Source organism: Microcoleus sp. AT8-A3, assembly GCF_036705675.1.
Taxonomy (GTDB): Bacteria; Cyanobacteriota; Cyanobacteriia; order Cyanobacteriales; family Microcoleaceae; genus Microcoleus.
In genome coordinates, this window is sequence record NZ_JAUBVD010000035.1 from 1 (window position 1) to 57,671 (window position 57,671).

Annotated in this window: 45 protein-coding genes (1 of these 45 running past the window's edge); 26 read left to right on the top strand and 19 right to left on the bottom strand. The window is 45.2% G+C overall.

Annotated features, from left to right (window positions below; genetic code table 11):
• Positions 1 to 282: 282 nt before the first annotated feature.
• Positions 283 to 3,654: a maltose alpha-D-glucosyltransferase gene (gene treS, locus QUB51_RS19435; RefSeq protein WP_333052865.1), complete on the bottom strand. Its 3,372-nt coding sequence runs from the start codon at positions 3,652 to 3,654 to the stop codon at positions 283 to 285.
• A gap of 744 nt (positions 3,655 to 4,398) precedes the next feature.
• Between treS and QUB51_RS19440 the strand changes: the two genes are divergently transcribed.
• A complete protein-coding gene (locus QUB51_RS19440) occupies positions 4,399 to 4,629 on the top strand; it encodes a photosystem II protein, Psb35-related (RefSeq protein WP_333052866.1) in 231 nt (76 codons plus the stop codon).
• Between the two features lie 293 nt (positions 4,630 to 4,922).
• On the opposite strand, the gene QUB51_RS19445 is transcribed toward QUB51_RS19440, so the two are convergent.
• Positions 4,923 to 7,862 carry an AAA family ATPase gene (locus QUB51_RS19445; RefSeq protein ID WP_333208618.1) on the bottom strand — a complete coding sequence of 980 codons (2,940 nt, stop codon included), beginning with the start codon at positions 7,860 to 7,862 and terminating at the stop codon, positions 4,923 to 4,925.
• 406 nt (positions 7,863 to 8,268) lie between these two features.
• Here QUB51_RS19445 and QUB51_RS19450 point away from each other — a divergent pair, with 406 nt between their 5' ends.
• From QUB51_RS19450 to QUB51_RS19460, 3 genes are all read left to right on the top strand, one after another.
• On the top strand, positions 8,269 to 9,684 hold the full coding sequence (locus QUB51_RS19450; RefSeq protein WP_333052868.1) for an MBOAT family O-acyltransferase: 1,416 nt from the start codon (positions 8,269 to 8,271) through the stop codon (positions 9,682 to 9,684).
• Between the two features lie 5 nt (positions 9,685 to 9,689).
• Positions 9,690 to 10,679, top strand: coding sequence for a DUF459 domain-containing protein (locus QUB51_RS19455; protein ID WP_333262799.1), 990 nt, complete (start codon positions 9,690 to 9,692; stop codon positions 10,677 to 10,679).
• Between the two features lie 281 nt (positions 10,680 to 10,960).
• Complete coding sequence (locus QUB51_RS19460) at positions 10,961 to 12,736, top strand: hypothetical protein (protein WP_333262801.1); 1,776 nt, start codon at positions 10,961 to 10,963, stop codon at positions 12,734 to 12,736.
• Positions 12,737 to 12,847: 111 nt separating this feature from the next.
• Here QUB51_RS19460 and gloA read toward each other — a convergent pair whose 3' ends face one another.
• The 4 genes from gloA to QUB51_RS19480 all read right to left on the bottom strand — a co-directional run bounded on the left by gloA (position 12,848) and on the right by QUB51_RS19480 (position 16,660).
• Positions 12,848 to 13,276 (bottom strand): lactoylglutathione lyase, encoded by a 429-nt coding sequence (gene gloA, locus QUB51_RS19465; RefSeq protein WP_333052871.1) that lies wholly within the window; start codon positions 13,274 to 13,276, stop codon positions 12,848 to 12,850.
• A gap of 110 nt (positions 13,277 to 13,386) precedes the next feature.
• On the bottom strand, positions 13,387 to 13,899 hold the full coding sequence (locus tag QUB51_RS19470) for a cupredoxin domain-containing protein (RefSeq protein WP_333052872.1): 513 nt from the start codon (positions 13,897 to 13,899) through the stop codon (positions 13,387 to 13,389).
• Between the two features lie 19 nt (positions 13,900 to 13,918).
• Entirely contained in the window at positions 13,919 to 16,174 is a 2,256-nt protein-coding gene (locus QUB51_RS19475) for a heavy metal translocating P-type ATPase (RefSeq protein ID WP_333262804.1), read from the bottom strand.
• A gap of 285 nt (positions 16,175 to 16,459) precedes the next feature.
• Positions 16,460 to 16,660 carry a heavy-metal-associated domain-containing protein gene (locus QUB51_RS19480; RefSeq protein ID WP_333208623.1) on the bottom strand — a complete coding sequence of 67 codons (201 nt, stop codon included), beginning with the start codon at positions 16,658 to 16,660 and terminating at the stop codon, positions 16,460 to 16,462.
• 319 nt (positions 16,661 to 16,979) lie between these two features.
• Here QUB51_RS19480 and QUB51_RS19485 point away from each other — a divergent pair, with 319 nt between their 5' ends.
• The 5 genes from QUB51_RS19485 to QUB51_RS19505 all read left to right on the top strand — a co-directional run bounded on the left by QUB51_RS19485 (position 16,980) and on the right by QUB51_RS19505 (position 24,058).
• Complete coding sequence (locus QUB51_RS19485; protein ID WP_333262808.1) at positions 16,980 to 17,711, top strand: DUF305 domain-containing protein; 732 nt, start codon at positions 16,980 to 16,982, stop codon at positions 17,709 to 17,711.
• 348 nt (positions 17,712 to 18,059) lie between these two features.
• Positions 18,060 to 18,257 (top strand): hypothetical protein, encoded by a 198-nt coding sequence (locus tag QUB51_RS19490; RefSeq protein ID WP_333208625.1) that lies wholly within the window; start codon positions 18,060 to 18,062, stop codon positions 18,255 to 18,257.
• Positions 18,258 to 18,450: 193 nt separating this feature from the next.
• Positions 18,451 to 20,295 (top strand): efflux RND transporter periplasmic adaptor subunit, encoded by a 1,845-nt coding sequence (locus QUB51_RS19495; RefSeq protein WP_333298295.1) that lies wholly within the window; start codon positions 18,451 to 18,453, stop codon positions 20,293 to 20,295.
• 112 nt (positions 20,296 to 20,407) lie between these two features.
• A complete protein-coding gene (locus QUB51_RS19500; RefSeq protein ID WP_333262814.1) occupies positions 20,408 to 23,539 on the top strand; it encodes an efflux RND transporter permease subunit in 3,132 nt (1,043 codons plus the stop codon).
• A gap of 39 nt (positions 23,540 to 23,578) precedes the next feature.
• The gene (locus QUB51_RS19505) at positions 23,579 to 24,058 is read left to right on the top strand and encodes a hypothetical protein (RefSeq protein ID WP_333262817.1); all 480 of its coding nucleotides are present in this window, start codon (positions 23,579 to 23,581) and stop codon (positions 24,056 to 24,058) included.
• A gap of 126 nt (positions 24,059 to 24,184) precedes the next feature.
• On the opposite strand, the gene QUB51_RS19510 is transcribed toward QUB51_RS19505, so the two are convergent.
• The 3 genes from QUB51_RS19510 to QUB51_RS19520 form a co-directional block, all read right to left on the bottom strand.
• A complete protein-coding gene (locus tag QUB51_RS19510; protein ID WP_333262820.1) occupies positions 24,185 to 25,099 on the bottom strand; it encodes an FTR1 family protein in 915 nt (304 codons plus the stop codon).
• 104 nt (positions 25,100 to 25,203) lie between these two features.
• Entirely contained in the window at positions 25,204 to 26,421 is a 1,218-nt protein-coding gene (locus tag QUB51_RS19515; protein ID WP_333262823.1) for a helix-hairpin-helix domain-containing protein, read from the bottom strand.
• 164 nt (positions 26,422 to 26,585) lie between these two features.
• Positions 26,586 to 27,590 (bottom strand): multicopper oxidase domain-containing protein, encoded by a 1,005-nt coding sequence (locus tag QUB51_RS19520; protein ID WP_333052885.1) that lies wholly within the window; start codon positions 27,588 to 27,590, stop codon positions 26,586 to 26,588.
• A gap of 206 nt (positions 27,591 to 27,796) precedes the next feature.
• Here QUB51_RS19520 and rppA point away from each other — a divergent pair, with 206 nt between their 5' ends.
• The 4 genes from rppA (at position 27,797) to rpmB (ending at position 32,614) form a co-directional block, all read left to right on the top strand.
• Entirely contained in the window at positions 27,797 to 28,486 is a 690-nt protein-coding gene (rppA, locus tag QUB51_RS19525) for a two-component system response regulator RppA (RefSeq protein WP_333208633.1), read from the top strand.
• A 162-nt stretch (positions 28,487 to 28,648) separates the two neighbouring features.
• Positions 28,649 to 29,986 carry a two-component system sensor histidine kinase RppB gene (rppB, locus tag QUB51_RS19530; protein ID WP_333208634.1) on the top strand — a complete coding sequence of 446 codons (1,338 nt, stop codon included), beginning with the start codon at positions 28,649 to 28,651 and terminating at the stop codon, positions 29,984 to 29,986.
• 254 nt (positions 29,987 to 30,240) lie between these two features.
• A complete protein-coding gene (gene htpG / locus QUB51_RS19535) occupies positions 30,241 to 32,229 on the top strand; it encodes a molecular chaperone HtpG (RefSeq protein WP_333052888.1) in 1,989 nt (662 codons plus the stop codon).
• A gap of 148 nt (positions 32,230 to 32,377) precedes the next feature.
• Positions 32,378 to 32,614: a 50S ribosomal protein L28 gene (gene rpmB, locus QUB51_RS19540; RefSeq protein WP_333052889.1), complete on the top strand. Its 237-nt coding sequence runs from the start codon at positions 32,378 to 32,380 to the stop codon at positions 32,612 to 32,614.
• An 85-nt stretch (positions 32,615 to 32,699) separates the two neighbouring features.
• On the opposite strand, the gene QUB51_RS19545 is transcribed toward rpmB, so the two are convergent.
• Positions 32,700 to 35,669 carry an adenylate/guanylate cyclase domain-containing protein gene (locus QUB51_RS19545; protein WP_333052890.1) on the bottom strand — a complete coding sequence of 990 codons (2,970 nt, stop codon included), beginning with the start codon at positions 35,667 to 35,669 and terminating at the stop codon, positions 32,700 to 32,702.
• Positions 35,670 to 35,990: 321 nt separating this feature from the next.
• Complete coding sequence (gene proS / locus QUB51_RS19550; RefSeq protein ID WP_333052891.1) at positions 35,991 to 37,901, bottom strand: proline--tRNA ligase; 1,911 nt, start codon at positions 37,899 to 37,901, stop codon at positions 35,991 to 35,993.
• An 85-nt stretch (positions 37,902 to 37,986) separates the two neighbouring features.
• On the opposite strand from proS, the gene QUB51_RS19555 reads away from it, so the two are divergent.
• From QUB51_RS19555 to QUB51_RS19570, 4 genes are all read left to right on the top strand, one after another.
• Positions 37,987 to 38,292, top strand: coding sequence for a hypothetical protein (locus tag QUB51_RS19555; RefSeq protein ID WP_333106907.1), 306 nt, complete (start codon positions 37,987 to 37,989; stop codon positions 38,290 to 38,292).
• Positions 38,293 to 38,593: 301 nt separating this feature from the next.
• A complete protein-coding gene (locus tag QUB51_RS19560; RefSeq protein WP_333262830.1) occupies positions 38,594 to 39,538 on the top strand; it encodes a hypothetical protein in 945 nt (314 codons plus the stop codon).
• An 84-nt stretch (positions 39,539 to 39,622) separates the two neighbouring features.
• Complete coding sequence (locus tag QUB51_RS19565; RefSeq protein ID WP_445243135.1) at positions 39,623 to 39,904, top strand: hypothetical protein; 282 nt, start codon at positions 39,623 to 39,625, stop codon at positions 39,902 to 39,904.
• A 365-nt stretch (positions 39,905 to 40,269) separates the two neighbouring features.
• Positions 40,270 to 43,416 (top strand): MFS transporter, encoded by a 3,147-nt coding sequence (locus QUB51_RS19570; protein WP_333262833.1) that lies wholly within the window; start codon positions 40,270 to 40,272, stop codon positions 43,414 to 43,416.
• Positions 43,417 to 43,626: 210 nt separating this feature from the next.
• On the opposite strand, the gene QUB51_RS19575 is transcribed toward QUB51_RS19570, so the two are convergent.
• The gene (locus QUB51_RS19575; protein ID WP_333052896.1) at positions 43,627 to 44,220 is read right to left on the bottom strand and encodes a Uma2 family endonuclease; all 594 of its coding nucleotides are present in this window, start codon (positions 44,218 to 44,220) and stop codon (positions 43,627 to 43,629) included.
• A 288-nt stretch (positions 44,221 to 44,508) separates the two neighbouring features.
• Between QUB51_RS19575 and QUB51_RS19580 the strand changes: the two genes are divergently transcribed.
• Positions 44,509 to 44,985 carry an orange carotenoid protein N-terminal domain-containing protein gene (locus QUB51_RS19580; RefSeq protein ID WP_333052897.1) on the top strand — a complete coding sequence of 159 codons (477 nt, stop codon included), beginning with the start codon at positions 44,509 to 44,511 and terminating at the stop codon, positions 44,983 to 44,985.
• Between the two features lie 364 nt (positions 44,986 to 45,349).
• On the opposite strand, the gene QUB51_RS19585 is transcribed toward QUB51_RS19580, so the two are convergent.
• From QUB51_RS19585 to QUB51_RS19595, 3 genes are all read right to left on the bottom strand, one after another.
• Positions 45,350 to 46,024: an acetoacetate decarboxylase family protein gene (locus tag QUB51_RS19585; RefSeq protein WP_333262836.1), complete on the bottom strand. Its 675-nt coding sequence runs from the start codon at positions 46,022 to 46,024 to the stop codon at positions 45,350 to 45,352.
• Positions 46,025 to 46,434: 410 nt separating this feature from the next.
• Entirely contained in the window at positions 46,435 to 47,916 is a 1,482-nt protein-coding gene (locus QUB51_RS19590; RefSeq protein WP_333262839.1) for an S-layer homology domain-containing protein, read from the bottom strand.
• Between the two features lie 188 nt (positions 47,917 to 48,104).
• Positions 48,105 to 48,779 (bottom strand): polysaccharide deacetylase family protein, encoded by a 675-nt coding sequence (locus QUB51_RS19595; protein ID WP_333052900.1) that lies wholly within the window; start codon positions 48,777 to 48,779, stop codon positions 48,105 to 48,107.
• 79 nt (positions 48,780 to 48,858) lie between these two features.
• Here QUB51_RS19595 and QUB51_RS19600 point away from each other — a divergent pair, with 79 nt between their 5' ends.
• From QUB51_RS19600 to QUB51_RS19630, 7 genes are all read left to right on the top strand, one after another.
• Positions 48,859 to 49,152, top strand: coding sequence for a DUF433 domain-containing protein (locus QUB51_RS19600; RefSeq protein ID WP_333052901.1), 294 nt, complete (start codon positions 48,859 to 48,861; stop codon positions 49,150 to 49,152).
• 191 nt (positions 49,153 to 49,343) lie between these two features.
• Positions 49,344 to 49,520: a hypothetical protein gene (locus QUB51_RS19605; RefSeq protein WP_333052902.1), complete on the top strand. Its 177-nt coding sequence runs from the start codon at positions 49,344 to 49,346 to the stop codon at positions 49,518 to 49,520.
• Positions 49,521 to 49,695: 175 nt separating this feature from the next.
• Positions 49,696 to 50,463 carry a ChaB family protein gene (locus QUB51_RS19610; RefSeq protein ID WP_333052903.1) on the top strand — a complete coding sequence of 256 codons (768 nt, stop codon included), beginning with the start codon at positions 49,696 to 49,698 and terminating at the stop codon, positions 50,461 to 50,463.
• 376 nt (positions 50,464 to 50,839) lie between these two features.
• On the top strand, positions 50,840 to 50,998 hold the full coding sequence (gene rd, locus QUB51_RS19615) for a rubredoxin (RefSeq protein WP_333208640.1): 159 nt from the start codon (positions 50,840 to 50,842) through the stop codon (positions 50,996 to 50,998).
• A 24-nt stretch (positions 50,999 to 51,022) separates the two neighbouring features.
• Positions 51,023 to 52,288 carry an NAD(P)/FAD-dependent oxidoreductase gene (locus tag QUB51_RS19620; RefSeq protein WP_333262843.1) on the top strand — a complete coding sequence of 422 codons (1,266 nt, stop codon included), beginning with the start codon at positions 51,023 to 51,025 and terminating at the stop codon, positions 52,286 to 52,288.
• A 101-nt stretch (positions 52,289 to 52,389) separates the two neighbouring features.
• A complete protein-coding gene (locus QUB51_RS19625; protein WP_333262846.1) occupies positions 52,390 to 53,127 on the top strand; it encodes a hypothetical protein in 738 nt (245 codons plus the stop codon).
• 129 nt (positions 53,128 to 53,256) lie between these two features.
• Positions 53,257 to 54,030 (top strand): class II aldolase/adducin family protein, encoded by a 774-nt coding sequence (locus tag QUB51_RS19630; RefSeq protein WP_333262849.1) that lies wholly within the window; start codon positions 53,257 to 53,259, stop codon positions 54,028 to 54,030.
• A gap of 111 nt (positions 54,031 to 54,141) precedes the next feature.
• On the opposite strand, the gene QUB51_RS19635 is transcribed toward QUB51_RS19630, so the two are convergent.
• The 4 genes from QUB51_RS19635 to QUB51_RS19650 form a co-directional block, all read right to left on the bottom strand.
• Complete coding sequence (locus tag QUB51_RS19635; protein WP_333262853.1) at positions 54,142 to 55,053, bottom strand: Rpn family recombination-promoting nuclease/putative transposase; 912 nt, start codon at positions 55,051 to 55,053, stop codon at positions 54,142 to 54,144.
• 41 nt (positions 55,054 to 55,094) lie between these two features.
• Positions 55,095 to 55,841: a HEAT repeat domain-containing protein gene (locus tag QUB51_RS19640; RefSeq protein WP_333052910.1), complete on the bottom strand. Its 747-nt coding sequence runs from the start codon at positions 55,839 to 55,841 to the stop codon at positions 55,095 to 55,097.
• Positions 55,842 to 56,190: 349 nt separating this feature from the next.
• Positions 56,191 to 56,727 (bottom strand): GNAT family N-acetyltransferase, encoded by a 537-nt coding sequence (locus tag QUB51_RS19645; RefSeq protein WP_333052911.1) that lies wholly within the window; start codon positions 56,725 to 56,727, stop codon positions 56,191 to 56,193.
• Positions 56,728 to 56,731: 4 nt separating this feature from the next.
• Positions 56,732 to 56,935, bottom strand: a complete 204-nt coding sequence (locus QUB51_RS19650; RefSeq protein WP_333052912.1) for a hypothetical protein — start codon at positions 56,933 to 56,935, stop codon at positions 56,732 to 56,734.
• 136 nt (positions 56,936 to 57,071) lie between these two features.
• Between QUB51_RS19650 and QUB51_RS19655 the strand changes: the two genes are divergently transcribed.
• Positions 57,072 to 57,671, top strand: the beginning of a protein-coding gene (locus QUB51_RS19655; RefSeq protein ID WP_333052913.1) for a calcium-binding protein. 762 nt of this gene lie beyond the right edge of the window; the window shows 600 of its 1,362 coding nt (coding positions 1-600); its start codon is at positions 57,072 to 57,074; its stop codon lies beyond the right edge, outside the window.

Here is a 57,671-nt window from a genome sequence, read left to right on the forward strand (position 1 = left end):
CCGTCCTTTTTGGACGGGCGGGACGCCCATCCCACTTTCAAGAGTGGAAGTTATTTAATTCTCATTCCTAATAAGGTAGGGGCGGGTTAACAAAAAATATCTGCTCATAATTGACAATCTCAAAAACCCGCCCTTTTAATCGCGGTAACTCGATCGGACACGATCTCAAATCGTTATCAAAGCAGATTTCGTGTCATCTAAGGTGCGTGACTTTCCAGCATCTCGCTGTTAATTGAGGATCTAAAAAGTCACGCACCCTAACGAGTATAGATAAACCCGCCCTTATAAATTCAGCAATTCTACAATCCGCTGAAGCGGAATGTGCGCCCAATCCAAGCGGTAATTAAGTTCGTAGGCTAGCTCGGCAACCGCTTTTTCCAAAATGTAAGCATCCAGCAAAACTTGTAGTTCCGGTATAGATTTGGGCAAGAAATCTGCATCGGCTGCTGTTGCCAAATAACTCTTGACAAAAGTGAGGCTGACCCAGCGGTGCCAAACGTTCGCCCACTGCTGCATCTCCGGGAGATTTTCAGGGCGAATCATGCCACTTTCTACTTCATTGCGGAGTGCCAAAGTAACAGCGTAACTTATAGATTGCAGCATTCCCGCAACATCTCGCAGGGGCGACCTCTTCATCCGCCGCTCGCTTAAGGGTCGATCGCGTTCTCCTCCGAAATCAATAATTACGAAGTCTTTGCCTGTATAAAGAACTTGCCCGAAATGAAAGTCCCCGTGACAGCGAATTCTATCGGCGGTGATTCTCAAGTTTAAAATAGACTTGAAACGTTCCATGATCAACTCTTCGCGGTTGAGGAGCTTTTGCGCCGATTTTTGTATTTCTGGTGGCAGTTTAGACAGCCGTTTTTTCAGATCCAGCAAAGTTCTTCCCGCCAGATTTCTCATGTGTTGATAGATGGAACGCTGGTAAAAGGAGGTGAAGTTTTCTGGGGCAAAAGCGGGATTTTCTGTGTCAGAAGCTAAAGCCAGGTGAAGTTCGGCTGTCCGTTGACCTAAAAGTTCGGCTGATGCTAAGTAAGAGCCGATGAGTTCGCGAGCTAATTCTGGAATTTCTAGCGATAAATCGGCTACTAGCGAGTTTTGCTGCCGCTGGGTTTGTCCGGTCAAAGCGTTCGGCAAATAATTTTCGGGGGCAGTAGATAAATTATCGCTGGAATGCTTTGCTTCTACTGTCATTACTTGCTCGAAATAGTCGCGCAGTGTGTCTAATGTATAAGACCAAGCATCTACGCTGTCGGGGATTAATTTTTGTAGGATTCCGACTGTAAGGACTTGTTTGGCTGGTGTGTGATATTCCAATGCTCCGGTAATTGGAGCGTAGTGTTGGATCGAGTTGCGCTCTGTTAAAAAGCGTCCGATTTCTAATTCAGGGTTAATACCTTCCTCGACTTTTCGCAATATTTTCAGGACGAAGCGGTCGCCGTAACCTGCAGATGTATTGCTTTGTTCTTTTTTGAACAGGTGAGGTTCGAGCTGCGCTAACTCTTCTTCTGATTTGAATGCACTGTCGGCAATTCCTAGCAGTTGACCTGCAACACCTCTGTAACTGCGAGAATTGGCGATCGCCCCCAGCAGTGCGCTCAGAAAACCTTTCTCCCCAGCAGCATCAAATAGTACCCCGATTTCCTTTTTGGTTTCTGGGAAGTGCAGGCGCGCGATCGCCCGATCGTCCACATCGCCTTTAATCTCTTCCCACCCTAAAGGCAAAACGTAAGTTTCCGGCATACCTTCAGTATAATTCAACTGCAAAAACAGAATGTAAACTTGAGATTCCTCTCCCGCGCTATCTTTACATTCAATCGGTAAAACCTCACTTATTTCTAAAGATTGAATTGTCCGATCTGAACCGCTAAACCAGCGATTCCGCCGCAAGTATCCCGGCAAAAGATTAAGCAGCATATCGCTTAACTGACTTGTAGCAAAAGCAGTTTTCCAATTACCTATGACCGCCAAAGTAGGCAAGTCTGTGGGCACACCGTGCAGCGAAAAATCTTCGTGTTTAACAGTAAGAGTAAACCAGTAAAACGTGTGAGGACTCAAACTCAAAAAGTAAGGCGAATCGCCAACAGCAGGAAACTCCGTGCGGCCGAAAATCTCCACCGGAACAGCACCTTTAAAGGGCGCAAGGTCTAATTCTGCCGTCTGGACAAAGCGCGACAAATTAGCCACTACGAGGATGTGTTCGTCTTGATAAGTACGTACAAAAGCTAAAACTTTGCGGTTTTCCGGGTATAGGAATTCGCAAGTTCCGCGGCCGAATGCTTGGAAGCGCTGCCGAATTGCAATCAGGCGTTTCATCCACCACCAAAGAGAACTCGGATTCGCCCGCTGCGCGTCCACGTTAACAGATTCGTAGTGATATTCAGGGTCAACAATTGGCGGTGCGTAAAGCCGCTGCGGGTTAGCACGACTAAAACCGGCATTGCGATCGCCACTCCACTGCATCGGAGTTCTCACCCCGTTGCGATCGCCCAAATAGATATTGTCTCCCATGCCAATTTCATCGCCGTAGTAAAGCACCGGCGTACCCGGAAGAGACAGCAGCAAAGCATTCATCAACTCGATACGGCGGCGGTTATTTCCCATCAAAGGAGCCAAACGGCGGCGGATGCCCAAATTAATTCTCGCCTGAGTGTCTTGAGCGTAAACCCGATACATATAATCTCGGTCTTCATCACTCACCATTTCCAGCGTCAATTCATCATGATTCCGCAAAAATAATGCCCACTGACAATTATTGGGAATATGCGGAGTTTGCTGGAGAATGTCGCTAATTGGGAAGCTATCTTCCATATGCAAAGCCATAAATAAACGCGGCATCAGCGGAAAATGAAAGTTCATGTGACATTCATCCCCAGCAGCGTAATATTCAACTGCATCCTCCGGCCACTGATTCGCCTCAGCCAGCAGCATCCGGTTCGGGAAGTTTTCATCTACGTGCTTCCGCAATTGCTTCAGGAATTGGTGAGTTTCTGGCAGGTTTTCGCAGTTAGTACCTTCGCGCTCGTACAGGTAAGGCACCGCATCCATCCGCAGTCCGTCTACTCCCAGCGCCAACCAGAAATCTACCACATCTAAGATGGCTTGGCGGACGGCCGGATTGTCGTAATTCAAATCGGGTTGGTGCGAATAAAAACGGTGCCAGTAATAAGCTTTTGCTACCGCATCCCAAGCCCAATTAGATGTTTCAAAATCTTGGAAAATAATCCGAGCATCTTGATATTTTTCCGGCGTGTCGCTCCACACATAAAAATCTCTTTCGTTACTGCCTTTCGGGGCCCGGCGCGCTCGCTGAAACCAAGCGTGCTGGTCGGAAGTGTGGTTCACAATCAACTCAATAATGACTCGAATTCCACGCTGGTGCGCTGCTTCTAAAAGGTCTTTAAAGTCCTCTAATGTGCCGTAAATCGGGTTGACCGTAGTATAGTGAGATGTATCGTAGCCGTCGTCTCGGAGCGGCGAAGGAAAAAATGGCAGTACCCAAATGGCTGTGACTCCCAAGTTTTGCAGGTAATCCAGTTTTTCTGTCAGTCCTCTAAAGTCGCCGATCCCGTCTGCATTGCTGTCGGCAAAAGCGCGAACTGGTACTTCGTAAATAATCGCGTCTTTGAACCACAACGGGTCGTTATTTAACATTGAGTTTGGCATGATTTGTAGCGATGATTGGTAATTGGTAATTTTTACTTAAAGTTTGGTAATTGGGATTTGTTAGTTCCCATCCAAACTGATAAATCATAACTTATAATTGGGCCGCTATTCATCATGCCAGCCCCAGACTTTTAATCGTAATTTATGAACGCAAAACTTATAATTTCTTAACTATAAAATCTCAACAATCTGTTTTGCTATTTCGGACACAGTTAACAATCCGGGTACTGTGCTACCTACCGATGCGCGGTGCACACCCTACCAAGGCGTGTCAATCGATTTTAGATTTTAGATTTTCGATTTTCGATTGAAGCACTGACCCCACGGATAAATTCGGGGGCTTACTTATCGGATACAGGTTTTTTATTTCTGGGTCCTGAGTCTGCGAAGGAATGAATCCGGGGGCTTGTACCCTGGATGCTTGATTGTCAACTTAAGCCTGAAACCCCTCTGTATCTCTCGCTGGTAGCCCAGTCTAGATCCCCCTCGCATCCCCCTTGATAAGGGGAGTAGGGGTTGACTTTGAGAACACTCTTGTCCCCCCCCTCTTATTAAGGGGGCTAGGGGCGATCGACTCCTTGTTGACACTAAGCACACCTACAGACTCAGGGTTAGGTGCGGTATTTACTACCTGCCGGACGGTTGCCACGACATTACAGTACCTTGACGTTGATTGCTAATTTTCGTTACATTAGTTTACATAAAGCAACAAAAGTTAAGGAAAAAGTAAAAATGACTATTGTAATCGCTCTTTTAATCGTCGGTTGGGTAGCAGCCTCAGTAATTGGCACTCAAGCATATTTCCTGGGCGAACAGTCAAAGCCTATCCACGAGCGGAATTGGAACGATGAATCTTTTGAAAAATTGGCTGTAGCAATCACAGCAACAGAGATGGATTACAGCGTTCGCGTTCCCGCCTACAGCATGGATGCTTACGGCAGCCGCACCATCTCGAATTCTTGATATCAAGTAACAGGTTTCACTATTTTCAATAACAGGCATCTTGCCTGTTCCTAATTTTCAATAACAGGCAAGATGCCTGTTCCACAAGAGAATTGATTATTTGTGGAACAGGCATCTTGCCTGTTCCTAATTTTCAATAACAGGCAGGATGCCTGTTCTACAAGAAAATTGATTATTTGTGGAACAGGCATCTTGCCTGTTCCTAATTTTCAATAACAGGCAGGATGCCTGTTCCACAAGAGAATTGATTGTTTGTGGAACAGGCATCTTGCCTGTTCCTAACTATTCGGCAACTACAAACTGTTACCTGCTAGCGCCGGACGAGACTCTTTTTTGCGAAATTGCAAAGAGTTATTTTCACAGTCGATCGCAATTGTATCACCTTCGACAAACGCATTTTCCAGAATCTTGTTAGCCAGCGGGTTTTCCAACTCCCGCTGGATGGCGCGTTTCAAGGGGCGAGCGCCGTAAACCGGGTCGTAACCGACATCTGTGATATGGTTTTTCGCCGCATCGGACAGTTCCAAAGTAATTTTTTGCTCTGCCAACAAACGCTCGATCCGCTTCACTTGGATACTGACAATTTGCCGCAGTTCGACCTTGCTCAAAGTGTGGAACAAAATTATCTCGTCCACCCGATTGAGAAATTCCGGCCGGAAGTGCGATCGCAGCGCTGCCATCACCCGTTTTAACATCTGTTCGTACTCTTGGTCTGTCTCCCGTTCTTGAGTCAATAAATTTTCATTTTCAGTCTTGTTTTCACTCTTACTTACACTATCAACCTCAACTCGCTGGGCCGACACCTCAACAGTACCGTCTGCCGCCACTTTATAATCTGTCTTTTGACTTGACAAATCTTTCGTTTCCTGCTTCCGGCTAGCAGGTTTTTTGACGGTTTTTTCCTTCTTAGTAAACACGTCTAAAATGTGGTCGCTGCCGATATTGCTAGTCATCACAATTACGGTATTTCTAAAGTCAACCACTCGACCTTGAGAATCGGTAATTCGGCCGTCATCCAACACTTGCAGCAAAATGTTAAATACGTCCGGGTGCGCTTTTTCCACTTCGTCAAACAGCACTACCGAATAAGGATGTCTCCGCACTGCTTCGGAAAGTTGTCCCCCTTCATCGTAACCGACATATCCGGGAGGAGCTCCTACCAACCGAGAAACGCTGTGTTTCTCCATGTATTCCGACATATCGATGCGGACGATCGCATCATCGCTGTCAAACAAAAACTCCGCCAACGCCCGCGCTAACTCAGTTTTGCCGACGCCTGTGGGGCCCATAAACAAGAAAGAGCCGATCGGCCTGCCGGGGTCTTTCATGCCCGCCCTAGCGCGCCGAATTGCCGCCGCCACGGCTGTTACAGCTTCCTCTTGACCGATGACTTTTTGGTGCAAGTGTTTTTCCAATTGCAGCAATTTTTGGCGTTCTGATTCCAACAATCGGTTAACCGGAATGCCCGTCCATTTAGCGACAATTTCCGCAATATCGCCCTCAGTAACTTTTTCGCGCAGCAGGGAAGAACCTTGAGCTTGCTGTTTCAAAAGTTCCGCTTCTTTCGCTTCGCGATCGCGCACCGCCGTTTCCAACTTGCCGTACTTTAACTGGGCGGCTTTATTCAAATCGTAAGCCCTTTCTGCTTGTTCGATTTGGACTCGCAGTTGGTCTTCTTCTGCTTTCAATTTATTGATTGCATCCAACAACTGCTTTTCGCCCAACCACTGAGAGGACAATTTTTCCTGCTTAACTTTTAAAATGTCAATCTCAGATGTGATGCGTTCGACGCGGAAGCCGAGCCCAGGGGCTAGAGCTCCTTTTCCTTCGCCTTCGATCGACAATTTTTCCATTTCCAACTGCATCACCCGGCGGTCGATTCCTTCCAATTCCACAGGTTTAGAGGTAATCTCCATTTTCAAGTGGGCGGCCGCTTCATCTACCAGGTCGATCGCCTTGTCCGGCAAAAAGCGATCGGAAATATAGCGAAAAGACAGAGTTGCAGCAGCTACCAGGGCCGAATCAGTAATTTTTACCCCGTGGTGGCGTTCGTAACGGTCTTTCAATCCGCGCAAAATCGAAACAGTATCTTCAACGCTGGGTTCGCCGACAAATACTTGTTGAAAGCGGCGTTCCAGGGCTGGATCTTTTTCAATATTCTTGCGGAATTCGTCGAGAGTTGTAGCGCCGATGCAGCGCAATTCGCCTCTCGCCAACATGGGTTTCAACAAATTTCCCGCATCCATTCCCGAACCGGAACTGCCGCCGCCACCAGTCCCGACAACCGTGTGCAATTCGTCAATAAATAGGACAATTTGCCCGTCGGAATCGATGACTTCCCGCAGGACTGATCGCAATCGTTCTTCAAATTCGCCCCGGAATTTTGCCCCAGCAATTAAACTGCCCATGTCAAGGCTAAATAGCTGGCGATTTTTCAAAGATTCCGGTACGTCGCCGTTGACAATTCGCTGGGCTAAACCTTCGGCGATCGCAGTTTTTCCGACTCCGGGATCGCCAATTAACACTGGATTGTTTTTTTGGCGGCGGGAAAGAACTTGTACCACGCGGCGGATTTCCTCGTCGCGGCCGATTACTGGGTCGAGTTTGCCGGCTTTGGCGGCTTCTGTCAAATCGCGGCCGTACTTGCTGAGGGCGTCGGAGTTAGCTTCCCCATCTTGATCTTGGGCTTTAGCGCTGCTGCGGCTGCCTTTCCCGGTTTCGGAATTTTTTTCTTGGGCTTTAGCAGTGGCGCGGAAAGATTTGATGGCTTCTTCTAGTTTTGGTCGATCGAGTGTACCGGCTGGGGGTTTGCGATCGTAACCGGGGCGACCAGGCGGGCCGTCGCCTTTTGTCAGCAACCTGCGGCCGACTCGTTCGTCTTCTACTAAGCCAATTAATAAATGTTCAACGGCGATAAAATTATCTTGCCAAGTCGCCCTGGTGGCCTCGGCAACATCTAACATCACTTCTAAGCCGCGACCGAGGTATAGTTGGTCAGCGTTGGCAACTCTGGGCTGTCGTTTGGCAAAAGCATCTAACTGCTGGGCCAACCGGGGGGCATCGACTCCAGCTTTGCTGAGAATGCTGTTGGCCTGACCTTGCTGTTCGAGAAGGGCGATGGCTAAATGTTCAACCTCTAGCTGCTGATTGGCAAAGCGGCGGGCTACATCCTGGGATTTGACAATGGCTTCCCAGGCTTGATCTGTAAATTTGCTAGGGTCTGTTGGCTGCACGTTGGTTCCTCGCAATCAAGGGGATTCCTGTTGTTATCCGTTAATACATCGTCTCACAACCATCATAATCTTTAAACAGGATTATGAATTTATGAGTGCGGTTAACTAGGGCGGAAGTTGTGAAATAATTGACAAGATTGAAAAAGCTTACAGTCCGTAATCCACCCCGAAATTTGCTGCGGTGAGACTCACATCTTGCGCCATTCTCCAGAACGGGCAAGATGCCCGTTCCACAAAAGATAAATTTTCTTGTGGAACAGGCCGAAAAGCCTGTTCATAAAAGGCTAACTGACAATGGTGCAACATATGAGTTCAGACAGACTAGGGCGATTTCCTTCGGGATAGGTTCGCTGGCCGTACTTATAAAAATATTGCCACAAACAAGATTTTTTATCGGCTGAGATATATGCTATTTCCCACTTACCAATTTTTAGTATTTTTCCTAATTATTTTTAGCGCGATCGTCTCTGTGAAACCCCAAGTCGATTTGTATAAAATTGTCTTGTTAGTTTCCAGTTTATTATTTTATTCCTTTTGGAGTTTTGACTTTCTCTTGCTCCTGATTTTCTCTACAGTCTACAATTATATCATTCTCCGGGTGCTCTGCAAGAGTAAATATAAAAAATTTGCTTTAATCTCCGGTCTAATTTTCAACATTGGCTATCTCGGCATCTTTAAATATTACAACTTCTTTGTAACTTCCTTATTTGAGGTACTGAATCAGCTACAAATTCCCGCCGACTTTCCAGTTTTGCAAATAATCGCCCCCGTCGGCGTGTCTTTCTACACTTTTAGAATAATTTCCCATTTAATCGACTGCTACCAGCAAAAAATCCCTTGTCCGAATTTTGTAGACTATGCCGCCTACATTACCTATTTTCCGCAAATTGCCTCCGGGCCAATCTCGCGAGCTCGCGAATTTTACTGGCAGCTAAATTCACCGGAAAAATACGACTATAAAATTGAAGAAGTTATAGTTTTGATTTTGTCTGGACTCTTCAAAAAATATACTTTATCGAGCTTTTTGTTTAACTTCACTGACTTGCCATTCAAAGTCCCGCAGCAGTACAGCAGCATCGATTTAATCCTCGCGGCAATTTCCTATTCCTGTTTGATTTACGTAGATTTCAGCGGCTACTCGGATTTAGCCAACGGCATCTCCTGTTTGCTGGGTTTCAAACCCATTGCTAACTTTAATATGCCATACCGATCGCTCAGCCTGCAAGAATTTTGGAAAAGGTGGCACATCAGTCTTTCCGAGTGGCTGAGGGATTACGTTTACTTTCCCTTTGGCGGCAACAAATACGGCAAGTTGAGGAAGTACGTAAATTTACTGATGACAATGGCGATCGGTGGATTGTGGCACGGCGCAGGTTTAAACTTTATTTTCTGGGGAGCAATTCACGGTTTAGGATTAATTGTCAACCATTTATGTAAAGATATCCCCCAAGCTATCCACTTTAAATTAGACTATGCCTTTCCCAGATTTGCTAAATTTTGCAGTTGGTTGTTAACATTTAGTTTTGTTACTTGTAGCTGGGTATTTTTTGGCACTCCCAACTGGGAAACGGCGGTGAGCTTTTTTCAAGGAATTATCCATCCTGTCGTCGCAACTTTTCAATTTAACTTCTGGCAATTGTATTTAGTAATTGCAGTCATTGGCGCGATCAACTTGTGGGGCGATCGCATCTCCGAACTATTGCAAACCGTACTGTCATTAAAAAACATTTTCTTTCGGGTTGTCTTAGTTTCGCTGCTCGTGTATACTATCTTGATGTTGGGGCCTAGTACCGTTCCGCCTTTTATTTACTTTAATTTCTAAGACATATGAAAGACCGGGAAATTTTGCTGATTGTTACTTCTGTAATTCTCACTTTAATATTTTCAAACTTATCATTATTTCTAAAAAGCTTTGCTTCAACTCCTTTCGCAAGTCCAGAAATTAAACAAGCCGCGCGCCAGATAAAAATAGACGGTTTCCGAAAATCAGAACAAGATTTTTGGAGCAAAATTAAAGATATTAACTTCGATAACCTCCCCAAAGAATCAGAACTTCCTCCTGTCCAAACCGAAACAAAAACTGCCGTTCAACCCCCTAAGCCTGCCACTGCTAAAAAACCAACTCAAGGGAAAAAAACAACCCCAGCTAAACCCAAACTGACCATACCTTATCGCAGATTTTTATTTATTGGAGATTCCGTAATGTTCGACTTAGGAATTCAACTCCAGTACACTCTTAAGAAAAAATACAATATCGCCGATACGAAAATTGACTACAAGGTGTCCACGGGATTAAATCGGATAGATTATTATGACTGGTATGCCAGAACTAGACAAATTCTTAATAATTACCAGCCGGATGTAGTGATAGTTTTGTTTGGAGCCAATGACCGTCAAAATATTATAGATTCTCAAGGAAAAGCCCGGGCTGTTATGAGCAAAGAATGGCAAAAAACTTATCAAGAAAGAGTTGAAAAATATGCCAATTTACTGGATTCGTCATCCGTGAGAAAAGTGTATTGGGTCGGTCAATCGATGCCCAACAAATCTTCCTATCTCAAAGCTTTTCCCATCATGAACAATATTTATAAGACTGCCAGTAAATCTTCATCAAAAATCGAATTTATTTCTACTTGGGAGACATTTGGACAAGGCGGAAAATTTGTTCCAGTAGTTGCTAATAAATCGGGTAAGCGAGGCTATGTAAAAAATAATGACGGCTTGCACTTTACCTCCCACGGAGCTCAAATTATCAGCGACTTAATCGTTGACAAAATGGTGAGCGACAAAATCTTAAAAGCTCCGACCAAGAAATGACGAGAGTAGGTTGGTTTTTGTGACTCAACTCAACCAATTTTTTTGACATTTCACCGATTAATGCAAGATAATATATTTAGTTTGGGACGCACATTGGTCTCGATCAACTAGGTTTATAGGGAAAATCTAGGATTGAGTTATAATAAATTTACTCATGAAACCGGGTTTATAACTCCCTATGCGTCCAGGACTAATATTGACAAAAAGCCACAGTAAATGTAATGCTGAATTCAGCATCCAACAACGGCCTCCATATCTAGCAATTGTCATGGCGACAAATTATGACGAGCAATATGTGGAAACTTGATCGCACTAACATCCCTGAGTCAATGGGGTGCAGTGGCACAGCGCTAATCTTCACTCTCACTAAATATACTCAACCTTGGCAAAGAATAAACCTAGTTGAAAAAATCCTGCAACAGTGCGGCATCGAGCCTTTTGCTGAAGTTTTGGGCGTACCCAACAGCGGAATATTCAGAGAAAATATACCGGAATCCGTCAGAAAACCGCATCCGAATTTGCTGTTTCGCGCTTTGGCAATTCAAGCATTGGGGAAGGTGCGAGAGGGGCTGATATCAAGTGAGAGAACGGCTAGAGCAAGTAATTTTAGCAAAAATCTGCTGGCGGCGTTAGAACAGGAAGCACGAGGGGGCTCGACTCCTTTAATTCGGTGGTCTGCGGCTGTTAGTATTAAGTCAATGTGGTTGGATGAAGTAGGGCAACAACAAGGCAAGGAAGGTGCTGTCAATTCCACAATCAATGCAGGGGAAATTGAGCGGCTGGTTGTAGAAGAGCAAATTCAACTATTAGCAAGCAACAAATTTGCTTTGGACGACAGCCGCAGACATGACAGCGGTAAGGAATATGAGAATTGTCTCGATTTTTGGGTGTACGGCCCTAGCTGGCTGCTGCCGAGCCTGCCAATGGATTGCGAGGAATATCTGTTTTGGATCGATCGAGTATTTGCTGCGATCGCACTTAGGGATTCCTACAAATTGAATGCCGAAAACGATGCAGCGGTAACAAACTTTTTGGAAGTTGCGGAAAAGAATTTTAATGACTTAGAATTCTCCAAAATACTTGCCACAATTTTTGATTTCCTGCACCACCCGGAAGCGAAAGTCAAAAATCTAGCTGCCATTATTTTAGCACCCTACAAAGACAAGCTGGAGCAAAAATCGGCGCAGATTCTGACAGCGATCCTATATAAATTTCAGGTAAAATATAAGCCTTTACAATCCCTGACTCTTCCCGAAATTGAGGAGTACAAAGCGTCACTGTATTTCGGTAAAATGGAAATTGACGACTTGTATTGTGAGGCTTTGGCGCTGTGCGGCGAGCGGGATGTCGAACTCGCAAGTTTCTTGTCAGCTAAACAGAGGGAATACCAAAATACTGTAGATGAGCAGATCAACAATCTCAGCAAGTTAGTTAAGTCGATCGTAGATTGCCAGAGCTTGTTAGATGCAAATAGGGAACTTTTGTATTTAACTATAGAGCGGCTGCAAAAATGGGATTACACCCTAGGTCATAAACTGTCTGTGCACCGCAAGAAACTCCAAAATCTCAGTTTTGACAAAAGCACATCCGAGCAGTGCATAAACCTCGACAACGAGCTAAATTCTCTCAGAGATTCTTTGCAATATACTTTGTATGAAGTCACATCCAAAATTAACAGCCTAATTAGAGATTTAGAACTTTCTGTGTCTAAAAATCACAAGACTGCAACAGATATCTTTAAATGGACATGGGTATTGTTCGGGGTGTGGTTTTCAGTAGGGCTGCTCTTGTATTTATCGGATTCAGTGATTAACTCGCTGTTTACCGTCAGCTACACAAGCGAATTTCTAGTTTGTTGGAATATTTTATTTAGTGTAATGCTGGTATTTTTGTTAGTATTAGCTATGTTTTTTTCGGCGATCGCTGCTTTAGACAAGCGCCGAGAATCTAAATTAATTCCTAAATTTGATAGCTTAAGCCAAATAGGGAGCAGTTTTTCTGTCTTGTGGCAAAAAATATATTTGCAGCAGTTTGTACCGTCGGTGCGATCGCATTAAAAGTGTTAAAAACCCCCTAAATCTCCTCAGTAGGGTGCGTCAGAGAAAGAGTTTCAACTTAACTCAAAAAAATTGTTTCTGACGCACCCTAGCAGGACTAGAGGACGAACTCTAAGATGCGGTTGTTGCTGCTACTTTCTGGGTGTTGCTACCTTGATTTTCCAGTTGAATTAATTCAACTTTATATCCATCTGGGTCTTGCACAAAAGCGATGACTGTTGAACCGTGCTTCATCGGGCCGGGTTCGCGACTAACTTTACCGCCACGAGCTTTAATTTCTTCGCAAGTACCGTAAATGTCGTCAACGCCGATCGCAATATGACCGTAAGCATCCCCTAAATTGTACTCTGTGACGCCCCAGTTGTATGTTAATTCCAAAACTGTAGTGTCGGATTCATCGCCGTAGCCCACAAAAGCCAGAGTAAATTTACCGTCTGGATAGTCCTTTTGCCGCAGCAATTTCATGCCCAGAACCTCAGTGTAAAATTTGAGGGACTCTTCCAGGTTGCCGACTCGGAGCATCGTGTGTAGTAGTTGCATTTAGCTCACTCCAAATTTTTTAAGCTTTAATCTATTTTAGCGATTTATTGCTGAAAAAACTCGCGCCTCAACCGTCGCAGTTCCCGCAGGTTGACAACTGTCTATTTGATTTAGCTTTGTACTTCCACCACACCCCGAAACATATTCATGCCGCAAGTAAATAGGTATCGTCCAGGTTTTTGAGGGGTGAATTCAACAGCCGTTACCTGATTTAGAGGCAATTCTCGCACAATGTGAAAATCTGGTAACAACACTTTTTCAAGACAACTGTTGGGGTCGCGCCTCAAGAAATTGAGCCTGACTAATTGACCTGCTTTCACAACTACAGTGGCAGGCTCATAACCCCCGTCTACAGTAATATTCAACTCTTGTATACCCTGAATAGATTCAGCTTGCTGCCCTTTAGATTTACTGAACAAAAACCACCACAATTCTAAACCTATTAATGTCAAACCACCTATTGTGACGCCAACTTTTAAACCTAGTGGCTGTTCAATGCTGCGGAATTGAGTCGTTGAAGTAGAATGCTGGACGGACATTTCTGAAGCTTGAACTCCCGATGCAATTCCCATCACAAGTCCTAAACTCGCGAGACTTCCCGAAATTTGACGATGGTGTAACATTTTTCTCATTCCTCCAAATTTATGCACTAGATTTGGCTTGAAAATTCCGCAAGCGCAAAGCATTAGTAACTACAGAGACTGAACTGAAAGCCATTGCTGCACCGGCGATAATTGGATTTAGCAGCCAGCCAAATATGGGGTACAAAATGCCAGCAGCGATCGGGATTCCAGCGATGTTGTAAATAAACGCAAAAAACAGATTTTCGCGGATGTTCCGCATGGTGGCGCGGGAAAGTTTAATTGCTGTAACTATGCCTTGCAAATCGCCTGAAATTAAGGTAATGTCGCTGGCGGCGATCGCCACATCTGTGCCGGTGCCGATCGCAATTCCCACGTCAGAAGCGGCCAAAGCCGGTGCATCGTTTATCCCGTCTCCCACCATCGCGACAATTTTTCCTCCCCGTTGCAGGGCTTGAATTTGAGCTGCTTTTTGGTCGGGTCTAACTTCGGCAAAAACGCGAGTAATGCCCACGGATTGGGCGATCGACTCCGCCGTCGCGCGATTATCTCCAGTCAGCATCGCCACCTCCAAACCGAGCTTTTGAAGCGCTTTCACCGCCTGCGCTGACGACGGTTTGAGGGCATCCGCAATGCCCAGAATTGCCTCTATTTTGCCTTCTACAGCCATCCAAACAACCGTTTTGCTCGCAGCTTCCAAAGCTCTCGCGCGCAGTTCCAGATATTCAGTATCGCAGCCGAGTTCCTGCATCCACCTCACCGTTCCCAGGGCGATCGACTTTCCGCCTACAACCCCGCGAACACCACTCCCCGCGATCGCCTCAAAATCCTTAACATCCGTCAAATTCACCTCTTGAGATTGAGCATACCTCACAACAGCTTCCCCCAAAGGATGCTCCGAATTTCGCTCTACAGACGCCGCCAATTGCAGCAACTTTAACTCATTGCTATTCGCCGTTCCTTTAATTGTCACAAAATCAGTTACAGTCGGCTTGCCTTCAGTAAGAGTTCCTGTTTTATCTAATACGATAATTTGGATTTTATGAGCCAATTCTAAACTCTCGGCTCCTTTAATTAAAATCCCATTTTCTGCACCTTTCCCAGTTCCCACCATCACAGCAGTCGGAGTCGCCAAACCCAAAGCGCAGGGACAGGCAATAATCAGCACTTCCACCATTGTCACTGTGGCTAGAGTGAAGTTTCCCGTCGCGTTAAACCAGATAATGAAAGTAGCTAAAGCGACGGCAATTACTACAGGAACAAACCAACCAGTCACTTGGTCTGCTAACTTTTGGATCGGTGCTTTTGACCCCTGTGCGTCCTGCACCATCTTGACAATTTGAGCTAAAAATGTATCTTTGCCAACTCTTGTCGCCCGAAACTTGAAACTGCCAGTTTTATTAATTGTGGCTCCGATAACTTCGTCGCCAAGCTGCTTTTTGACAGCCAAACTTTCTCCCGTAACCATTGCTTCGTCTACCGTCGAAGCCCCCTCAATTACCTCTCCATCTACGGGGATTTGCTCTCCCGGCCGCACCTGCACGATGTCGCCAATTTCCACTTGGGCGATCGGCACTTCCAACTCTTCCCCGTTGCGAATTATTCGAGCAGTTTTTGCTTGCAAACCCATGAGTTTGCGAATGGCTTCGGAAGTCTCTCCCTTCGCCCGATTTTCTATGGTTTTCCCCAACAAAATTAAGGCAATAACGCTGGCGGCAACTTCGTAGTAAACGCCAGAATTTAAACCTTGGGCTGTGAATAAACCTGGGAAAAATGTCACAAATACAGAATAAAAGTAAGCAGCACTTGTACCCAAGGCAATCAGAGTATCCATTGTTGCTACCCGCCGTTTTAGGGATTTCCAAGCTCCCACATAAAACGATTTCCCGCACCAAAATTGTACGGGTGATGTCAGCACTAATTGCAGCCAATAATTGTGCAGCCATGCGGGAATAAATGGCAGGTGCAAGCCGGTCATCGCTGGAATAGAACCCACCACTAGCAGGATGCTGATGATACCTGCTGTCCAGAGTTTTCGCTGCAAGGTTTGAGATTCCGATTTGCGATCGGCTTGTTCGGAATCATCCTCTGGCGCCGCCATTTCTGGAAGCGGCAAAGCTTCGTATCCCGCATCATCAACAGCAGATTGAATTGTTTCTAAGTCGGTTTGCTTGGAGTCGTATTGGATGGTTGCTTGTTCCATCCCAAAATTGACATGACACTCAATTACGCCGGGAACAGATTGGATTGCTTGTTCGACAGAGGCAGCACAAGAAGCACAACTCATGCCCCGCAATTTAAGTGTGAGATTGTCCATAGATGCCCTCCTAACTTATAAAGTTACCTTCTGTCTTCAAATGACCGAAAGCCCCCGGATTCATCCGTCCAGAAATAAAAAACCTGTATCCGAGAAAATTGCCCCCCGAATTTATCCGTAGGGTCAATGCTTCAATCTAAAATCTAAAATCTAAAATCGATTGACCTCGCCTAAAAACGGATAACGTGCGACGTACTCCTGTCGTGGAGAATCAAAAATTTTAGACTCTTGTTAAATCTCCCAGATTCAAAGCTGCAAGTAAATCTCAAATCTCAAATCTCAAATCTAAAATTGACTTGTTGGATAGCCAGCAGATGCGATCGCTTTCCTAACTTCACTTTCCGACTTAGCGGTGTGAATCGTGACCAATTTTGTCTTGAGATCCGCCTCAACGGTTGAGGCTGAGTCAATGGCTTGGACTGCTTTTGTGATTGTAGTCGCACAAGCAGAACAAGCCATCTTAGGCACTTTTAGCTGTAATGTCATAATTTGAACCTCAGCAGAAACTACTCTGCTCAATCAATGAATTAACTCTATTGTAAAGTCTCCAGTACACTGGAGAGTCAAGGGGAATTGCAAAATAAATCAGGAATTTATGAAAAAAGTGGTTTGACACGCTACCCATAGGGGTAAGGCGCGCACTGTGCACATACATAATTAGGTTGTGAGTTCTGTAAATCTTAACTTTGAGTGCGATCGACAGCACAGCAATAATTCTTTACAAGTTTGCCACAAAAATTTCATCCTAATTTCATTTATATGTGAAAAGCTGAAAATAAATGGCCATTTTAAGGATATAAGCTCTATGAAACCAATTTCATTGAAAACAGGCTTTGCAGCGCTGATGTTGACCGCCACAGCCGCTTTTACCAGTGGAGTGCTTGCAGCTTGTTCAAATGCCCCTTCCAGTGAAAGTCCCGCCCCAAATGTTACGGCTGCAACCGAAGCAAACAACAAGCAAGACGTGGTACAAGGCGGTGGCATGGGTGGCATGAATCATGGCATGAATCATGGCATGAATCACGATATGTCAATGGATTTAGGCCCTGCTGATGCCGACTACGATTTGCGATTTATTGATGGCATGACAGTACACCATCAAGGTGCTGTAAACATGGCTCAAGATGTGCTTAAACAATCCAAACGCCCGGAAATGAAAAAACTTGCCACTGATATAATTGCTGCTCAAAACCGCGAAATAAATCAAATGAAAGAGTGGCGAAAAACTTGGTATCCCAAAGCCAGCAGTACGCCGATGGCTTATCACGCTCCCATGGGTCACATGATGGCAATGACTCCCGAACAAATGCAAAGCATGATGATGAGCATGGATTTAGGGGCCGGTGACGACAAATTTGACTTGCGATTTATCAATGCGATGATTCCTCACCACGAAGGAGCTTTAGTGATGGCCCAAGATGCTTTGAACAAGTCAAAACGCCCAGAAATGAAGAAATTAGCTCAAGAAATTCTGACTTCGCAAAAGCAAGAAATTGAGCAAATGAAACAGTGGCGGCAAGCTTGGTACAAACAGTAATTTAGCAGCCCTAAACAAAACGTGACCCAAATCCCGAAAATGAGTGACATTAATCACAGTAGCTCAAGAGTTCCGAAAATACTTGCTTCACAAAAGCAAGTAATTGAACAAAGGAAAAAGTGGCGACAACCTTGGTAGACAAAGTAATATAGCTCGACTGTGGCTGTCAGCATTTGTCTGACTCCACCTCAGTTTCTTGAGAGTACCTACACATACTGTAGATAATGGAGCCGCCCTACCTCTAAAGTAGTATAAACTTACGTAATAATACTGTAGACAATTGCTCATCTCTACCTCTAAAGTAGTAGGTAAGTCAGTAAAAAGCTATATGGATAGAGAGGGTAGTGTATGATATTGAATAGCTTGGAATTAAACAACATTTATAAGTCAAATGCAGCCGTAGATGAGCTACTGAGCGCATTGACAAAAGAAATTGCAGCGCCAGCAGAGATAAAAAAACCTGAAAAAAATCTAAAGCATAATCGCTTGTCATTAGGCGAAACTTATCTTCATATTTTAGAATCTGGTGGGCATCTGGGCTGCTGAGGCGAAATTTCATCCTAATTTCATTTGACCCTGAAATACTAGGTTGAGTAGAGCATTTCTAGCTCTTGGTCATTGCTTAGCGGTCGCTTCTTGGAAAATGCTAATAAGTAACTTTACTTAATGGGTATCAGTTACTTACCTTGGCAAAATACCAACTGCTAAACCTGTGGCACTCAACCTGATTTCAAGGACAATGCCAACGATGATAATTCATAAATATGCTCAATCTCCAGTAATTATTAGCAGCTTTTCGGGAATTTTGTTCAGCCTAATTTTGCTAACTTCTCCGGCTGTCGTTTTTGCTCACGCGGGACACGGAGATGAATTTCACCAAAGCGGCGAAACAACTCAAACTCCTGCTGCTATTTCTGTCGATGCGGAAACATCGAAGCGGATCGGAATTAAAATCTCCCCTGCCACGCGCCAGAGACTAGATATCGGCATTAAAACTACTGGAGAAATTGAAACTTTACCTAACCAAAAAGTAGAAGTGACGGCTCCTGTTGCTGGGAAAGTAGTAGAGTTACTGGTTAAGCCTGGGGACAAAGTATCAAAAGGTCAACCGGTGGCGGTTTTATCGAGTTCAGAATTAGGACAGTTGCGGGTTGAATCTCTCTCGAAACGTGCCGAAGCTGAGGCAGATTTGCAGCAAGCAGAAGGGGATCTAAAACTAGCACGAGAAAATTACGATCGCCAAAGTCAAATATCCGCAGCAGAAATCGCCCAAGCCCAAACCCAATTAACAGCGGTAACTAAGCAGTACCAGCAAGAACAAGAATTAGTAAATAATCGTTCCGTGGTGCAAGCCGCTAAAGAAAACTATCAGCGTCAAGTTGAAATAGCGCAAGCAGAAATAGCGCGGGCAGAAACTGAACTGACAGTGGCTAAAGAACAGTTCGATCGCGACAAAGAATTAGTGGCATCAGGGGCGATCGCGCGGCGCACAATGCTGGAATCGCAAGCCCACTTCGCCGAAGCACAAGCCGCTGTTGCTAAGGCAAAAAGCCGTCCTGAAGTTATCAAAGCCCAAACCGAAATTAAACAAGCCGAAGTAGACCTCCCAATGCGGGAATTGCGGGAATCTCAAGGCAGAGTAGCAGACGCAAAAGCTCAACTTACCAGAGCTCTGAGCCGTCGGGAAGTCCTAGAAGCCGAGAACCAACTCAAACGCGGCAAAACTGCCGTAGAAGTCGCTCAGTCGCGCATTCGCTTGGCTGATGCAGCCTATCAAGCGCGGCTGCAACAATTAGGAACTGTTGCCAACGATCAAGGACTCGTTACCGTAGTTGCTCCGATTTCGGGCACGGTAGCCGATCGCGAAATCACCCCCGGAGAATCAGTAAACTCGGCGGAAAAACCGCTGATGAGTATCTTAAACGACAGCAGCGTTTTTGCCACAGCAAATATTTACGAAAAAGACCTGAATCAAATCCAGTCAGGTCAAAAAGTAATGGTAAAAATTGCTAGTTTCCCTAACCGCACTTTCACCGGAATAATTAACTTAATTGGCTCTGTGGTAGAAGGTGAAAACCGGGCTATTCCTGTAAAAGCGGAAATTGATAATAGTGATGGTGTTCTCAAACCGAATATGTTTGCGGAATTAGAAATATTAACCAGTCGAACTACAACACCAGTTCTGGCAATTCCTACCTCAGCAATTGTAGAAGCTAATGGGAAGCAGTTGGTTTACCTGCAAAATGGCAATGCTTTTCAAGCCGTTGAAGTTACTTTAGGTAATACTTCCGGGGATTTAATTGAGGTGAAAAATGGTTTGTTTGAGGGAGATTTAATAGTTACTCAACGCGCTCCTCAACTTTATGCTCAATCTTTGCGAGGTGATAGTAAACATTCAGAATCTGAGGAAAAAACGGCATTAACTCCCAATGGAATAGAGGCTAGTTTTAATAGTTTTCCAATGCCTCTATGGTTGGCGGGAGTAGCAGGAGGAACAATCTTATGTACTGTAGCTTTCTTAGTTGGGGTTGTGGCTGGTCGCCGCAAGAGCGATCGGAAAGTGGTGGGAACTAATAAAGTGTGACCATTAGCCTTAACTTTAATAAACATAGTTTCGGCGAATAATCCGCTTTTGCTCCTAATTTTATATTCTGATGTCAAAGTAGCTCAAATAATAATTACCACTATTTCACTTCATGCTCAACTCAATCCTCAAATGGTCGATCGCTCAACGTTGGCTAGTTGTAATCGCTGCAATAATAGTCACTTTTTTGGGTAGTTATAATTTAACTATAATGCCCCTTGATGTTTTTCCTAATTTTGCCCCACCTCAAGTAGAAATTCAAACAGAAGCTTCGGGATTGGCCCCTGAAGAAGTAGAGTCTTTAATCACTTTACCAATTGAAAGCGCAGTCAATGGAACTCCGGGGGTAGAAACCGTGCGATCCTCTTCGGCGGTAGGTATTTCAGTTGTTCGAGTAATTTTCAAAGCCGATACAGATATTTATCAAGCGAGACAATTAGTTGCTGAACGTTTACAGCAAACCCGATCAAAGTTGCCTCAAGGTGTTGAAGAACCACAAATATCTCCTGTATCTTCTCCGATTGCCACAATTTTAATGTATGCCTTCACCCTAAAAGCAGAAGGAAAGGAGCCAAATACTGATTTAATGGAAGTGCGACGGTTAGTCGATCGAGATGTCACTAACAGATTACTTGCTGTGCAGGGAATATCACAAGTCATTGCCTATGGAGGTGATGTTAGAGAGTATCAAGTTTTGGTCGATCCAGTCAAATTAACTGCATTTAATATCTCTTTAGAAGATGTGACAAAAGCGGCACAGCAATCAAATACCAATGCGTCTGGGGGATTTTTGACTACACCCGATCGCGAAGAAATTATTCGTGGCGTAGGTCGGATTGAAACCATTGAAGAATTGGCCGAATCAGTAGTAATATCTAGGGATGGAAAACCCATCAAATTACGCGATGTAGCAGAGGTAAAATTAGGAGCAGCACTAGCTAGAGGAGATGGTAGTGTTAATGGTGAGAGAGGAGTGGTTTTACTGGTAAACAAGCAGCCTCAAATTGATACTCCAACTGTGACCAGAGAAGTTGAAAAAGCAATGGAGGAAGTGCAAGCCGGATTACCCCAAGATGTGAAAGTACAAGTAACTTTTCGCCAAGAAAGTTTTATTGATTCTGCTATTGAAAATGTCCGAGATTCCCTACGAGATGGCATCATTATTGTTTCAATAATCATGCTGATGTTTTTGATGAATTGGCGCACAACTCTCATCACTCTCAGCGCCATTCCCTTGTCGGTGCTGATAGGAATGTTGATTTTATCATGGTTTGGGGAAGGCATAAATACTATGACTCTTGGGGGATTGGCAGTAGCAATTGGTTCCGTTGTGGATGACTCTATTGTGGATATGGAAAACTGCTATCGGGGATTGCAGAAAAATCAAGTAGATGGCAAGCCTAAAGATGATTTTGAAATTGTTTATAGCACTTCGGTAGAGGTTCGCACCAGTGTAATTTTCTCTACCGTAATCATTGTTATTGTATTTGCGCCGATTTTTTCTTTAACAGGAGTAGAAGGGCGAATATTTACCCCAATGGGAGTGGCTTATTTAGTTTCTATTATGGCCTCTACTTTTGTAGCAATGACTCTTTCCCCTGCTCTTTGCGCGATCTTATTAGCAAATCGTCAATTGCCATCGGATGATACTTGGGTGTCGGCATTTAGCCAACGGCTTTATCGTCCTGCTTTGAATATGGCAATTAATCGTCCGAAATTCATCTTATTGCCAGCCATCGCTGCTTTTATTGCTTCCTTAATTGTGCTTCCCTCACTAGGAAGAGTATTTTTACCCGAATTTCAAGAGCGATCTTTAGTTAATACAATGTTACTTTATCCTGGGAGTTCCCTGTCTGCTACTAATGATATGGGACTTTCAATGCAGAATGCTCTCAAAGATGACCCTCGATTTACAGCAGTACAATTGCGATCGGGACGTGCGCCCGGTGATGCTGATGCCGGAGGGGTAAATTTAGGACATTTGGATGTAGAACTGAGCGATATTGGCATTAAAAACCGAGAAGAAAGTATTGCCAAAATTCGAGAGGAATTTAATAAATTACCGGGTGTGGCTACCAGCGTGGGAGGCTTTATTTCGCATCGGATGGATGAAGTGCTTTCAGGAGTGAGAAGTGCGATCGCAGTGAAAGTTTTTGGGCCTGATTTGACAGAATTAAGAGCGATTGGAAAAGAAGTGGAAACAGCTATGGGCGAGGTAAAAGGTATTGTTGATTTGCAGTTAGAACAACAAATTCCCATTCGTCAGTTACAGATTAAATTTGAGCGAGCTTCGGCTGCACGTTACGGACTTACCATTGGAAGTCTTACAGAAACTATAGAAACTGCCTTGAATGGGAAAGTAGTATCTCAAGTCCTTAAAGAACAGCAGTTATTTGATCTATTGGTGTGGTTGAAACCGGAAAGTCGCAGTAATCTTGATACTATTCGTAACTTATTAGTTGATACTCCTTCTGGGCAGAAGATCCCACTCGCACAAGTCGCAAAAATTGAATACGGTACTGGCCCTAATACCATCAACCGCGAAAATGTTTCTCGTTTATTGGTTGTGGCTGCGAATGTGTCAGGACGAGATTTACGCTCAGTTGTTAATGAAATTAAGACCAAAGTACAACAGCAGGTAGTCTTGCCTTCAGGTTATTTTATTCAGTATGGTGGACAATTTGAATCAGAAGAACGAGCTACCCAAAATATAATCCTATTTGGTAGCTTAGGAACAGTAATTATTGCGGTGCTGATGTACTTTGCTGTCCATTCTTTTGCAGGTGCGGTGATGATTATGATTAACTTACCCCTGGCATTAGTAGGAGGAATTTTCTCGATTGCGATCGGTGGTGGCATTATTTCTGTAGCTTCACTGGTGGGTTTTATCACCTTATTTGGAGTAGCGGTTCGTAACGGTTTGCTTTTGGTGGATAATTTCAATCAAAAACTCAGCAAGGGAATGCCTTTCAAGCAAGTAATTAAAGAAGGTGCGATGGAAAGATTGGTGGCAATTTTGATGACAGCTTTTACCTCTGCTTTAGGCATGGTTCCCCTGGTAGTTGGTACAGGCGCAGGTAAAGAAATTTTGCAACCTCTGGCGGTTGTGGTGTTGGGTGGATTATTTACTTCTACAGCCTTAACTTTGTTAGTTTTGCCAGCTTTGTATGCTCAATTTGGGCATTTTTTACGACCTCAACAACCTCAGCCTGTTATTGAAGACGGGAAGGTAGCTAATGTGTGATATTTTCTAATTATTGTCAGTCAGCAAGGAGTCAAACAAATGAAATCGCTTAAGTCAAATTTAATTGTTCTAGGTAGTGTCGGATTGCTGTTTTTGGGAGCTTGCAGTCAAGGCGACCAAGCAAGCGATCCAAATACCACTCCAGCATCTCCTCCTGTCGCCTCCCAACCTGCGTCTTCGCCTCCCGCCGCTGCTCCTGCAAAAGCGACTAAAGGGGGGCAAGTTGTGGAGTCGGGAGCTTACCATTTAGAGTTTGTAACTGCAAAAGAAGCTACCGGAACTCATTTAGATTTATTTTTGCTAAAAGGGGATAAAAAGGAACCAGTTCCTAACGCGAAAGTGACGGCTCAAGTGCAGTTACCGAATGGAAAGCAGCAAACCCTAGCTCTCAAGTATGATGCTGAGGGCAAACATTACGCTGTGTTGTTTCCCGGCAATGAACCCGGTCAGTATCCAGTAAAAGTGACTGCGGATATTAACGGAGAAAAAGTTGACGGGCGTTTTACCTTCAATCAATAGATGGCTGATTTCCTAATGCGCTCTAACTTATGGGCGCATTAATTATTAGCAACAAACAACTGCCTCTTGCATTTCCGCTAAAAAGCCGATCGCGTTTCGATCGCACTTAATTTCTTATTTCGTTTCCTATGTTTTTTTGAATGGGAAAAACACTCGACCTGCCAAACTTTGGAAGTAGATGCCACCGACAGTACCTAAAAACATCAAATAGGCGATCGCCTGCATGACATAGAGCTTATCCGTGTAGCCAAACAACGCACTCAACAACAAACCGGGAAACTTTTCTTCGGGAAGCAGTTTTGAGGTATTCCAGACCATTGGCCCGAGAATCCAAGAGTGGATTTTAGGAAATCTTTCGTAATAGAAACACAGTGATGCTGATTCGCGATTTGATTGCGATAAAATATTCACCGCGCTGTCAAATAATCCCAAAGTAGATACCACTAAACCCGCTACAATGAAGAGCAATAAAACGCCCATATATTTGAAAAACAGGCGGATATTAATTTTGATTCCCCATTTAAACAGCAGGACACCCAGTGCGGTGGCTGAGATAAGGCCCGCCCAAGCGCAGATCGCCGGAATAATCCCTTGTTGAAACTTGGCAACGACAAACAAAACTGTTTCAAATCCTTCGCGTAAAACGCCAATCAAAACTAAAGTAAATACGCCCCAGCCAGCATGAGAGTTTTGCGTTAAGGCGGCACTCACAGCACCTTCTACTTCGGCTTTCATAAATCGCGCTTGCTTGGTCATCCAAATCAGCATCCAGCTCAGCATTGCGATCGCTAAAACTCCAAAGGTTGCCTCTAGCAGCGATTCCATAATCGGTGCAAAAGGCTGATTGGATGCGGACAAAATTTGAATTGTCCAGCCGAACATTACACCTATCAAAGCACTGGCAATAAGTCCAACGCCAACGCCGCCGAAAACCCAAGGACTTAAATAACTTTGTCCTGATTTTTTGAGGCAAGCGAGAACGATTCGGACAACTAAGGCGGCTTCGACTCCTTCGCGGAGAGTAATTACAAAGGTGGGCAATGCTTCGCCAAAATTCCTTTTTTATGGTGGGAATGGGACTGGTTAAGGAGCGAGGTAATTGGCAGATTATTTACCAATTACCGCTGTTGATGGGAGTAATGTTTTTAAGATGCGGGTTTGAGAACTTTTTGGCTGTCGCTTTCGATCTTTTTAACTAGCTGGTTGACTTGTTCGGTTGTTTTAACTGGGGCGGGGGGTGCGATCGCAGTTGGCCAATTTGCCTTCAGTTCCGTCATGTTGGCAACAATTGCTTTGTCAATTTCCGGGCTGGTTTTAGCCAATTGAGCGGCAATATCTTTGTACAGCATTTCCGCGTACATGACAAAACCCCGCGAATCTTGGTATTCAATAATTGCGGAAATTTTGCCGTTAGCAACTGCCGCTGCGTATTCGGAATTAGCTGTATCTAGCAAGCCGTTAATCACTTGCAGCACGAATTTCGGATCTTTTCGCTGCGCTTCGGGGAGGGTGGCAATTGCTCCGTCAACTGCTTGCATTGATGTGTCAAATTGTGCATTCACTTGAGCCGGATCTTTTGCACCCGCTTTAACTAAATCCTGCAATTTAGTTAGAGTAGTCTTAAATTCGGGAATTTTACGCTCGTTTAGCTGATTTTCGACATTGGCATAAATTTCTTCGACTGGATGCCCGATGTGAGGTTCTGCCTGGTCTGGTTTGCCTTGCTCCAAGAGTTCTTTTGCTACCATAAGATGCCCTTTCATCAATCCCATGTTAGTCATGAAGTCTACATCTTTGGCTTCACCGGTGAGGACGACATCTTCAATAGTCACCATGTCTTTGATTTCGTCGAATTGGGGTTGAGTAATGACATTTTTTGATACCAATTCTTCGACTTTCCCGTAAGGACGGCTGGCTTGAATTTTGTTAGAAAGTGCCGGTACTCCTAACTTGGCTTCGAGTTTATCTAACTCTGAAGGAATGGCAGTATTGATGTTGATGCCGCCTTTGCCGCCGTGATTCCCGCTGTGACCGCTTGTGGAGGCGGGACTGGCTGTGGCAACGGGTGAGACTGTGCTGTCGGTGTTGCTGGCTGTGGGGGAAGCGCAACCAGCGAGAGCAACGAGGATGGCTGTAGCCGTGGCTGTGGGTAATAAACGATATCTTGCAACATTGGCAACAACCCTGCTACGGGCGGGCGAGACGCCCACCCCACAAGAAAAGTCATTGTTTGTGGAACAGGCATCTTGCCTGTTCTTGGGGACGCGCACCCCACAAGAAAAGTCATTGTTTGTGGAACAGGCACCTTGCCTGTTCTTAAGAATGGTGCAAGATGTGAGTAATAAACGAAATGTTGATAACATGGCTGTTGCTAATTTTTACGTTATGTGCATTTGGTCTCACAAGTTATTAAGAAAGATTCTCAATTATTTGCGAGCTATTCATTCTACCTATTTGCGATCGAGCTTGTCAAATAATTTCATACTTTCTTTATTTGAATCGGTGCACCGTGGTAGCAGGATTTGGTTTAAGTGATGACTTCAAATACCCCCATGCAGCCTGCTTCGGCGATATCATCTTGATGGGGATGAAACATAAATTTTCCAGCGTAGCCGTAGGTAAATTCTAAAATATGTCTTTCAGCTACTCCCATTGTGATTACATCGGTTCTTTCACTGGGAGTTAAAGTCATTCCCGTGCGATATACGTCAAAAAAGTTGGCGTGCAGGTGAAAAGTCACTGCCGCTTCGTACTCAATTATGTTGAGAACGTAAAGCCGGATTAGCTGATTTCTGTAAATAGGGATCGGGTTGTTCATGTAATAATTGGGCAACCCGTTAAAAGCGTATAGTTCGTTTTTTTTGTCGTCGTTTACATCGTATCCTCCCATGATTAACATGATTTCATCTGCGGGAGGACGGGGTTTTGGCGGATCTATGATGAACATTCCATAGAGTCCTTTACCTATATGACGAGTTACGGGTTCAATATGGCAGTGATAAAGATGCACTCCGTAGGGATTGGCATCGAATTCATAAATAAATACCGAACCGTGTTTCACTGGTTTAACGCCATCCATTTCGCTGGTATGAACGCCGTGAAAGTGCAGCGAATGAGAATCTGCGGCTTTGTTATAAAAAATGACGCGGATACGATCGCCCTCAGTTGCCCTCAATGTCGGCCCCGGCACGCGATTGTTCACGTTCCAGGTGTTGAAGGTGACGGCGCTGTTGAGTTGGACGATCGAAGTATTAGCTTCTAGGCGAAATTCCCGAACCGTGCGCCCGTTTTCGCGCGTCACCGTGCCGTAATCAAAATCCCGCGCAATTTGCATGGGGTTGATATTGCTGATGGTGACTGCATCTGCAGGCATGGGCGGTATTCTCGCGACTGATGTCGGTTTGCGAGTCAAGTGTTGAAGTGCGATCGCGCCCCCCGCTACCCCAGCCCCAGCTATTCCTAGCTGTAGCAGTTGGCGGCGACTCCAGCGCCCCGGCTTTTTCATGGGGGGACGATCGGATAAATCTGTCATACTTATTGAAAAATATTCTCAAAAATTTGATTGCGTTTGAGTATAAGACATTTCTAGCTTGTTGTCAATAATTGTCAACAATCATCTTTTTCTGCGAAATTAGAAAATTTCATGCTGATTTCATCTCAGTATGTGAGGTTAGATGTTGGGGTAGATGCTGCCGATCGCTAACAATGTATAAAGATTTACCGCTATAAATTAGAGTTATGAGAGTTTTGCTAGTTGAAGATGAGCCAGATTTAGGGAAAGCGATCGAGCGAACCTTAAAGCAGGAAAAATATATAGTTGATTGGGCCCTCGATGGCAGTGAAGCTTGGGAATATTTAGACAGCCAGTGGACGCAATACACCCTCGCTATTTTTGACTGGTTGCTACCAGGATTGTCAGGATTGGAACTGCTGCGGAGATTGCGTGCTAAACATAGCGCCCTGCCCGTATTGATGCTGACAGCCAAAGACCGAATGGAAGATAAAGTTGCGGGACTAGATGCCGGAGCTGACGATTATTTAGTCAAGCCGTTCGGGATGGCGGAACTGTTAGCAAGATTGCGGGCTTTGCAAAGGCGATCGCCCCAAATTCAACCACAACATAGACAGGTAGGGAATCTCGTTCTCGACTGCGGAAATCGCACTGCTTGTCATGTCGATACCCACGGCAAAAATCAGATAATTTCACTGACAAACAAAGAATTTCAACTGCTAGAATATTTTATGAAACATCCGAACCAAATTGTCACCACCGACCAAATTCGGAATCAGCTATGGGAAGCGAGTGCAGATACCTTTAGCAATGTGGTAGCAGCTCAAGTGCGCTTGCTGCGGCGCAAACTTGAGTCTGTTGGCGGCGCTAATTTAATAGAAACCGTTCACGGCGTCGGATACCGCATGAGAAATTAAAGTAAAACCGATACTCCGGCAGGGAATGAATTCCCGGCCTCAAAGCTAAAGTCCTCTAAAGAGGACTAATGAGTTCTTTAGTCCTCTTTAGAGGACTTTAACTATTAGCCAGGGAATTCATTCCCTGGCGGACTGTTTGACTGACAGCTTAAGTTATGAAAAATGAATCAAAATAAACTATTTAACCGAACTCGCTGGCAATTAGCCCTTTCCTATGCAGCAGTAATGGGTTTGATTTTAAGCTTGCTGGGATTGGGCGTATACGAGGCGATCGCCCACGCTCACTGGGTAGCCATAGACCGCGAATTAGAATCGGTAGCGGGGACGCTACACGACAGCCTAGAAACAAAATTGCAGCAGCCCGGACGCCTAGAACCAATAGTCAATGATCTTTTGCCCAACCTCCGCGTAATTGGAGTTAACGGCATTAAAGATAAAGAACAGTTGCCCGATCGCCATATTTTAAGCGCTATAAACCAAAGCTTTTACTATATCCGTTTATTTGATAATTCAGGAAATTTGATTGCTACAGCAGGCGCTTATCCCGAAGAATTGCCACCGACATTTAACTCACAACATTGGCAAACAATCACTGACAGCCAAGGCAATATTTATCACCAAATTTCTGTATTGCTGCACACCAATAATCAGGAAGATTGGGGATATTTTCAAGTTGGGCGGAGCTTGGAAGACTTCAACGATTATCTCAGTACAGTGAAATGGGTTTTGAAATTAGGATTGCCTACAGCATTGATTTTGATAGGCTTTGCTAGTTGGTGGCTGGCAGGATTAGCCATGAAACCGATTTATGCTTCCTACCGACAAATCCAACAGTTTACAGCGGATGCTGCTCACGAATTGCGGACGCCTTTAGCGGCTTCGCAGGCGACTGTAGAATCGGCGCTGTTGACGCCTCAATTGGATGAAAAAGAGGCGCAGGAAATTTTGCGGACGATCGATCGCCAAAACCGACGACTGACTCAGTTAGTGGCTGATTTGCTGCTGCTGGCTCGCATGGATAATCAAGTGATACGCGATCGCCCTCAATTGTGTTGTTTGAATGACCTTGTTAGCGATTTAATAGAGGAATTGGCCGCTTTGGCGATCGCCTCAAAGGTAGCGCTAACATCCGAAATGCGCGTACAGCAGCAGTTAAATGTTGTCGGCAATTCCGACCAACTTTATCGCCTAGTTGCTAATTTAATTGTTAATGCCATTCAATACACTCCGGCGGGCGGGAAAGTAACAGTTATTTTAGATTGCAATCACATCGAGGCGATCGTTCAGGTTCAAGATACCGGTATTGGGATAGCGGCGGCAGATTTAGAGCGAATATTCGATCGATTTTACCGAGTTAACAGCGATCGATCGCGCCATACAGGCGGTTCGGGACTGGGATTGGCGATCGCCCAAACCATCGCCCGCGCACACCGCGGCAGCCTCAGCGCCCGCAGCGAATTGGGTTCCGGCAGCACCTTTCTCCTGCAGTTGCCTTTGTGAGCTACTATGTGAGGGCAACTGACATCTTGCACCACGATCGAGAACAGGCTTTTCGGCCTGTTCCACAAAGAGTAAATTATCTTGTGGGGTAGGTCGGAAAGCCCGCCCGTCAAAGGCTTATTGAGAATTGTGCAAGATGTGGGGAAAACCGAATCATCTTTTTGTGGTAATCCCTTCGGCAAAACGTAGCACGATCGCCGAAAATCATTAAATAGCTATTTCTAAGCAATTAGCAGTCATCACAGAGAAAAATTATGACAGTTTTAGAACAGGGAACAATCTCAATCCATACCGAAAATATTTTCCCGATTATCAAGAAGTCGTTATACACTGACCACGAAGTCTTCTTGCGGGAACTAATTTCTAACGCCGTCGATGCCATTGCCAAACTCAAAATGGTTTCTCGTTCCGGCGAATACAGCGGCGAGGTGGGCGAACCGCAAATCAACATAGCGATCGACAAAGAAAACAAAACCCTCTCAATTTCCGATAACGGCATCGGCATGACCGCCGACGAGGTAAAAAAATACATCAACCAAGTCGCTTTCTCCAGCGCAGAAGAATTTATTGAAAAATACCAAGGCAGCGGCGAGGACGCAATTATCGGTCACTTCGGTCTCGGTTTCTACTCTTCTTTCATGGTGGCGAAGAAAGTAGACATTGATACTCTTTCTTACCAGGAAGGAGCCCAAGCCGTACACTGGTCTTGCGACGGTTCTCCCGCTTTTGAACTATCAGAATCTTCCCGCACGGAACGCGGTACTACTATTACTCTTACCCTCCAAGATGAAGAACAAGAATATCTAGAACCCAGTCGGATTAGGCAGTTAATCAAAACTTACTGCGATTTCATGCCCGTTCCCATCAAATTTGAGGGAGAGGAACTCAACAAGCACAAAGCAATTTGGCGGGAATCAGCCAGCAATTTGCAAAAAGAAGATTACTTAGAACTGTACCGTTACCTTTACCCGTACCAAGACGAGCCTCTGCTGTGGGTACACCTGAATACAGATTATCCTTTTATTGTCAACGGGATTCTTTTCTTTCCCAAATTGCGGCCGGATGTCGATGTTACCCAAGGCAATATTAAGCTATTCTGCAACCAGGTTTTTGTCAGCGACCACTGCGAAGAAATTATCCCGAAATTCTTGATGCCGCTGCGGGGCGTTATTGACAGTACCGACATTCCGCTGAACGTTTCTCGCAGTTCTTTGCAAAGCAATCGCACTGTGCGGAGAATCGCTGATTATATTGCGAAAAAAGTGGGCGATCGCCTGAAAGAACTCTACCGCGACGACCGCAACGAATACATCCGTTGCTGGCAAGATATCGGCACTTTTGTCAAGTTTGGAACTCTCAACGATGACAAGTTCAAAAAGCAAGTCGAAGATATTTTAATCTACCGCAGCACCTACGAACCAACAGCCGAGAATCCAGAAACTGTAACGCCAGAAGTTCAGGTGCAAACAGAGGAAGGAGATTTGTGGCAAGATGTCACTCCGAAGTCGGAAAATTCTAGTTCCACCCAGCCTTACACGACTTTAAAAGAGTATTTGGAACGCAATCAAAAACGCCACGAAAATCGTGTGTTTTATTGTACAGATCCGGCGTCTCAAGCAACTTACGTTGCTATGCACAAAAGCCAAGGTTTAGAAGTGCTGTTTATGGATTCTTTCATCGACACGCACTTTATCAGCTTCTTGGAACGAGAACACTCAGATGTCAAATTCTCGCGGGTTGATTCCGACATCGATGAAACGCTAATTGACAAAGAGAAAGAAGCGGAAATTGTCGATCCGGCGACGAATAAAACTCGCAGCGAACAAGTTAAGGAAATGTTCCAAAAAGCTCTCAATAAGCCGAAAGTGAACATTCGCACAGAAGCTTTGAAGTCTGACTCTGCGGAGGCGACGCCACCTGCGATCGTACTTTTGCCGGAAGCTTTGCGCCGGATGCGCGACATGACTGCGCTGTTGCAGCAGCAAGCGGCCGAATTCCCCGAAGATCACGTTTTGCTGGTGAATACGTCTCACCCGCTGATTCAAAATCTGGCGAGTTTGAGTCAGGGTGCGATTATTCAAGGTGGCGGCGAGTCTCCGTCGGCCCAGTTGGCGAGTATGATTTGTCACCACGTTTACGACTTGGCTTTGATGGCCCAGAAGGGTTTCGATGCTGAAGGGATGAAGGATTTTGTCGAGCGATCGAATCAAGTCTTGACAAAATTGACTGAACGTGCCATGTAATTACCCCCCCCAACCCCCCCTTGCTAAGGGGGGGAGTAAGAGTTTATTTCTATTGGTAAAGGGATAAGTCAAGCCTTCTTCCTTGTTCCTTCTTCCTTCGGGTATAATGAGAGGCTGCACGCAAAAAAACGGTAATCTGGAGGGAAGTATGTCACGGAAATGTCAGCTAACGGGGAAGAAGGCTAATAACGGTTTTGCAGTTTCTCACTCGCACCACCGCACTCACAAGTTGCAAGAGGCAAATTTGCAGTGGAAGCGGGTGTGGTGGCCGCAGGAGAAGCGCTGGGTAAAATTGCATCTTTCTACAAAGGCGATTAAAACCTTGCAAAACAAGGGTTTGGAAATCATGGCGAAGGAAGCTGGAATTAACCTGTACAAGCTTTAAAAAACTTGGCTAGCGTAAAAGTAAGGGCGATCGCACATTTGAGAGTGCGATCGCCCTTACTTTTAGAGAAAAACCTTTACTAAAGTCACTGTCTGCATTTGAGTAAATAAGTAGTCATCTGGCCTTTGCCTTTAACTTCGATCGCGCCGCGACTTTCAAATACATACTTGTCCTGCAATATATCATAAATTGCAGAGGTGACTTGAATGCACCCCGGCAAGCCGTGGGATTCCATGCGGGAAGCGGTGTTAACGGTGTCTCCCCATAAATCGTAAATAAATTTTTTAATTCCAATAACTCCCGCGACAACCGGGCCGGTGTTAATGCCGATTCTGATGCTAAAATCTTGATTGTGGAGATTGCTGAAGTCAGTAATTGCCTGCTGCATATCGAGGGCCATTTGGGCGATCGCCTCTGCATGATCGCTGCGGGGCATGGGCAGCCCTCCTACTACCATGTAAGCGTCGCCAATCGTCTTAATTTTTTCCAAACCGTGCCTTTCTGCTAGGCGATCGAAGGTGGAAAAAATATCGTTAAGCAAGGAAACTAATTCCGGGGGAGAAATTTGGGAACTAATTTGGGTAAAACCGACTATATCTGCAAACAATACTGTTACTTCGGAAAAAGTATCGGCGATGATGCTTTGGTCTTGTTTTAATCTATCGGCGATCGCTTGCGGTAAAACATTGAGCAGGAGACGGTCAGATTTTTCTTGTTCTAAGCGCAAAGCTGCCTCAGCTTGTTTGCGAGTTGTGATATCTTGAACAGTACCTTCGTAATAAAGCAAATTTCCATGTCTGTCGCAGACAGTATAAGCATTCTCCGCAATCCAAATTATACTGCCATCTTGGCGGTAAACTTGAGACTCAAAATCTGATACTTTGCCGTTTTTTCGCATTAAATTAATGACTTCGGCGCGGCGTTCTGGGCATACATATAGCTGGCGGTTAATATTAGTTAAAGTTCCCTTCAACTCTTCAAAGGAACTATAACCGTAAATACGAATTAAAGCAGGGTTGACGCTGAGATATTCCCCATCGGGAGTAGTTTGAAAGATGCCGACGATCGCATTTTCAAAAATGCTGCGGTATTTTGCCTCAGCTTGTCGCAGCGCTTCTTCAGCGCGCTGGCGTTCTCGCGCTTCCATTGCGAAAGTTACAGAGTCTGCTAGAGAAACAGCGAAACTTTGTTCTTCAATAGTCCAACGGCGGGGCATTCCTACGTGTTCTAAACAGAGAACTCCGGCTGTTTCTCCGCCTATTTGAATCGGCGTATCTAGCATGGAAGTGATGCCGAACGGAAGTAGGTAAGATTCCGCAAATTCTCTAGTTCTAAAATCGTTTTGCGCGTCAAAGGCAGCAATTGCGCGTTCTTCTCGCAGTGCTTGGAAATAGACAGGATAGTCTGCTTCTGCTAATTGCAAACCGTCTGAGTGCTGGTTGACAGCGCGATCGAACAAATCCAGGCACTCGATCTTGGATTTAGTGCGATCGTACAGCCATACGCTCGATCGGGCAACTTCCAGAGTACGGCTAGCAGTTTCAGTTATTTCTTGAAGCGCCTTTGTTAAGTCGCCTTGATTCAGCGCTTTATTTTTGGCTAAATCAATTAAGGCCGATTTCTGTTTCTGTAGCTGAAGTTCGCTTTGTTTCAGGGCATTTGTCCGCTCTTCAACTCGGATTTCCAGCTTTTCATTCAGATGAAGCAGCGCTATTTCAGCTTTTCGGCGAGCGGTGATATCTGTGCCGATGCAGAGGATGCCCAGGATTTCTCCCGCTGAATTAACCAGCGGTTTATTTGCCCAAGATACCCAAACGCGATCGCCACGGCGTCGGAGGTTTTCATTTTCATAGCTGGTAAAGCGATCGGGATTTTGTAAAATTTCATTATAAACCAACTGTAAGTTATTCCCTTCGATGTCTGTCTGCGGAAGAATTGTTCCCATTGCATTTTTACCAATGACTTCTTCCTGAGTGTAGCCAAAGAATATTTCAGCAAATTCGTTAAAAAAAGTAATATTGCCGTCAGCATCCAATTTCAGAATAATGCTGCTTGCATTTTCCACCAATTCTCGATATTTAATTTCGCTTTCTCGCAGCGAATTTTCTGCCTCGGCGCGTTCAGCTACCGTCGCTGCCAATAACAGCGATGTAATTGTAACTACAGCCATAAAAGCTTGCAAAAATAAGATAGCCTGAGTGATATTTTCGGCTTTGGCTATGAACGGCCCCCCTCCCTGAGAACTGCCCATAATTGCGATGCTTGAGACAATGAACGATGCTAGGACAGCGGCTCGTTGACCGAATTGGAGCGCCGACCAAATTATGAAAGGAAACGGCAAATATTCCAGGGGATAACTAGAAATAGAAGCTTCAGTTTTCGACACAAAGACCAGCCAGCTCACCCCAATTAATAATAATAACCATACTGCCCGCCAAATTAAATATTTTTGCTGGCTGCCTGTTTGTCTTTTTAAACGCTCGGCGGTTACTTTAGGGCGAAAAAATATTAGGATTAAGGGAGTTAAAATTAAAACTCCCATTGTGTCTCCCAACCACCAATCCCACCGAAGCGACCAATATTCTGTCCTATCTACTTTCCCCGCTAAATATAGGGAAAACGCGCCAATCGTACAACTGATTTGAGTAGAAATTAGACCGCCAAACAAGATTAAATTAACTACATCTTTCAAGCGATCGAGAGATGGACGAAACCCCATCCAGCGCAGGGCAGTTACTGCAAAAACAGCTTGCAGAATTGCCCCGGCGTTTCCTCCCAGCCAAACCGCAAATATCTGTTCATTTGGGTTAACAAAATTTAGCAGGAATGTACCCAAAACTATGGCTGGCCAGACTTTACTCCCAAACAACAAAAGTCCAGCTTGTGCAATTCCTGCGGGTGGCCACACCGAGGCAGCAAAGGGACTAACACCTTGAATTGAAATTGCTAGCCTCGCCCCCACGGCGTAAGCGACAGCAACGACAGTTACTTGGGCTAAGTACCGCCCAATTCGGGATTGAGGGAATCGCAGAAACTGATTTAGGTTCAGATTCATACCGAGTTTTAAGTTTTAGGGGATTTCACATCTCAAGGAAGAGGGAAGTTCGGCAACGAGCAATGTACGGGATGTAACGGATGTAATATCAATTCCGGTTGTATCGGAATGAGGAAACCGCAGAGGACACAGAGGATACAGAGAAAGGGAAGAGAGAGATGAATAATTCTGATGCCAACGGATTTGATATAACGGATGTAACGGATGTCAGGAAGAGGGAATAAGGAAGAGAAAGAGGGGAGCTAATGTAGGGTGTACACCGGGCACATTGCGAGCCTAAATGTAGGTGCGCGGTGCGCGCACCTTACCAATTATAAAGGCTTAGTTGATGGCGGCTTCAATCCACTGTTTTAAAGTAGAATTTACTTCATCAATGAGAATTTCATGTGATTGGTGAGTGGCTCTTTCCACAACTTCAACTTTTCCTGCTTTCAGCGAACGGCCCGGAACAATGCGATAGGGAATGCCGATTAAATCAGCATCTTTGAATTTAACTCCGGCTCGTTCGTCACGGTCATCTAGCAAGGTTTCAATGCCAGATTGGTTGAGTTGTGCGTAGAGTTTTTCGGCGACTTCTACTTGTTGGGCGTCGGAAATATTGGGGATGCTAATGATGGCGTGATACGGCGCGATCGCCACTGGCCAAATTATCCCGTCTTTGTCGTAGGATTGTTCTACGGCCGATTGAGCTAGGCGCGACACGCCGACGCCGTAGCAGCCCATAACAAAGGGCATTTCTTCGCCTTGTTCGCTGGTGTAGGTGGCGCCCATTGCTTGGGAGTATTTGGTTCCTAATTGGAAGATGTGGCCGACTTCGATGCCTCTGGCACTTTCCAAGGTTTGTTCGGGGTTGTGCACTGCCCGATCGCCCTTTTTAGCTGTTCTGACGCCTACAACCGTTGCTGGCAGGGGAAATTCTTTGTTCCAATTAGCCCCGACAACGTGGTATCCTGATTCGTTTGAACCAGTGACAAAGTTTGTCAGATCAACTGCTGTGCGATCGACCAAACGCAAAAACTTGGGAGATACCCCCCCTTGCCCCCCCTTGGTAAGGGGGGGATTTGAGTCTTCTTGCCCCCCCTTGGTAAGGGGGGGATTTGAGTCTTCTTGCCCCCCCTTGGTAAGGGGGGGTTGGGGGGGGTTGGAGGCGATATAATCATCAGCAAGATCCGGAGCCATATAACCCAGAGGTAAAGATTTAGCCGCCCATTTCCGCTGAGCTTCCGCATCGGGAACAGTCAAAAATAAAACAGTTTTAGCTTGATAATTGCCCGCTAACTTCGTCAATTCATTCAGCAACTTTACCTGATTCACATCTTGGTCGCCGCGAATGCTTACCAATACCAAGACTGTGATGCCATTGTCGTAAACAGCTTGGTAAAGCACATTTTTGACAACTTGCGTCGGAGAACATTTCAAAAATTTGCAAAGTTTATCAATTGTTTCAGTTCCCGGCGTTTCCCGCTTTTCAAACGTTGCAAAGGGCGACGGTTCCACATCCGCAGGCATCGATACAGCCTTTTCCACATTAGCTGCATACTGACCATCTTCAGTATAAAGAACTTCATCTTCCCCCGCTTCAGCCAACACCATAAACTCTTGAGAACCAGAGCCGCCAATTGCTCCCGAATCAGCATCTACTGCTCGGAATTGCAAGCCCGATCGGCGCAGCATATTGCTATAAGCTTGAGCCATATCCTGATAAGTTTTTTTCAAACTTTCTTCGTTAGTGTGGAAAGAATAGCCATCTTTCATAATGAATTCGCGACCGCGCATCAACCCAAAACGCGGGCGAATTTCATCGCGAAACTTAGTTTGAATTTGATAAAGATGTAAAGGCAATTGCCGATAGGAACGAATCATATCTTTAGCAATTGTAGTAATTACTTCTTCGTGAGTTGGGCCCAGTCCCAATTCTCGCTGCTGCCTATCTGTCATGGCAAACATAATACCTTCAGCTTGAGTGTAGGTATCCCAGCGGCCGGATTCCCGCCACAAATCGGCCGGTTGCAATTGCGGGAGGAGACATTCTTGAGCGCCGGTAGCGTCCATTTCTTCGCGCACAATTTGAGATACTTTTTTGAGAACTCGCCACATTAAAGGTAGATAAGCGTAAATTCCGCTACCGATGCGCCGGATGTATCCGGCACGGAGTAATAGTTTGTGGCTGGGAATTTCTGCTTCTGCCGGGTCTTCGCGCAGGGTAACAAAAAGCATTTGAGATAGTCGCATGGCTGATTTCCTTAAAATACCGGATGAGTGTAATTTTAGATCAACTTCTGATATTATCAGAACTAAGCCCGATTTGATTAAATATATGAATAAAATTTGGCAAAACTACGAAAAAGGTATGGCAGTCTTTGATAATTGTCACTCTCCTACTGTGCAATCTCAGTGGCTTGCCTTAAAAGATGAAATAGGAGAATTTGTTCGAGAACCTAATTTAAGCGAAATTTGGGATATTGTTCATGCTGCTGGTCGATTGCTTTACAAACTAATCGGAATTCCATTATATTTAATTGCCTATCCTACGGTTCGCAAACACAGTCAACGTTTCGAGGAGTACGGCTGTATTCGCAGCATTCGCAACTGTGAGGGTAAATGCTGCGGGAAAAATTCGTAGCCTAGGCTGCGGCGCACCCGATATCATGTTTGTTGAATGACGCGCAATTACATTCTAATGACCGACAGCATCCAGGATACCCGCCACGTGATTCATCCGTCCAGGAATAAAAAACCTGTATCCGATGAAACTTGCCGAACGTATTTATCCGTGGGATGAATGCTTCAATCTAAAATCTAAAATCTAAAATCTAAAATGGATTGACCGGATTCAAAAAATAATGCAACTTTAGGCAAGCGCCAAACCCATATCCCGTAACTAATTCCCAATCTAAAATCTAAAATCTAAAATCTAAAATCGCATGACCAGATTTATTCACGACCAATTTGCTAAACAGTATCTGAAAGAACTATTAACCCCTCTCGGTAATGTAGAAACCAGCCGGGATGTTGCTGGAGAAGTAAGGCAGGTTGACGTTTTATTTTCCCCGAAAGCAGAACCGGAAGTCGAAGCAACAGCCCTCGGCATTTTGGGTCAAATTGCAGCAAAACCCGCTGTATTTGAACCCTTCCGCAGCCCCGTCCAAATCGGAGAAATTCGCAGTTGTCTGGGCAAACTCTTCGATATCCACGGCGAATTTGAACGCGCGGCAGTTAGAGAAAATACCCGGATTGCAGAGGCAGACTTGCCCCAACTTTGGATACTGTCGCCGACTGTTTCCGACACGATATTAGCTGGATTTCGAGCGATTCCCGAACCGGAAAATTGGGTAAGTGGAGTTTATTTTATGGGCCCATCTCTGAAAGCAGCGATTATTGCCATTCACCAACTCCCCCGGACTCCAGAAACCCTGTGGCTGAGAGTTTTAGGGAAGGGAAACGTGCAGAAGCAAGCTATTGCCGAATTGAGAGAGTTACCCTCAGATAATGTCTTTCGGTTGAATGCGTTAGAATTGTTGTACAACTTGCGAACGATATTAGAAGTACGTCAAGACATAGATCGAGAAGATCGGGAGTTAATTATGGAACTGTCACCCCTCTACTTGCAACGGTTGGAAGATGCAACTCAGCGAGGTATGCAGCAAGGTATTCAGCAAGGTATGCAGCAAGCTATGCAGCGCGCTCAACGCCTGATAGTTGAGAGTATGCTACAAGTAAAATTTGGCGAGATTGATGAAGAATTAACCCAAATAATCGAGCCTTTGATTGAGCTAGAACCCCTCGATCGCACGCGACTAATTAGGCAGCTCGATCGCTCTGAATTGCTAGCTCATTTTGATGCGTCGAAAAACCAACCCGAATCCTAACTCAGCAGCGTACTCTACAATCGGTAGGGTGCGCTAAATATCACTTTACTATTTATTATATATCGAGAAAATCTGGAGTTAATTATGGAACTGTCACCGCTCTATTTACAACGGCTTGAAGAAGCAACTCGGCGAGGTATCGAGCAAGGTATTCAGCAAAGTATCGAGCAAGGTATTCAGCAAGGTAAACGCCAGAATGTTGAGAGTATATTACAAGTAAGATTTGGCGAAATTGATGAAGAATTAGCCCAAATAATTGAGCCTTTGATTCAACTAGAATTTCTTGAAATCGCGCGACTGAGTATGGATCTCGAACGCCGGGAATTACTAGCTCGTTTTGACCCTAACAATCAAACAGAATCCTAACTCGGTAGCGTACTCTACGATATGTAGGGTGCGCCGAAAATTACTTTACTACTATTGATAATGGGTGGCAGCCCCCGCATCAAACTTGCCACTTTGATGCGAACTCTGCTGCTACTAATCCCTTGAAAACTAATTTCTGACTTTAGACGGATTTATTTTTTAGCTTCCAGAGCCATAATAAGCAGTAAGGATGAGATCACTAGATAACTGATTAACCGCTCATCCCAATTTCACTAATAAGGGCTTCAGTAAGATAAATCCGAACCCAAATAAAACATCATCTAAAGATTACAAAGATCCCTCAAAAAAAGTTGGGGGCCGTTTTCGATGTGCCGAGTTAGGCATAAAAACTTAGGAGGTAAATTATGTTTGAAAGCGAGTTATTAATTTCGCTGTACAGTCCCAAATTCAATATGGCCCAAATGCCAGTAGAAATGCCAGTAGAAATAGATGTGCCATTTGACCACCCCGATATCGGAGGGCTGATGTTTTTAAGCCCTCAGTTTTTCGTGGCCTTAATCGCCGGAGTCATTATGGCTTTCGGCTTCCAATTCCTGTTAACAAATTTCTCGATCGCCGCCAAAATCTCAAATTGGGACGAGGCTTTACCCGACGATGACGATGATGATGATGAGTCCGAAAGTATAGGCCGTAAAGTTCGGAAAATCGAAGGTTTAGTCGGGGGTTGGATTTTAGTCACCGTTAACCTAGCTTTATTTTTGGCTTGTTTTCTGGCAGTCAAACTAACTTCAATTGCCAGCGTAGACGGAGCGGCAATTATTGGTGTGGTAATCTGGGCTGCGTACTTTTTAACGCTGGTGTGGCTCGGTTCTAGCGCCGTCGGTTCGATGATCGGTTCCTTGATAAAAACTGCTTTTTCAGGCGTTCAAGGGCTCATGGGTACTGCTGGTGCTGCGATCGGCGGCAAGATGGCTAGCGACCAAATGGTCAATACTGTAGAGGCATCTGTTGCCGCTGTCCGCCGCGAGTTGAGTTCGGCGGTAGACCCGGATAGCATTCGCGAAACACTGCAAGATTATGTGGGTTCTTTGCAGTTACCGAAACTAGATGTTAAGGAAATTCGCGGTCAATTTGAAAAGTTGCTGGGCGATGCAGATATCAAATCTCTTGCGGGAAGCGACGTTCTGAAGAATGTTAACCGCCAGACTTTTGTGGATTTAGTTAAGAGTCGCACAGACTTTACTCAAGAGGAAATAACTCAAATTGCTGACCAGCTAGAAGGCGTTTGGAAGCAAACTTTCGGCAAGCAGCAAGAGCAGAAAGACCCGAATTTAGAGTTGGTTGATTTTCTTAAGTTTGCGGCTCCAGATTTGCTGAAGTCTGACGAACTCAACGCCAAGCTGTCTCAAATTCTAGAAAGTAGGGAAAACAAATCGGAATCCAGCAGCGGCATGAAGCGAGCGATGCAGTTGGGTGTGGAAGCTCTTGTGGGCACTGTTTTGTCGCGGACGGATTTGTCTGATTTGGATGTTGAAAAAATCTCCGGTCAGTTGCAACAACTGACAGAAAAAGGTACTCAAAAAGCTAAATCTTTGGCTTCTCAGGTGGGCGACAAAGTGCCTGCGCTGCCTTTCAATACAGCTAAGGCTGATGTGGAAAACTACTTGCTGAATACCCAGCCTTGGCATCTCAACCGGGAGACAATCAAGCAGGAATTTAGGGATGTGATTTACGACCCGGAAGCTTCTCCGGGGGCAGTTTTGCGCCAGTTAGAGCTGTTTAATCCAGATTATTTTGTAGGAATTCTGGGTCGCCGCGAGGGGTTTGCTCCTGAACAGGTGACGGAAATTGCCGAACAGCTTGAAGGTGTCCGCCAAGAAGTGTTGGAAATTGTGCGAGATGCTGCTGGTGAAGAACAGTCTCAAGATTTGCGGAGCCGGATTGAGAATTATTTGCGATCGACCGGCAAGGAGGAATTGAATCCTGAAGGTATCGAGCGGGATTTCCAAGCGCTTTTGGAAGACCGGGATGCTGGTTTTGAGGCTTTGCGCGATCGCCTGTCGCAGTTTAACCGCGATACTTTGGTGCAGTTGCTGGGTCAGCGGGAAGATTTCAGTCCAGAGGAAGCCGATCGGTTAATCGGGCAGCTCGAAAGTTCGCGCGATCGCGTAATTTCAAGAGCTCAAGAATTGCAAGAGCAAGCGAAATCGAAAGCCCAAGAATTGCGGCAAAAGGTAGAAGACTATCTCCGCAATACTAATAAGGAAGAACTCAATCCTGAAGCGATCGAGCGCGAGTTTCAAACGCTGTTAAACGACCCGGAAGCCGGATTCAAAGCGCTGAGAGAACGCTTGTCTCAATTCGACCGCGATACGCTGGTGCAGTTGCTGTCACAGCGCCAAGACCTCAGCGAAGAACAGATCAATCAGACGATCGACCGGATCGAATCTGTGCGCGACAACATTATCCACGCGCCGCAAATAGTGGCAGATAGAGCTAAGCAACAGTACGAGGAAGTTACTGCAAAAATTGGCGAGTACCTGCGGAATACAAACCTGGAAGAACTCGATCCAGAAGGCCTCAATCGGGATTTGACTAAATTGTTTGAAAATCCGAAAGAGGGTGCTTTGGCACTTCGGGACAGACTTTCTCAGGTCGATCGCGAAACTTTAGTCAAGCTGCTTTCGCAGCGGGAAGATTTGAGCGAAGAACAGATCAATCGGACGATCGATCGCGTGCAAGATTCAATTCGCAGCATCGTGAAATCGCCCCGCCGCTTGGCATCTCGCGCTCAAAAAACAGTCCGGGATTTCCAAGGCAGTTTGGAAAATTACTTGCGGAATACGGACAAGGAAGAACTCAATCCTGAAAGCATCAAACGCGATTTGCAGTTGCTGTTTAGCGAGCCGGGAATGGGGATGCAAAGTTTGGGCGATCGCCTGAAGCACTTCGATCGATCGACTCTGGTAGCATTGCTGTCGCAGCGGGAAGACATCTCCCAAGAGGAAGCTAACAGAATTGCCGACCAAATTGAATCTGTCCGCAACCAAATTGTCGAACAAGTTCAAATGGTTCAGGACAAGTTTCAGTCAGCAATGGATGGTATTTTCGGGAAAATCCGGGATTACCTCAATTCGCTCGATCGACCAGAGCTCAACTACGAAGGCATCAAGCGGGACTTACGCAAAGTGTTTGACGACCCGCAGGCCGGATTTGACGCGATTAAAGAGCGTTTAGGTGAGTTCGATCGCGCTACTTTAGTTGCCCTGCTGAGTTCTCGTTCCGATATTTCCGAGGCACAGGCTCACCGAATTGTTGACCAAATGGAAGGAGCAAGGGACAGCGTTTTATTGCGATCGGAACGCCTGCAAAATGAAACCAAAAAACGCATCAAACAGCTCAAGAACAAGGCCAAGCAGCAAGCAGAAGATGCGCGCGAAGCGGCAGCCGCCGCAGCTTGGTGGCTGTTCGGTACGGCTCTGACTTCTGTGGTTGTTTCGGCTTTGGCTGGAGCAATAGCAGTCAACGGGATTTCGGGTTTGTTTAGCTAGATTTTCAACGAGTTTGAAATAAAGTTCTCCTGATTCTAGGCTGGCTGTTTGCCAGCCTATTTTCTTTGGAATGATATCATGTCCGGTTGATTTGGTGGCATTGGAATTATTATGCAGTGCGAGCGTCCTCGCTCGCGGTATGGATCGCGAGCGAGGACGCTCGCACTGACATTATCCAAATATATGATTCCGATGCCACCGAAAACGATATTATTTATCGCCGATCGAACTAGGAGGAAATACTTTAGATAAATCTAGGGACAAATCCCCAAAATTAGGGAGGGCAACTGTTTCGTTAGGCAGAAAAATTCTCTTGACGCGATAACCAAATTTGCCTTGCGAATTCTGATAAGGTTCGCTGTAACATTCCAAACAAATTTCTAATAAATTAAATATCCAATAATCAGAGATAGCCGCTTCAGCATAAAGGGGCAACTTGACTTGTTTGTCGTAATTCAAAGAAGAATCCGCAATCTCAATCAGTAACAATATATCCGCTGTTGTGGGGTGACAGGATAAATAGTCATCAGGGCGATTTTGCACGATCGCGCGATCGGGTTCAGGTTCGCTGTCATCCGGCAGAATAATCGGTTGTTGCCCTCGCAGTGTCGCCCTTTCTCCCAGCAGCTTAAATAACTCGCGTTCCAAGCGTGTCTCGCAAACAGAGTGAGCGGTACCTTTAGCTGCCATTTTCACAAGTTCTCCCTTGATTAACTCAACTCGATCGTCCTCACCAAAGAACCCCAGTTCTGTCAGGCGATGATATTCCGCTATGGTGAAACGTTTTGCAGTTGCGATCGACATAACAGCCACCTCAATACAGGTATGTTGCGATTATAGGCGATCGGCGATCGGCTAAACAATGCTAATCATGAGCTTCGCTAACAACAATCTTGTCAAATTTGCCTCATCCTTTGGTTGCACTTTTTCCCAATTTTTGTGAATTTACTCGCCGAACTTATGTCCGGGATCATCTCTGTCTTAAGCAAGATTCTAGCATCACTATTTATTAGGTACTTTAACTTAAGTAGCAAACAAAAGTTTTCTCAAAAATAAGAAAACTGAGCAATACATATTATTTTGGAGGCTTGAATGACCTTTACTACCAGTGCTTACGACCAAGGAAAAGCAGATATTAAGCAGTTGAGTGTAGACGACCAATTAGGTTTGCTGTGGTTTGTTTACACCGAAATGGGCAAGTCAATAACGCCAGCGGCTCCCGGTGCTTCCGGTTCCGAAATCGCTCAGGGTTTGTTCGAGCAAGTCAAGCCGCTGCCCCACGAAGAACAACTACAAGTAATGCGCGACATTGCCTCAAAAGCCAATACCGAAATCAGCCGGATGTACGGCTCGATGAGTCCTGAAACCAAGCTGGCTTTTTGGTATTTCCTAGCGGTAGGAATGGACGAAGGAACTATTATTCCTGTGCCTCCAGACTATCAACTTCCCGACGCAGGAAAAGCTTTATTAGGAAAGATAGAGGGCATGGATTTCCAGCAGCAAATTGATTTCCTTCGCGGTACAATTTTAGAAATGGGTGCTGAAGCCGCTCCGGGGGCTGGCATTTAAAAATAGGACTTACGAAAAAAAAACCGCTTTCTCGGAGAATATTGGGTTTGGTAACGACGCATCTAGGAAGAAACCGGGTTTTTAGCCGTTTGATGCGTAAGTCCTCAAAAAGATTAGTAAGGAATGAGAATTAAATAACTTAGAATTTTGATGGTTCTTGTGGGATGGGCGTCCCGCCCGTCCAGAAAGGGCGGGCTAAGAGTGCCCAACTCCTACTTCCGACTTTCAAGAGTGTAAATTATTTAATTCGCCATCCTAAGTAGCTCAAACTAATACGCCGCGCCAGAAACCAGGCTTCTTCAAGAAACCTGGTTTCTGGCTGTTGTGTTTTTTTAGGTTTACGGCGAAGATCCGCACTTTACAGCTAATAAGTGAATTCAACGGCTCTGTTTCCCACAACTTCAGGCGCACCTGCAATTAAACGCATATCTTCGCAGGCAACTGTTAGCAAGGGCTGACCTAAGTTTAAATTGGCAAAATGACTTTCTTCAGGTATTTCTAGTTCGCCTCTAATCAAGCCGATTCTAGAACCCAATTCTCCTTTAAATAATAGCAAATTGCTGCTGTCAGCGCTGAAAACATTTCCGCTAAAAGGCACCCGTAAGGCTAAGCTTTGCTGGCTGTAATTGAAACTGCACAGTTGACGGTTTCCTTGGCTAACTGTGACGCGGTAGCCTAGCGGTGCTGCTTTTACCGAATCGCTACCTTCCCAACTAAATGTAGCTAATTCTTTAGGAAGTCCCCAAATTTCCCGCCCGCCGGCTACCGAGTTAGGGTTGTCTACGTAAATATGGGAAATCCAAGCGCCCCATTTTCCTGCATAATTGGCGATCGCGCTAACTACAATTAACTCATTGTACTCCATCACCGAACCCAACCCATAGGAGGATATATAAATGCCGCCTAGGGTTTTTCCGGGCAATAAAGAGACAATTTCTAACTCAGAGGGAACCAAGGGGCGCACTCGTGCCACATCTACCAATTGTAAAGTCCCAACAGCATAACCTTGCAGATTCCAAGGTGCAGATGGATATACCATTTTCAGTGATTTAATGTCTGATATTTTATACTTATTTTAGCTTGGGGCTTCAAAAAGCCACAGTTTTTGGTATTTATTCACAAGTTGTTAGTAACTGAGATGTTGCACCATTCTCAATAAGCTTTTTATGAACAGGCTTTCCGGCCTGTTCCACAAGAAAATTCACTCTTTGTGGAACAGGCCGGAAAGCCTGTTCTGGAGAATGGGGCAAGATGTGAGTAGTAATTTAATTTATTTAAGAAATATAATATGTGACGGTAAATTTGATGAATAGTTGACTTGGGTTATCTGTTGTAGGGGGGCGGGTTTAATAATATTGTTAGTAGGAATTAGATATTATTCGTAAAACCCGACCCTACAGATATTATCAGCGTTTATCCGTGTTGATCTGCGGTTAAAAACCTCCAAATCTACTTACTAGCATAGCCCGTACTTACCAAAAACTCCCGCAACTTCCCGAAGAATTGAGTGCGATCGCGCCCTTGATAAACCCTCTCCAACAATTGCCAACCTTCCGCCTCCTGGCCCATGACATACTTGTTCGCCATGAAGGCCGCCAAAACCCCCTTCACCTCCCCATCTTCACTCAGACGCTTGTTAGATTCCAGCCAAAGCTCAGCAGAATTCGTGTATATTTCCACCGGATACTGTTTGCTAACATCTTGCATTTTACCTTGGCGGTACTGCCAAATTTGCAGCGGAAAGCGAGAATCAGCGTAATTGGTAAAAGCCTCGGAAAATCTGCCGTCCTGACTCTTAAACTCTGGGATATCATTTTTGCCCAAATCGACAATTTCGTAACTCACATTGCCCCAGAAATGCTTGAGATGAGTGTATTTGCTAGCTGCCGAATCGTAGCGGTAAATAAACGAATAATTGCAGCAGCGGACACCGCTTTTGGTTGAGACTAAATCTGCCAGCACTTCCGGTTCCTTGTCCCCGTCTAAATCACGAATTCGCAGCGATAAAAAACGTCCTTCTGCTATTTCTTCGCTGGCTCTTTTGTCTGGATTATCTACTAGAGAGCGAGTCGGAATCAGCACTGGTTCTTCTAATAAAATTTTACCGTCACGGATAATTTTGATGCGGAGATTTTTAGCATTTTCTGCTTCTTTTACGAAAGAAACTTCCGCCCGAACTTTTCCCGCTTCCGAGGTTTCTGTTGTTCGAGGCGGGCCGATATTCGCCGGAACTTGGGCGATATATTCCGAAGGAATTAAGGCAGTTTGGCCGGGTTTGGCGATCGCCTGACAGAAAAAACTTGCTACTTCGGCGCGAGTAGCATTCCGAGTAGGTTCTAGCTGTTTAACAGCCGGATAATTGACTACAAGTTGTTTTTCTGTGGCGGCGGCGATCGCACTTCTAGCCAGTTCGGGAATGTCCCGCGCATCTTCAAAAGTCGCATCCAAAATCTCAGCCGCCGGCCCTGCGGGTGTATATTTTAAGCCGCTGGTTAAAGCTACCAAAACCTGCCAGCGGGTAACATTCAATGTCGGGTTAAAAATACTGCCGCTGTAACCGGACATAAAACCCGTCTGATAAGCTTCTCGAATTGCTTTAAAACCCCAGTAATTTGTGGGAATATCTGCAAAGCCGATCGGAGATCGGACGGTTTGGGCATCTGGAAAAGCCATGCGAACCATGGCCGCAAACTCAGCGCGGCTGACGGGGCGATTCGGGCGAAAAGTGCCGTCTTCGTAATAGCCACTGATAATTTTTTTCTGTGCTAACTCCTCAATGCAAGCTTGCGCCCAATGGTTGTTAACATCCGTAAATTTGGCTTGAGCAAATGCCGGGGGTACATTCATGCCCGGAAACACTAAATTCCCGATGATTATCCCCAGGGCTACCAGTAAACCGATGATAGCTTGCCATCTGTGCGATCGAATCATAGAACAGACTCCTCTACTTACCAATTGGCGATCGAAACCGAAGCAAATTTTATAGAATACTAGGTATTTTAACCTGTTTCTCTTAACATACTCATGACTAGCGCCTTCACAGCCGCGCAGTGATTCCGAGAATTGCGAAGCAATTTCAAAGCTTGGCTATTGCTGCGCTTGGGATTGCAGTGACACAATCATGCAGAAACTTGTTCCCACAGTCGATCGACTGTCACGAATTTGTAACCTTTATACAAAAGCAATGGAATTATTTTATCCGCAGAGGCTGCCACATCTTCGCCACCGCAATAGCCGTCGTGCAGTACAATAATTGATCCGTTTTCTGTTTGCTGCACGATGCGACTAATAACTTTCCTAACCCCCGGCCTCACCCAATCTTCCGGGACGACACTCCACATTACAGGGCGATATTCCCACTGTTGCAATAACTCTAGTGTTCGCGGCGTAAAAATGCCGTTGGGTGGCCGCACGTCCAGGATTAATTTTGGGTCTAAATCGCAAGCTTTGGCAATTGCTTTTTGCGTGTCTTCTAAACTTTGTTTGAGTTCGTGGGTTTTGAGTTTGGGAAACGATATATGCTGGTAGCCGTGGAGACCGATCCAGTGTCCGCGATCGCAAACTTCCTTAGCCGTTTCTGGATGCCTATCCACGCAAAAACCTAGCAAGAAAAAACTAGCTTTGATGTCGTATTTATCTAAAACTTTTAACAGTTGAGGTGTGTGCTGACGGTGAGGCCCGTCGTCAAATGTGAGGGCAATTTCTCGGCTGTTGATATCTCCCGTCCACAGACATCCGGGAAAAGCCGATTTGAGAATGGGATGAACGACAGGAAACAGGGGTGCTAATGGCATTGATTAACCTGGATAAATGCGATCGGGTAGAAATGAAGCTGCGTTACAATAGAATAAAGTTAACTCAATCTAGGTAAATATGACAACTGCTGTTGAGATAGGAACGCTAATTGTCCGCACGCCGGGAACCTGTGGCGGCCGCCCGCGAATTGCAGGAACTAGAATTACGGTAGAGAATATTGCTATTGATTTTAATGCCGGGATGACTCCCCAGCAAATCATTGATGAAAGACCGCATTTGACTTTAGCACAAATTTATGCAGCACTCACTTACTATTACGCGAACAAGGAAGCAACGGACGCCGAAATAGCAGCTTACTACGAAGAGTATGACCGTTTGGAAGCAGAATATATGGCAGGTAAGCTATCGTGAGCCGAATTTGTTTATACATGGATGAGGATATTCTCCAACGCTCGCTGATACTCGCTCTGCGAACCTCTGGTGTAGACGTAATAACTACCTCGGACGCTAACAAGCTTAGCTGTTAAGATGAGGAACAACTGATCTGGGCAGCGGAGCAAGGGCGTGCCATATACAGTTTCAACACTAAAGATTTTTGTCGTTTGCACAGTACCTTTATTGCCCAAAATATCGGTCATGCTGGAATTATTATGGGAGTGCAACAGCGGTACTCGATTGGCGATCAGTTGCGGGTTTTTTTTAACTTGATTGCTGCTAAGTCAGCCGAAGAAATGATAAATCAATTGGTGTTTTTAGCTGAGTACATTAGATATGAATAAAAGCTTGAAATAACCGATTGCACCGGAAACTACCAGCCTCTTTAACTCCTTTGATATAGACTCAATCTAGCCACAGTCGCATCGACCTCTATCTCGCGGTCGATGCGATCGCCCTACAGCGTCCTCCTATACTGAAAACCAGCACTACTAATCGAAAAACCATCAAGGAGGAACAATGACAGAGGAATATTTAGCCGAACGAACAGTTTCAGCCGTATTTAAGGAAGAAGAACAATTAGACGGCGTAATTCGGCGGTTGCTCGATCGCGGAGTTTCCCGCGACCACATCTCAGTAATGGGAAAAAACTTTCAATCTAAAACTAAAATTGCCGGCTTTATTACTAAAAAAGATGTGATATTAGGCGGTCTGCGAAGCGGGGCGATTTTTGGTTCATTATTCGGTTCTTTTTTGGGTTTGCTAACAGGCGTCGGTGTCCTGTTTATTCCCTTTGTCGGTGCAGTAGTATCGGCGGGCCCGCTGGGTGCGGTACTGTTGGGTGCAGCTAGCGGCGCGATCGCAGGTTCGGCCGGTGCGGGTCTAGTTTCCGCTTTAGTCACCTTGGGAATGCCGGAAGACAAAGCAACTATCTATCAAACCCGCGTTGAAGCAGGCGAGTTTCTCGTGATGGCAGAAGTCGCCGCCGACCGATCGGGCGAATTTCAACTCTTGCTAGAAAGTGCCGGCGGCGAAGAAGTTTCAGTTAGCGAAATGACGCTGCCGCGCGCCGTCAAAGGTCGCTGCAATAGTCCGGCAGACTTATCTCCAGAAGTGCGATCGCACCTGTCGGAAGCTGCTCAAAAAACCTTTATGGAATCCTACAACGCCGCATTTGACGAAACCAACGACTCGATACAAGCGGAACACACCGCTTGGAACGCCATTCACCAGCAGTACGAAGAAGATGAAAACGGCGTTTGGACTAAGCCTTTAGCGAAAGTCTAGTCTTGCAATCGCAGCAAACTAATAAAAAATACGATCGAGCCTCTAGAACTGCGGTTTTGGAGGCTTTGACGATTTTAGATTTTAGGTTTTAGATTGGTGCAAGACTTAATTAGATTAGGACTTAGGCATGGGGGGCCCAGAAACCGGGTTTTTTTACGAAAAGACGCGTTGGAACCCGTAGATTCGGTAAAAAACCCGGTTTCTTTGTCGGAGTGCCTCCAGGAGTGTATATTTTATATTTTATAATTGTGAAAAACTTAATTTTTAAGAATTTGGTAATGGCCGAAAGTCTCATTACTGTTTGAAATTGGTATTGCACTAGGTTGCGTTGTCCAGTACAATCTATAAGCTTGCAATATAAAATTGAGTTAAGCAAATGCAAAAATACCTTTGTACAGTTTGCAATTACGTCTACGATCCAGAACTAGGCGACCCCGACGGAGGCATAGCTCCCGGTACACCCTTTGAAGATATCCCCGACGATTGGGTTTGTCCCACTTGCGGGGCGGTAAAATCGGATTTTGAACCAGAATAAGCGAGAAAAAATTTGTCCGATCGAATGCTCAAAATTACAATCATCGGTGGCGGTGCTGCTGGTTTTTTTAGTGCAATTACCTGTGCCAAAACCTACCCGCAGGCCCGCGTCACTTTACTAGAAGCTGGCCGGCAACTCCTGGCAAAAGTTCGCATCTCTGGTGGCGGGCGCTGCAACGTGACTCACGCTTGTTTTGACCCGGGTGTTTTAGTGCAGAATTACCCCAGAGGAGGGAAAGCTCTGCGCGGTGCTTTTACTCGATTTCAACCCCGCGATACTGTAGAATGGTTTGCAGGTCACGGTGTGAAGTTGAAAACAGAAGAAGACGGGCGAATGTTTCCGATCACAGACGATTCGGCGACAATTGTTAACTGTTTGATCCGGGCTGCTGAGGATGCAGGCGTAAAAATTCGCACTGGTGATGCAGTCGTTTCAGTAAAGAAATTAACCGGGAATAACGCAGAGGGCGAACAAGGGGACACCGCCCCTAGATTTGAAATTGAGTTGAAGTCTGGGGAGAGTTTTAAGTGCGATCGCATTCTTCTCGCTACAGGCAGCAATCCTTCGGGTTATAAGTGGGCAAAAGAGTTAGGTAATACTGTAGAACTGCCCGTTCCTTCTCTATTTACTTTTAATATTTCCGACAGCAGAATCAAAGATTTAGCCGGAATTTCTGTTCCTAATGCTAAGGTGAAATTGCCGGGAGCTAAATTAGAACAAAGCGGGCCTTTGCTAATTACTCACTGGGGTTTAAGCGGGCCTGCTGTACTCAAACTTTCGGCTTGGGGTGCGAGATTTTTGCACGATCGCCATTATAAAACATCTGTGCTGATTAATTGGCTTCCCCAGTACAATGCGGAAGTTTTGCGACAGCAACTACTAGCGGTTAAGTCGCAGTTGTCGCACCGATTGATTGTTTCTAGCTGTCCGTTTCCGGTGCCGCGCCGCCTCTGGGAACGTTTGACAAGTTCGATCGGCATTGATGAGCAAAAACGCTGGGCCGACTTATCTAACAAAATCCTCGATCGCCTCCTGCAAGAACTCGTTCAAGGCGAATATCAGGTTGCCGGAAAAGGCGCTTTTAAAGAAGAGTTCGTCACCTGCGGCGGTGTCAACCTCAAAGAAGTCGATTTTAAGACAATGGAAAGCCGCCGCTGTCCCGGACTTTTCTTTGCGGGCGAAATCTTGGATATCGACGGAGTGACGGGCGGTTTCAACTTCCAAAGTGCCTGGACTACGGCGTGGTTGGCCGGGAACGCGATCGGCAAACCATCCGATTTTAGATTTTAGATTGGGGAATACTTGCTTTGTAAAGGTTTGGGAGTTGCGATCGGGCGATCGGCTTGCCAGTATTAAATTTTGTGTTATTTTTGAATTAAGAGGCACAAAATGTGATTTCTGTTGAGCCTGTAGAAGAAATTCGCAGTTTTGCCTCCTTCAACATCGGGGTCAAACACATGAAAAACTTTAAGCTGAAAACCTTAAAATTCCCGAACCACACTGACAGCCATCTTGACTCACCTTTCATCGAAAAAAATGGCTTGCTGGAATTCAACCCCAAATTTATCAGTCCCGAATATTTAACAACCTGGACGTTTGAGACCCACCTGTACGGCGAACAAGTTGCGATCGACCACTTTGTCCTCACATTCCCTAGCCGTACCGAACTCGAAAACTACGCCAAATCTTTTTACCCCTTCGGCGCCAAAACAGTTGAAGGCCCCGACTTGTTCCCGATTAACTTTTGTGCCGAAAACATTAACGTTCCCTCCGACTTGTGGCTGCATTTAATGACCTTATTAATGCCAGCCGGCGGCTTAGTAGTATTAGATGCGCCCCACGCACCGGGCGACCAAACAGACCGCTTCCAGCAAGAAAGAGGATTAGCAGCAGTTCACCACGTCGCGATTCGTGTTGAAAACGTGCAGAATGCTGCTAAGATATGGCAAAATAAAAACTTTAAACCGCTATCAGAGCATCCTCTAAACTCCGGCTCATTAACCCAGTGGTTTGTGCAAAACCCCGCCGGACAAATTCTCGAATTAATAGAACGTCGCCCCGGCAACAACGCCACCTTTGACTGCAAAAACATCGCAGGTTTGCGCCTGAGTGAAATCGCAGTTGAGTAGGGCAGGCAAGATGGCGGCCCCACAGTTCCCAATTCAAATTTCCCAATTCAAAATTTATCTCGTTCCCAGTCTCTGACTGGGAATGCCGATTCGGAGGCTCTGCCTCCTGTCTTTTCACTAATAAAATATATGGTTGCAATAAAAATCCCCAAAGTCACTTTTCAACCCCCAACATTCAACTCAATTGAAGAAGAACGCCGCCACCGCAAACAACGTTTAGCCGCCGCCTTTCGATTATTTGCCCGCTTCGGCTTCAGCGAAGGAATTGCCGGACATATCACCGTCCGCGACCCCGAACACCTCGACCATTTCTGGGTCAATTCTTTTGGAATGCACTTTAGTTTAATTCGAGTCAGCGACCTAATTTTAGTCAACCACAAAGGCGAAGTTGTTGAAGGAAATAAACCCGTAAACGAAGCAGCTTTTGCCATTCATTCCCAAGTGCACAGCGCCCGCCCCGACGTAATCGCAGCAGCCCACGCTCATTCTCCCTACGGCAAAAGTTGGTCGAGTTTGGGCCGCCTGCTTGACCCGCTGACGCAAGATGCTTGTTCGTTTTATGAAGACCAAGCTTTATTTGACGATTACACCGGAGTTGTTTTGGAAATCGAAGAAGCTAAACGCATCGCCAAAACTTTAGGTGAGAAAAAAGCCATTATCTTACAAAATCACGGACTGTTAACAGTAGGTCAAACAGTAGATGAAGCAGCTTGGTGGTTTATTGCAATGGAACGTTCTTGTCAAGCGCAGTTAATGGCAGAAGCAGCGGGAAAACCAATTCTCATCAAGCCTGAATGTGCGCGTTTGACACAGCAGCAAGTAGGGTCTCACCGCATGGGATGGTTTAGCTTTCAACCGCTTTATGACATGATAGTGCGTCGGGAACCTGACTTATTAGATTAGGAACTAGGCGGTGGAAACCGCTATTACACAAACACAGTCCGCCTGCGGCGAATAAAGAATGAAGGGGGTATTAAAGCCTGATTTAGTATCAGGAGTGCAAAAGTTATAAATTCATGCTGAAGCCGATTCCAACCAAGCTATCAAATCCTCTTGACTGGTAAAATCTAGCAATATTTCTCCTAAATCATCTAATTGTTCGATAGATAACTGCTGGATGCGAGTTTTAATTTCTGGTGGGATTTCGCCAGTGCGCCGCGCGACTTGACGCAGGATTAATGCTGTTTGCCCCTCAATTATGCCTTCTTGGCGACCTTCTTGCATCCCCTTAATAACAGCACCGCGTTGGTCTTCAAAGAACATTTCCCGCTTTTCTAATGATGCTAACTCGTCAAGGTTTAAGGTAGACCTGTTAGCAATGTTAAAAGCTGTTTGAATTTCGGGTACTGACGCCAATTTATCCGGTATTTCCTCCAGTTCAGGAGCATTTTTTATAAAATAAATCCAGCTTTGAATCAGATTTTCAACTTGTTCTAATTTTTTGTTAAACTTTGGTAGTTCAACAAAAACTAACTCTATTTCTCTATAATACTCGAAGTTTTCTTCGACTTCTTTAAATACAAAATGTGAGAGAAACTTTTCGGTATTTTCAAACAGGATAAAATCCGTAATTGTGAGAGCAATGAGAGGATTTAATTTTGAGTAGCCTTCTCTGCGTTTGAGTTGAGTGGCGTAGGTTTTGGCTGCATTATATATGACGCGCTTAGTAAAAGCTTCTACATTGATGACCTGCATTTCGATAATTACAGTTTTGTTGCCCGTAATTTTTGCTTTGACATCCAGGTAAGTGTCTTTTAATCCAGTAACGCTAGGCGCGGCGTAGGGATCGATGATTTCTAAGTCTTTAATTGTCGGCTCTGCGTTGTAGAGCATAGCATTGAGGAAGCTAATCAAAACTTCTTTGCTCTGGGGCGAAGCAAAGATTTTTTTGAAACCAAAATCTGTCTTAGGGTTGATGAAATTCATAATTGATAATTAGTAAATGGTGTTTCAATGTGATAATTATATCACAAAATTCCTTCCATTTCTAAATCTTCAATTATCTGCAATCCGCGCGGGTCGCCAACTCGCAAAAGTGAAGATTTAGCATCTTCCCGCACGCCCATATCTTCATCTTCTTCTAAAGCTTCAATTAGACCATCGATCGCCCCAGCGTACACTATATTATTCGGCAATTCTCGCGCCAGTTGCCCGATCGCCCAAGCGCAGTTGCTCCGCACAGCAGATACAGAATCTCCCCGCAGCGCTTCAATCAACGGCGGAATCGCCGCAATCACCACATAGTAACCAACTTTTGCCATTTGACCCAGAGAACTCGCCGCCCACAAACGCACCGCCGAAATATCAGTTTTCAGAGAATCAATTAAAGATGGCAAAGCGCGGTGGTCCCTGCAATTTCCCAAGGCCCAAACTACCCCTTTGCGAACGTAACCGTTCCAGTCGCGGTTAAGTTGAAGAATCAGTGGTTCCACAGCATCGGGACTCGGATTTCGCCCCAAAGCATAAGCCGCGCTTACCCGCACCAAGGGGCAACCGTCTCTCAATAAATTAATTAAATGCGAAATTGCTCGATCGTCCTGCAGTTCGCAAAAAGCCCGCGCCGCAATCATCCGGTGCTGAGGTTCCGGGGATGCAAGCATTGGCAGCATTTCATCGGGATCTGGCAGCGGGGGTTCGGATTCGTCAAATTGATCCAAAGGGCTTTCCAGTTCCGTGTCAGTATCAAGGGCGTTGGGGTAGTCGTTATTGTTCATAAAAAAACTTTACCGCACAGAGGATGCTCCTAAGCAACTCAGTCAGCAGTCAGCACTCAGCAGTCAATAATTGTAGGGGGCGCTTGTCAGCAACAGGCTTTCCGGCCTGTTCCACAACAGATAAATTTTCTTGTGGAACAGGCCGGAAAGCCTGTTCCTAAAAGGCTAATTGAGAATGGTGCAACATATGACTTACAACAAACAAATTCCTCTGCTGTCACCTAAGTTTGTAGTGAGGACTTCAGTCCTCATAATTGCTGTCACCTAAGTTTGTAGTGAGGACTTCAGTCCTCATAATTGGCATGAATCAGGACTTTAGCCCTGATTCCAAACCAGTAGAATTTATATTTCAAAGGGATTTGAGCATCGACAGGGAATGAGTTTGATAGCCTAATTTTTGATATAGATTCACCGCAGGCTGATTGCTCAGAAATACTTGCAAACCAATTTGCTGATCGCCCCTTTCCCGCGCCCAATTTTCAGCATGAATAACTAAAGCTGCACCGACTCCCAGACGGCGATGTTCCGGTGCTACGTACAGCAAAAAAATGTGAGCGTAGCGTTCTCCGGTGGTTTGGTCGATCGCATTTCCCAACCACAAACATCCGACAACCGATGTCAGATTTTGGGCTTGAGATTGGGGATTGAGATACTGCGAGGGCAGCGCCGGCAAAATTTCTGCCTCTTCCTGGGTGTTTTTCTGGCACTCTACCCACCAAACCGGCGTCTGGTTAGAAAAATACTGCTCGACAGTTTGAGCCAAATGTCCCAATTCCCCATCCGGGTAAAGCTCTCGGTAAGTCCGGTGCATAAACTTTACCAGTTTTGCTCGATCGAGTCCCGATCCCGATCGCAGCCCGTAGCCCGGTATCAGTTGAGCAGACATCAGCTCAGCGGACACGGAAAGCGGCATAATTTAGCCCCAAGAAAATTGGATTCACCACTGCCGCTTGCTTTTGGGGAATCGCTTCCTCAATCGGTGCCGGGGCAGCCATGTCACCAGGCAAAAAGATGCGAGCACTGACTGCTACCAGAGCCGCGAAAAATACTAATACCGCTATTAATGGAGCAATGTATTGACGAATGATACCCATAACCGCAAAAACTTAATTCTTGAGTTGATATTATCAAGTGTACCATACAAATCTGGTCAGCTATAATGGCTGCCATTGGACAATTAGCTCAAGAAGAGAGCGATCGCAAATACCAACAAACAGAAAATCTAATATTATGAGTGCCTCGCCTGCTGTTTATGAAGCTCTAGCTAAATCAATTGTTTTTTTGAATCAAAAGCCGAGCGCGCAAAATGAAGTTTCGACTTTCCTAGATACTAATGGCTACTATATCGATCGCATATTTGACGACCCCGAAACCAACTTTTATGCGATCGGGTTCGGTTCATCCAATCCCGAAAACCCGCCCGCCCTCGTATTTAAAGGTACAGACTTCATCGACGGCGACGCTATCTTTTCCGACTCGCGGGACATTGGTTTACCTGAATTTGAAAAAAACAAAGATAATATCCAAAATTGGCTCACAGAAATCGGTCAAAATACTGGTAAAAACCCCAACAAATTATTGCCCGATGTCATCGGACACAGTTGGGGCGGAGCAGTCGCTCAAATTGTAGCAACAGAATACACAACTCTGACCGGCGATATCTTTACTTTCAACTCTCCAGGAGTATCAGCGAGTACATTCACCAGTTTTCGGAGAAATCTCGGCAGAGTCGGCAACAAAAATGTCACTCACTACATTGTCAGCGGAGATTTCGTCAGCTTGTTTGGTGAAGCATTTATTCCGGGTAAAGTATTTATCCAAAGTTTTACC

What these genes read in the sequence shown, in the direction of transcription:
- treS (WP_333052865.1), bottom strand. Translation starts at nt 3,654, where the DNA reads ATGTTAAATAACGACCCGTTGTGGTTCAAAGACGCGATTATTTACGAA.
- QUB51_RS19440 (WP_333052866.1), top strand. Translation starts at nt 4,399, where the DNA reads ATGACTATTGTAATCGCTCTTTTAATCGTCGGTTGGGTAGCAGCCTCA.
- QUB51_RS19450 (WP_333052868.1), top strand. Translation starts at nt 8,269, where the DNA reads ATGCTATTTCCCACTTACCAATTTTTAGTATTTTTCCTAATTATTTTT.
- QUB51_RS19455 (WP_333262799.1), top strand. Translation starts at nt 9,690, where the DNA reads ATGAAAGACCGGGAAATTTTGCTGATTGTTACTTCTGTAATTCTCACT.
- QUB51_RS19460 (WP_333262801.1), top strand. Translation starts at nt 10,961, where the DNA reads ATGACGAGCAATATGTGGAAACTTGATCGCACTAACATCCCTGAGTCA.
- gloA (WP_333052871.1), bottom strand. Translation starts at nt 13,276, where the DNA reads ATGCAACTACTACACACGATGCTCCGAGTCGGCAACCTGGAAGAGTCC.
- QUB51_RS19470 (WP_333052872.1), bottom strand. Translation starts at nt 13,899, where the DNA reads ATGTTACACCATCGTCAAATTTCGGGAAGTCTCGCGAGTTTAGGACTT.
- QUB51_RS19475 (WP_333262804.1), bottom strand. Translation starts at nt 16,174, where the DNA reads ATGGACAATCTCACACTTAAATTGCGGGGCATGAGTTGTGCTTCTTGT.
- QUB51_RS19480 (WP_333208623.1), bottom strand. Translation starts at nt 16,660, where the DNA reads ATGACATTACAGCTAAAAGTGCCTAAGATGGCTTGTTCTGCTTGTGCG.
- QUB51_RS19485 (WP_333262808.1), top strand. Translation starts at nt 16,980, where the DNA reads ATGAAACCAATTTCATTGAAAACAGGCTTTGCAGCGCTGATGTTGACC.
- QUB51_RS19490 (WP_333208625.1), top strand. Translation starts at nt 18,060, where the DNA reads ATGATATTGAATAGCTTGGAATTAAACAACATTTATAAGTCAAATGCA.
- QUB51_RS19495 (WP_333298295.1), top strand. Translation starts at nt 18,451, where the DNA reads ATGCCAACGATGATAATTCATAAATATGCTCAATCTCCAGTAATTATT.
- QUB51_RS19500 (WP_333262814.1), top strand. Translation starts at nt 20,408, where the DNA reads ATGCTCAACTCAATCCTCAAATGGTCGATCGCTCAACGTTGGCTAGTT.
- QUB51_RS19505 (WP_333262817.1), top strand. Translation starts at nt 23,579, where the DNA reads ATGAAATCGCTTAAGTCAAATTTAATTGTTCTAGGTAGTGTCGGATTG.
- QUB51_RS19515 (WP_333262823.1), bottom strand. Translation starts at nt 26,421, where the DNA reads ATGTTATCAACATTTCGTTTATTACTCACATCTTGCACCATTCTTAAG.
- QUB51_RS19520 (WP_333052885.1), bottom strand. Translation starts at nt 27,590, where the DNA reads ATGACAGATTTATCCGATCGTCCCCCCATGAAAAAGCCGGGGCGCTGG.
- rppA (WP_333208633.1), top strand. Translation starts at nt 27,797, where the DNA reads ATGAGAGTTTTGCTAGTTGAAGATGAGCCAGATTTAGGGAAAGCGATC.
- rppB (WP_333208634.1), top strand. Translation starts at nt 28,649, where the DNA reads ATGAATCAAAATAAACTATTTAACCGAACTCGCTGGCAATTAGCCCTT.
- htpG (WP_333052888.1), top strand. Translation starts at nt 30,241, where the DNA reads ATGACAGTTTTAGAACAGGGAACAATCTCAATCCATACCGAAAATATT.
- rpmB (WP_333052889.1), top strand. Translation starts at nt 32,378, where the DNA reads ATGTCACGGAAATGTCAGCTAACGGGGAAGAAGGCTAATAACGGTTTT.
- QUB51_RS19545 (WP_333052890.1), bottom strand. Translation starts at nt 35,669, where the DNA reads ATGAATCTGAACCTAAATCAGTTTCTGCGATTCCCTCAATCCCGAATT.
- proS (WP_333052891.1), bottom strand. Translation starts at nt 37,901, where the DNA reads ATGCGACTATCTCAAATGCTTTTTGTTACCCTGCGCGAAGACCCGGCA.
- QUB51_RS19555 (WP_333106907.1), top strand. Translation starts at nt 37,987, where the DNA reads ATGAATAAAATTTGGCAAAACTACGAAAAAGGTATGGCAGTCTTTGAT.
- QUB51_RS19560 (WP_333262830.1), top strand. Translation starts at nt 38,594, where the DNA reads ATGACCAGATTTATTCACGACCAATTTGCTAAACAGTATCTGAAAGAA.
- QUB51_RS19565 (WP_445243135.1), top strand. Translation starts at nt 39,623, where the DNA reads ATGGAACTGTCACCGCTCTATTTACAACGGCTTGAAGAAGCAACTCGG.
- QUB51_RS19570 (WP_333262833.1), top strand. Translation starts at nt 40,270, where the DNA reads ATGTTTGAAAGCGAGTTATTAATTTCGCTGTACAGTCCCAAATTCAAT.
- QUB51_RS19575 (WP_333052896.1), bottom strand. Translation starts at nt 44,220, where the DNA reads ATGTCGATCGCAACTGCAAAACGTTTCACCATAGCGGAATATCATCGC.
- QUB51_RS19580 (WP_333052897.1), top strand. Translation starts at nt 44,509, where the DNA reads ATGACCTTTACTACCAGTGCTTACGACCAAGGAAAAGCAGATATTAAG.
- QUB51_RS19585 (WP_333262836.1), bottom strand. Translation starts at nt 46,024, where the DNA reads ATGGTATATCCATCTGCACCTTGGAATCTGCAAGGTTATGCTGTTGGG.
- QUB51_RS19590 (WP_333262839.1), bottom strand. Translation starts at nt 47,916, where the DNA reads ATGATTCGATCGCACAGATGGCAAGCTATCATCGGTTTACTGGTAGCC.
- QUB51_RS19595 (WP_333052900.1), bottom strand. Translation starts at nt 48,779, where the DNA reads ATGCCATTAGCACCCCTGTTTCCTGTCGTTCATCCCATTCTCAAATCG.
- QUB51_RS19600 (WP_333052901.1), top strand. Translation starts at nt 48,859, where the DNA reads ATGACAACTGCTGTTGAGATAGGAACGCTAATTGTCCGCACGCCGGGA.
- QUB51_RS19610 (WP_333052903.1), top strand. Translation starts at nt 49,696, where the DNA reads ATGACAGAGGAATATTTAGCCGAACGAACAGTTTCAGCCGTATTTAAG.
- rd (WP_333208640.1), top strand. Translation starts at nt 50,840, where the DNA reads ATGCAAAAATACCTTTGTACAGTTTGCAATTACGTCTACGATCCAGAA.
- QUB51_RS19620 (WP_333262843.1), top strand. Translation starts at nt 51,023, where the DNA reads ATGCTCAAAATTACAATCATCGGTGGCGGTGCTGCTGGTTTTTTTAGT.
- QUB51_RS19630 (WP_333262849.1), top strand. Translation starts at nt 53,257, where the DNA reads ATGGTTGCAATAAAAATCCCCAAAGTCACTTTTCAACCCCCAACATTC.
- QUB51_RS19635 (WP_333262853.1), bottom strand. Translation starts at nt 55,053, where the DNA reads ATGAATTTCATCAACCCTAAGACAGATTTTGGTTTCAAAAAAATCTTT.
- QUB51_RS19640 (WP_333052910.1), bottom strand. Translation starts at nt 55,841, where the DNA reads ATGAACAATAACGACTACCCCAACGCCCTTGATACTGACACGGAACTG.
- QUB51_RS19645 (WP_333052911.1), bottom strand. Translation starts at nt 56,727, where the DNA reads ATGTCTGCTCAACTGATACCGGGCTACGGGCTGCGATCGGGATCGGGA.
- QUB51_RS19650 (WP_333052912.1), bottom strand. Translation starts at nt 56,935, where the DNA reads ATGGGTATCATTCGTCAATACATTGCTCCATTAATAGCGGTATTAGTA.